48 protein-coding genes and 1 pseudogene (1 of these 49 running past the window's edge) are annotated in these 57,671 nt (G+C 36.0%); 41 read left to right on the top strand and 8 right to left on the bottom strand.

The features are described from left to right. Positions 1 to 433: 433 nt before the first annotated feature. Complete coding sequence (gene rpiB / locus HMPREF9333_RS03215) at positions 434 to 871, bottom strand: ribose 5-phosphate isomerase B (protein ID WP_005539750.1); 438 nt, start codon at positions 869 to 871, stop codon at positions 434 to 436. 440 nt (positions 872 to 1,311) lie between these two features. Between rpiB and HMPREF9333_RS03220 the strand changes: the two genes are divergently transcribed. From HMPREF9333_RS03220 to HMPREF9333_RS03245, 6 genes are all read left to right on the top strand, one after another. Beyond that, positions 1,312 to 2,490, top strand: coding sequence for an aminotransferase class V-fold PLP-dependent enzyme (locus tag HMPREF9333_RS03220; RefSeq protein WP_005539751.1), 1,179 nt, complete (start codon positions 1,312 to 1,314; stop codon positions 2,488 to 2,490). A gap of 31 nt (positions 2,491 to 2,521) precedes the next feature. Beyond that, a complete protein-coding gene (gene yedE / locus HMPREF9333_RS03225) occupies positions 2,522 to 3,616 on the top strand; it encodes a YedE family putative selenium transporter (protein ID WP_005539752.1) in 1,095 nt (364 codons plus the stop codon). Positions 3,617 to 3,663: 47 nt separating this feature from the next. After that, positions 3,664 to 3,867, top strand: coding sequence for a sulfurtransferase TusA family protein (locus HMPREF9333_RS03230; RefSeq protein WP_005539753.1), 204 nt, complete (start codon positions 3,664 to 3,666; stop codon positions 3,865 to 3,867). 87 nt (positions 3,868 to 3,954) lie between these two features. Beyond that, positions 3,955 to 4,209 (top strand): DUF3343 domain-containing protein, encoded by a 255-nt coding sequence (locus tag HMPREF9333_RS03235; RefSeq protein ID WP_005539754.1) that lies wholly within the window; start codon positions 3,955 to 3,957, stop codon positions 4,207 to 4,209. 264 nt (positions 4,210 to 4,473) lie between these two features. Beyond that, the gene (locus tag HMPREF9333_RS03240) at positions 4,474 to 5,094 is read left to right on the top strand and encodes a hypothetical protein (RefSeq protein WP_005539755.1); all 621 of its coding nucleotides are present in this window, start codon (positions 4,474 to 4,476) and stop codon (positions 5,092 to 5,094) included. Positions 5,095 to 5,269: 175 nt separating this feature from the next. Further along, a complete protein-coding gene (locus HMPREF9333_RS03245) occupies positions 5,270 to 6,160 on the top strand; it encodes a DUF4846 domain-containing protein (protein ID WP_005539756.1) in 891 nt (296 codons plus the stop codon). Between the two features lie 213 nt (positions 6,161 to 6,373). Here HMPREF9333_RS03245 and HMPREF9333_RS03250 read toward each other — a convergent pair whose 3' ends face one another. Next, entirely contained in the window at positions 6,374 to 7,393 is a 1,020-nt protein-coding gene (locus tag HMPREF9333_RS03250) for a DUF4349 domain-containing protein (protein ID WP_005539757.1), read from the bottom strand. A 513-nt stretch (positions 7,394 to 7,906) separates the two neighbouring features. Between HMPREF9333_RS03250 and HMPREF9333_RS03255 the strand changes: the two genes are divergently transcribed. The 4 genes from HMPREF9333_RS03255 to ftsH all read left to right on the top strand — a co-directional run bounded on the left by HMPREF9333_RS03255 (position 7,907) and on the right by ftsH (position 16,163). Next, entirely contained in the window at positions 7,907 to 9,691 is a 1,785-nt protein-coding gene (locus HMPREF9333_RS03255; protein ID WP_005539758.1) for an ABC transporter ATP-binding protein, read from the top strand. 111 nt (positions 9,692 to 9,802) lie between these two features. Next, positions 9,803 to 11,581 carry an ABC transporter ATP-binding protein gene (locus HMPREF9333_RS03260; protein WP_005539759.1) on the top strand — a complete coding sequence of 593 codons (1,779 nt, stop codon included), beginning with the start codon at positions 9,803 to 9,805 and terminating at the stop codon, positions 11,579 to 11,581. Between the two features lie 23 nt (positions 11,582 to 11,604). Next, positions 11,605 to 13,887 carry a hydratase gene (locus HMPREF9333_RS03265; protein ID WP_005539761.1) on the top strand — a complete coding sequence of 761 codons (2,283 nt, stop codon included), beginning with the start codon at positions 11,605 to 11,607 and terminating at the stop codon, positions 13,885 to 13,887. A 374-nt stretch (positions 13,888 to 14,261) separates the two neighbouring features. Next, a complete protein-coding gene (gene ftsH / locus HMPREF9333_RS03270; protein ID WP_005539764.1) occupies positions 14,262 to 16,163 on the top strand; it encodes an ATP-dependent zinc metalloprotease FtsH in 1,902 nt (633 codons plus the stop codon). Between the two features lie 155 nt (positions 16,164 to 16,318). On the opposite strand, the gene HMPREF9333_RS03275 is transcribed toward ftsH, so the two are convergent. Continuing rightward, entirely contained in the window at positions 16,319 to 17,791 is a 1,473-nt protein-coding gene (locus HMPREF9333_RS03275) for a DUF1846 domain-containing protein (RefSeq protein ID WP_005539766.1), read from the bottom strand. A gap of 357 nt (positions 17,792 to 18,148) precedes the next feature. Between HMPREF9333_RS03275 and HMPREF9333_RS03280 the strand changes: the two genes are divergently transcribed. From HMPREF9333_RS03280 to lysS, 14 genes are all read left to right on the top strand, one after another. Then, positions 18,149 to 19,036 carry a hypothetical protein gene (locus HMPREF9333_RS03280; RefSeq protein WP_005539768.1) on the top strand — a complete coding sequence of 296 codons (888 nt, stop codon included), beginning with the start codon at positions 18,149 to 18,151 and terminating at the stop codon, positions 19,034 to 19,036. A 69-nt stretch (positions 19,037 to 19,105) separates the two neighbouring features. Next, on the top strand, positions 19,106 to 20,941 hold the full coding sequence (gene uvrC / locus HMPREF9333_RS03285) for an excinuclease ABC subunit UvrC (protein ID WP_005539770.1): 1,836 nt from the start codon (positions 19,106 to 19,108) through the stop codon (positions 20,939 to 20,941). A gap of 363 nt (positions 20,942 to 21,304) precedes the next feature. Continuing rightward, positions 21,305 to 22,795 carry an APC family permease gene (locus HMPREF9333_RS03290; RefSeq protein WP_005539771.1) on the top strand — a complete coding sequence of 497 codons (1,491 nt, stop codon included), beginning with the start codon at positions 21,305 to 21,307 and terminating at the stop codon, positions 22,793 to 22,795. Positions 22,796 to 23,093: 298 nt separating this feature from the next. After that, entirely contained in the window at positions 23,094 to 24,041 is a 948-nt protein-coding gene (gene hprK, locus HMPREF9333_RS03295; protein WP_005539772.1) for an HPr(Ser) kinase/phosphatase, read from the top strand. A 38-nt stretch (positions 24,042 to 24,079) separates the two neighbouring features. Continuing rightward, positions 24,080 to 25,000, top strand: a complete 921-nt coding sequence (murB, locus tag HMPREF9333_RS03300) for a UDP-N-acetylmuramate dehydrogenase (protein WP_005539773.1) — start codon at positions 24,080 to 24,082, stop codon at positions 24,998 to 25,000. Between the two features lie 54 nt (positions 25,001 to 25,054). After that, positions 25,055 to 25,948 (top strand): RNase adapter RapZ, encoded by an 894-nt coding sequence (gene rapZ / locus HMPREF9333_RS03305; protein WP_005539774.1) that lies wholly within the window; start codon positions 25,055 to 25,057, stop codon positions 25,946 to 25,948. Positions 25,949 to 25,951: 3 nt separating this feature from the next. Beyond that, the gene (gene whiA, locus HMPREF9333_RS03310; protein ID WP_005539775.1) at positions 25,952 to 26,908 is read left to right on the top strand and encodes a DNA-binding protein WhiA; all 957 of its coding nucleotides are present in this window, start codon (positions 25,952 to 25,954) and stop codon (positions 26,906 to 26,908) included. A 103-nt stretch (positions 26,909 to 27,011) separates the two neighbouring features. Next, positions 27,012 to 27,272, top strand: a complete 261-nt coding sequence (locus tag HMPREF9333_RS03315) for an HPr family phosphocarrier protein (RefSeq protein ID WP_005539776.1) — start codon at positions 27,012 to 27,014, stop codon at positions 27,270 to 27,272. 127 nt (positions 27,273 to 27,399) lie between these two features. Next, entirely contained in the window at positions 27,400 to 30,903 is a 3,504-nt protein-coding gene (locus tag HMPREF9333_RS03320; protein ID WP_005539777.1) for a DNA polymerase III subunit alpha, read from the top strand. Positions 30,904 to 30,993: 90 nt separating this feature from the next. Then, positions 30,994 to 31,974, top strand: coding sequence for a 6-phosphofructokinase (pfkA, locus tag HMPREF9333_RS03325; RefSeq protein WP_005539779.1), 981 nt, complete (start codon positions 30,994 to 30,996; stop codon positions 31,972 to 31,974). A gap of 4 nt (positions 31,975 to 31,978) precedes the next feature. Beyond that, positions 31,979 to 32,308 (top strand): DUF6145 family protein, encoded by a 330-nt coding sequence (locus tag HMPREF9333_RS03330; RefSeq protein WP_005539781.1) that lies wholly within the window; start codon positions 31,979 to 31,981, stop codon positions 32,306 to 32,308. Positions 32,309 to 32,387: 79 nt separating this feature from the next. Continuing rightward, entirely contained in the window at positions 32,388 to 33,353 is a 966-nt protein-coding gene (dusB, locus tag HMPREF9333_RS03335; RefSeq protein ID WP_005539784.1) for a tRNA dihydrouridine synthase DusB, read from the top strand. A 150-nt stretch (positions 33,354 to 33,503) separates the two neighbouring features. Beyond that, positions 33,504 to 33,995 (top strand): transcription elongation factor GreA, encoded by a 492-nt coding sequence (gene greA / locus HMPREF9333_RS03340; protein ID WP_005539785.1) that lies wholly within the window; start codon positions 33,504 to 33,506, stop codon positions 33,993 to 33,995. A gap of 13 nt (positions 33,996 to 34,008) precedes the next feature. After that, the gene (lysS, locus tag HMPREF9333_RS03345) at positions 34,009 to 35,979 is read left to right on the top strand and encodes a lysine--tRNA ligase (RefSeq protein ID WP_005539786.1); all 1,971 of its coding nucleotides are present in this window, start codon (positions 34,009 to 34,011) and stop codon (positions 35,977 to 35,979) included. 164 nt (positions 35,980 to 36,143) lie between these two features. On the opposite strand, the gene HMPREF9333_RS03350 is transcribed toward lysS, so the two are convergent. Then, positions 36,144 to 37,277 carry an ROK family transcriptional regulator gene (locus tag HMPREF9333_RS03350; protein ID WP_005539788.1) on the bottom strand — a complete coding sequence of 378 codons (1,134 nt, stop codon included), beginning with the start codon at positions 37,275 to 37,277 and terminating at the stop codon, positions 36,144 to 36,146. A gap of 320 nt (positions 37,278 to 37,597) precedes the next feature. On the opposite strand from HMPREF9333_RS03350, the gene HMPREF9333_RS03355 reads away from it, so the two are divergent. From HMPREF9333_RS03355 to HMPREF9333_RS12495, 11 genes and pseudogenes are all read left to right on the top strand, one after another. Next, complete coding sequence (locus tag HMPREF9333_RS03355) at positions 37,598 to 39,085, top strand: sugar ABC transporter ATP-binding protein (protein WP_005539789.1); 1,488 nt, start codon at positions 37,598 to 37,600, stop codon at positions 39,083 to 39,085. A gap of 47 nt (positions 39,086 to 39,132) precedes the next feature. Beyond that, entirely contained in the window at positions 39,133 to 40,113 is a 981-nt protein-coding gene (locus tag HMPREF9333_RS03360) for an ABC transporter permease (protein WP_005539791.1), read from the top strand. 48 nt (positions 40,114 to 40,161) lie between these two features. Further along, a complete protein-coding gene (locus HMPREF9333_RS03365) occupies positions 40,162 to 41,253 on the top strand; it encodes a sugar ABC transporter substrate-binding protein (protein ID WP_005539793.1) in 1,092 nt (363 codons plus the stop codon). A 15-nt stretch (positions 41,254 to 41,268) separates the two neighbouring features. Continuing rightward, positions 41,269 to 42,318 carry an NAD(P)-dependent alcohol dehydrogenase gene (locus HMPREF9333_RS03370; protein ID WP_005539795.1) on the top strand — a complete coding sequence of 350 codons (1,050 nt, stop codon included), beginning with the start codon at positions 41,269 to 41,271 and terminating at the stop codon, positions 42,316 to 42,318. Positions 42,319 to 42,509: 191 nt separating this feature from the next. Continuing rightward, positions 42,510 to 43,964, top strand: coding sequence for a xylulokinase (gene xylB / locus HMPREF9333_RS03375; protein ID WP_005539797.1), 1,455 nt, complete (start codon positions 42,510 to 42,512; stop codon positions 43,962 to 43,964). A 169-nt stretch (positions 43,965 to 44,133) separates the two neighbouring features. Then, positions 44,134 to 45,321, top strand: coding sequence for a hypothetical protein (locus tag HMPREF9333_RS03380; protein ID WP_040882138.1), 1,188 nt, complete (start codon positions 44,134 to 44,136; stop codon positions 45,319 to 45,321). A 147-nt stretch (positions 45,322 to 45,468) separates the two neighbouring features. Beyond that, positions 45,469 to 45,699, top strand: coding sequence for a YbaK/EbsC family protein (locus tag HMPREF9333_RS12145; RefSeq protein ID WP_005539801.1), 231 nt, complete (start codon positions 45,469 to 45,471; stop codon positions 45,697 to 45,699). A 3-nt stretch (positions 45,700 to 45,702) separates the two neighbouring features. Then, positions 45,703 to 46,218 (top strand): hypothetical protein, encoded by a 516-nt coding sequence (locus tag HMPREF9333_RS03390; protein WP_005539803.1) that lies wholly within the window; start codon positions 45,703 to 45,705, stop codon positions 46,216 to 46,218. 153 nt (positions 46,219 to 46,371) lie between these two features. Continuing rightward, a complete protein-coding gene (locus tag HMPREF9333_RS03395) occupies positions 46,372 to 46,713 on the top strand; it encodes an arsenate reductase family protein (protein ID WP_005539805.1) in 342 nt (113 codons plus the stop codon). Beyond that, positions 46,713 to 47,234: an O-acetyl-ADP-ribose deacetylase gene (locus tag HMPREF9333_RS03400; protein WP_005539806.1), complete on the top strand. Its 522-nt coding sequence runs from the start codon at positions 46,713 to 46,715 to the stop codon at positions 47,232 to 47,234. Before HMPREF9333_RS03395 ends, HMPREF9333_RS03400 begins: the two co-directional genes overlap by 1 nt. 191 nt (positions 47,235 to 47,425) lie before the next feature. After that, positions 47,426 to 47,581: pseudogene (locus HMPREF9333_RS12495) on the top strand (ORF6N domain-containing protein); the annotation flags it as partial. 85 nt (positions 47,582 to 47,666) lie between these two features. On the opposite strand, the gene HMPREF9333_RS03405 reads toward HMPREF9333_RS12495, so the two are convergent. The 4 genes from HMPREF9333_RS03405 to HMPREF9333_RS03420 all read right to left on the bottom strand — a co-directional run bounded on the left by HMPREF9333_RS03405 (position 47,667) and on the right by HMPREF9333_RS03420 (position 50,180). Continuing rightward, a complete protein-coding gene (locus HMPREF9333_RS03405) occupies positions 47,667 to 48,281 on the bottom strand; it encodes a DUF3841 domain-containing protein (RefSeq protein ID WP_005539807.1) in 615 nt (204 codons plus the stop codon). Positions 48,282 to 48,487: 206 nt separating this feature from the next. After that, positions 48,488 to 49,237, bottom strand: a complete 750-nt coding sequence (locus tag HMPREF9333_RS03410; RefSeq protein WP_005539809.1) for an ABC transporter permease — start codon at positions 49,235 to 49,237, stop codon at positions 48,488 to 48,490. Then, complete coding sequence (locus HMPREF9333_RS03415) at positions 49,234 to 49,959, bottom strand: ABC transporter ATP-binding protein (RefSeq protein WP_005539811.1); 726 nt, start codon at positions 49,957 to 49,959, stop codon at positions 49,234 to 49,236. The genes HMPREF9333_RS03410 and HMPREF9333_RS03415 overlap by 4 nt, the downstream gene beginning before the upstream one ends. Continuing rightward, on the bottom strand, positions 49,956 to 50,180 hold the full coding sequence (locus HMPREF9333_RS03420; RefSeq protein ID WP_005539813.1) for an AbrB/MazE/SpoVT family DNA-binding domain-containing protein: 225 nt from the start codon (positions 50,178 to 50,180) through the stop codon (positions 49,956 to 49,958). Before HMPREF9333_RS03420 ends, HMPREF9333_RS03415 begins: the two co-directional genes overlap by 4 nt. Positions 50,181 to 50,505: 325 nt before the next feature. On the opposite strand from HMPREF9333_RS03420, the gene HMPREF9333_RS03425 reads away from it, so the two are divergent. From HMPREF9333_RS03425 to groL, 6 genes are all read left to right on the top strand, one after another. Beyond that, positions 50,506 to 52,128: a carboxylesterase family protein gene (locus HMPREF9333_RS03425; RefSeq protein ID WP_040882139.1), complete on the top strand. Its 1,623-nt coding sequence runs from the start codon at positions 50,506 to 50,508 to the stop codon at positions 52,126 to 52,128. A 166-nt stretch (positions 52,129 to 52,294) separates the two neighbouring features. Continuing rightward, the gene (locus HMPREF9333_RS12150; protein WP_050798095.1) at positions 52,295 to 53,725 is read left to right on the top strand and encodes a M15 family metallopeptidase; all 1,431 of its coding nucleotides are present in this window, start codon (positions 52,295 to 52,297) and stop codon (positions 53,723 to 53,725) included. A 233-nt stretch (positions 53,726 to 53,958) separates the two neighbouring features. Then, positions 53,959 to 54,225, top strand: a complete 267-nt coding sequence (rpsO, locus tag HMPREF9333_RS03435) for a 30S ribosomal protein S15 (protein WP_005539818.1) — start codon at positions 53,959 to 53,961, stop codon at positions 54,223 to 54,225. A gap of 89 nt (positions 54,226 to 54,314) precedes the next feature. Then, positions 54,315 to 56,204: a glycoside hydrolase family 2 protein gene (locus tag HMPREF9333_RS03440; RefSeq protein WP_050798096.1), complete on the top strand. Its 1,890-nt coding sequence runs from the start codon at positions 54,315 to 54,317 to the stop codon at positions 56,202 to 56,204. A gap of 194 nt (positions 56,205 to 56,398) precedes the next feature. Further along, positions 56,399 to 56,683: a co-chaperone GroES gene (locus HMPREF9333_RS03445; protein ID WP_005539820.1), complete on the top strand. Its 285-nt coding sequence runs from the start codon at positions 56,399 to 56,401 to the stop codon at positions 56,681 to 56,683. A gap of 224 nt (positions 56,684 to 56,907) precedes the next feature. Then, on the top strand, positions 56,908 to 57,671 hold the 5' end (the start) of the coding sequence (gene groL, locus HMPREF9333_RS03450; protein ID WP_005539821.1) for a chaperonin GroEL. The gene runs 859 nt beyond the window's last position; only the first 764 of its 1,623 coding nucleotides appear in the window; its start codon is at positions 56,908 to 56,910; its stop codon lies beyond the right edge, outside the window.

Raw genomic sequence — 57,671 nt, forward strand, 5'->3', positions numbered from 1 at the left:
TGTATTTCCTTTTTCTACGGAGAAGAGATAATCCACAAAATGGGAATCAGACGGATAGATCCTGATGAAGTAACACTGCAACCATTTCTCCTCAAAATAGAATAAGCCGGCGTCAAAGACCGACTTATCCTAAACCATTAACTCTATACCTATGAACACGCTACCCCTTAACCCATTAGGGCAGTGGAACTTAGTCTTTCACAAATGAAAGAAATGTATCCCAGTGTCCTGTTTTGCATGCGCAAAAATAAGAAACTGTAAGTAAAGTTTACATAAAAATCGCTATTTTTTTTAACAAAAATATTTTTACTTTCCTGCAAAAGTGGAAGTTTCTCGTTCAACTGGAAGTTACTTTTATAAACGGAAGTTAGATTTTCAATTCACCGTTATATATTACTACTATATATTATTATTGTTTCATACATTAAAGAGATTATTTTTCAAGCTCTGACATTAAATCTATTCTTGTTTTAAAAACTCCTCCTGAAAACCTGGAGTTTAAAAATGAGTCTACTATATCTACTGCAACTTCTTCTCCTATAATTTTCGCTCCGATCGCTATTACATGTGCATCAGTATGTTCCGCAGCCATCTTGGCAGAATAACTGTCAGCACATAATGCGGCTCTGATGCCCTTTATCTTATTTGCAGCCATTGAAATGCCTATTCCTGTGGCACATAAAAGTATGCCTTTATCAACCTCGCCTTTTAAAACGGCTTCTGATACAGTTTTAGCGGCAGCAGGATATTCAACTGTCTCACCGTTTGCAGCTCCGAAGTCGATAACCTCAAAGCCTTTAGATTTTAAATGCTCAAGTATTATATATTTTAATTTTGTACCTGCTGTATCATTTCCGATGCCTATCTTCATGATTACCTCCTTATTTAGATGAGTATGCTTATTTTAAAGAACTGCATAATTACAAAATAATATATACATGAAAAATTTAAGTATAAATTTATTTACAAGCATAGGATTATTAAGTATTAATAATCAGTTCTTATATTGCATATTTATTTTAACATATTTTAATAAGTTTGTTAATGCGGGAATATCGACTTTTATATGATTATAGATAGTAATTTATAAAAAATATGGAGGTTACATGATTTATAAAAATATAACAAAAAAACTGTACAAATATTATAATTATTGCTATAATATCATTAAGTATAGTTGCGGTATAAATCTGCTGTAGCGATTTGATAACCGGTATTTTATTGTTATATTATATTATTAAAATAAATATAATGATATATTATTTTATATAAACATAGAAATAATAATATATGTCAGGAGGTTAAGACAATATGGACGGTATTTATCTTGATAATGCGGCAACATCTTATCCTAAGGCTTCCGGTGTAAGCTCTGCAATGAAGTATTATATTGATGAAATAGGTGCCAGTATAAACAGATCAACTTACAGCTCGGCTTCGGAAACCGGCATGACTGCATTATCACTGAGGGAGAGGGCTTGCAGAATATTTAATTTTGATGATCCTACACATGTTATTATAACTTCAGGTGCAACAATCGGGCTAAATATGGTGATAAATGCTTATTTGAAGGATGGCGGTCATGTGATTATAAGCCCTCTTGAGCACAATGCGGTAATGAGACCTTTAAATTTGCTTGAAAAACAACATAGTAATCATACAGAATTTAAAACATATTTTAATGAATTTCCGTATACACTTGGTATAGACGGCAGCTATGATAGTCTGTCAGATCTTATAGGAGCTGATACTAAAGCAGTTATAATGCTTCATTCTTCAAATGTGAGCGGTGAAATATTTGATATAAATAAAATAGGAAGTATATGTAAAGAAAATGGAATTGATTTTATATTGGATGCAGCTCAGACTGCCGGGCATTATCCTATAGATTTTTTTAAATCCGGGATTAGTGCACTTATAGTGCCGGGGCATAAGGGGCTTATGGGTCCTCAAGGAATAGGTCTTATCATGATGGAAAAGGATTTTGCAAAAAGACTTTCACCATTTATATGTGGCGGTACCGGCAGTGCTTCTGAAAGTGAGTTTATGCCTGAGTTTATGCCTGATAAGTTTGAAGCGGGAACTCCGAATATACCGGGAATATATGGACTTGAAAAAGCTCTTGAATTTATAGAAAATACAGGTGTAAATACACTCTATAAGCATACGGATATGCTTTATAAGAGATTTATAACCGGTCTTTATAATTTAAAATTACAGGACCGTATAAAAATATTAGGAAAGGAGGAAAGAGATAACAGCGGAGTAATAAGCCTTGATTTTACAGGACTTGATAATGCACTTATATGCAGAGAACTGGCTTGCAGATACAGGATATTTACACGCTGTGGGCTTCATTGTGCTCCTAGAGCACATAAAACTTTAGGCAGTGGTTTAAGGGGAAGTATAAGGTTTTCATTTGGATATTATAATACGCCTGATGAGATAGACTATGCCGTAAAAGCAGTAGGCGATCTTATAACTGTGTAATTGTGTAAAAATTTAAGGAGAAATATGAGAGATGAAAAGTAAATTAATTGATCCTGTAATTATAGCAACGGGTTTTTGTGTAGGACTTGCTGCACTTGTTCTTACAAAGCTTGGAAATCCGGCAAATATGGGATTTTGTATTGCATGTTTTTTGAGGGATATAGCAGGTGCGATAGGTTTACATCGTGCCGATAAGGTTCAGTATATAAGACCTGAGATAATTGGACTTGTTCTGGGGGCTTTTGCACTGGCTTTAACAAATGGTGAATTTAGAGCAAAGGCAGGATCTTCACCTGCTACAAGATTTATAATAGGGATGGTTGTTGTGATAGGTGCACTTGTATTTTTAGGCTGTCCTTTAAGGATGGTAATACGTCTTGGAGGCGGAGATTTAAATGCAATAACTGCACTTGCAGGATTTATAGTTGGCATAGTTATAGGAATCTTTTTTATAAATAAAGGATTTTCTCTTAAACGTTCATATGATGTAAGTACGAGTGAGGGTTTTGTGCTTTCCGGTATGATGACACTCTTAATGATTTTATTTTTAACAGTACCGGCTCTATTTTTGCTTAGTAAGGAAGGACCAGGTTCAAAACATGCACCTGTACTTATATCTTTTGTGGTTGCTATTGTAGTAGGTGCACTTGCACAGAAGTCAAGGCTGTGTACAGTAGGTGGTATAAGAGATTTTATATTATTTAAAGATACAAGACTTTTATCAGGTTTTATTGTTATACTGCTTACTGTTTTTGTAGGTGATCTTGTACTTGGAAGCTTTAAGCCGGGTTTTGTGCTTCAGCCTGTGAGCCACAGCTCACATATATGGAATTTCCTCGGTATGGTCTTAGCAGGTTGGGGAAGTGTAATGCTTGGAGGCTGTCCGTTCAGGCAGCTTATACTTGCGGCGGAAGGAAATGGAGATTCTGTAATAACTGTGATAGGCATGGTTGCAGGATCTGCTTTTGCACATAATTTTAAGCTCGCCGGAAATCCGGATTCATTAAATGAGGCAAAACAGCTTGTGGTAGGAGGTATTTCAAATACCGGTAAGGTTGCGGTTATAGGATGCTTTGTTGTACTTCTTATAATATCATTTATTAACTTGCCTAAGGCACAGGATTAAATAGCCGGTAAGTTATAAGTTTGTATAGATGAAAGGATGGTAAGAAAATGGTAGATGCGAGGGGATTTTCATGTCCTATGCCTGTAGTAATGACTAAAAAAGAGATTGAAAAGACAAAGGCTGCACAGCTTGAGGTTATGGTTGATAATAAAGTATCCGTTGAAAATATTACAAGGTTTGCACAAAATATCGGATACAGTGTGGAGGTGGTTAAGGAAGGAGAGGATTTTAAACTTAAACTTAAGAAATGATGACTGTTTATTATATACAATCATTTTATATACAGGTCTTACGGGATTATTGAGTGTTTTATATATAAAAGCTATTTGGAGGTTTTAATGAAAGAGTATATTGCTACTTTTCATACACATTTATCAGCTATGATAACAGGAAAAAAGTTAAAGGAAAATAATATTGAATTTTTTCTTGAACCGGTACCTAGAAAATTATCGTCTTCATGCGGTACATGTATAAGATTTACATCACATAACTGTATGGAAGAACTTATGGACAGGGACTGTGAGGCTGTATATGAAGTGGTGCATAAACAAGGCAGCGAAGTTGATTATATAATGGTTTTAAATATAAGCTGATATACTGCTTTTAGTATGAAATGCTTATGATGAGCCTGTTAGAATACCGGAAGAGTTCCTTTAAAATATAAACTGTGTTATGTTTTAGCGTAACCCTTGTTTATATTATACCGGAAAACTTCCGGTATATTTATATCCTGAATTTTATTATAAATATAGTGAATGTAACGATTTATTTTTTTGATTAAAATAGATAAGGGCGGTGAAGTTTTGGTAAATAGATGTAGTGAAAAGTGTAATAAGTTTAGACAGGAGAAAATTACTATGAGAAAAATACTTATATATATACCATTTCTTTTGATAGCACTTTTTTTAACTTTTAGCAGGCAAATAATATTTGCCGGTAATAATAATGAAAAATATCTTCAAATTGAGTGTGGGGAATATAGAAATGATATTTTAGACTACATTCAAAACAACTGGATGAATTTTTTTGCGGATGAAGAGATAGAAGAGTACGCCGGTTCTGATATTGTAGTTGGGGAGCCGTATGGAGTATATAGTACTGATAAAGAAAAAATGGTGGCAACTAAGTTTCCGATTTATGTTAATGGAAAATGCGTACAGGTACTTGATGTATTTGAAGATAGTGATGGAAAATTAACATGGAGTTCAACCATTAGCGAAGATTTCCTGAAAGAAATTGATGAACTTAGACAAAAAGAAGGGAAATATAGATTTGAAACAAAAGATGACTCTAATGGCGGAGCTCCTACTCTTAATATTGTAAAAATTGATGAGACATTTCCAAGAAGTAATCAAGATACTTTATACTCTGATATTAATAAACCGATATTAAAAATAAAGGTAAATGATAGGGATGAAAAAACAGAATCAAAAAATGTTAATTATCCGACGGAAAAAAATATTACAAATGGATTATAAAGAAATACAAGGCTCGAATCATTGGTGTACTTCTTATGCAAAAGAATATATTCTATATCTCCAATCCTATTTTAAAAGGCTTAAGAACTTAAAATTGAAATTGGAATTGGAATAATAGATATGCTACAATAAAAATATAATTACTGTTCCGGTTTCAAGGCGGAAGGAGGCATAGATGAGAAAATTGATAATTCTTTTTATCATACCTGTTCTTTTGATAAGCTGTACTGATTTAGAGTCAATAAAGAATAATGACATTACAATTACAAAGACTGGGCATACTGAGCCTGCTGATAAAACTGAGCAGATTATTGATCCGGCAGGCGGTACAATAGAGAGTAGATTCCATGTTCCGGAAGGATTTGAAAGAGCTGAAGCTGAAAAAGGAAGTTTCGCCGATTTTATTCGTTATTATCCGCTAAAAAAATACGGCAGTCCGATCCTTTTGTTTGATGGGAAAGAAAGAGTAAATCAATCAAATCATGAAGCTGTGTTTGATATGAAGCTTGGTGAAAAAGATCTGCAACAATGTGCAGATTCTATAATGCGTATCTATGCGGAGTATCTTTATAAAACAGATCAAAAAGATAAGATCGCCTTTCATTTTGTCAATGGATTTCTGTGTGATTACAGACACTGGAGCGAAGGCTATCGGGTTGTTTTCAGTGATTCAGGAACAGCCTGGCAAAAACGTGGAGAATTTTTAGACAATGAAGAGACTTTTGAAAATTATTTAGAGATGGTTTTTGAATATGCCTCAACTCTTTCAATGGTGGAAGAAAGTAAGAAAATAGATATTACTGACATTCAGATCGGAGACATATTTATAAAAGGTGGGGCTCCGGGGCATGTTGTGATGGTGGCTGATGTTTGCAAAGACCGGAACGGGGACAAAGCATTTCTTCTGGCACAAGGCTTTATGCCGGCACAAGAATTTCATATACTTAAAAACCCGTCCTCGACAAACAGCTGCTGGTATAAAGTTTCTGAGATTGGTGATGAATTGATTGCACCGGAATGTCAATTTATGATAAGTGATCTTAGGCGGGTTGATTATTGTAAGTAGAATATATTGTTTTTATAGGATATGCTTTAATTTGAATTTCTTATTTTAATTTTATAAAAGCACTGATGTAATTATAATTTATTTCCGAAGAAGCAAACAAAGTCCCGGGTCGGCAGTTTAGCTAATCCGGGACTTTATTTGTATTTTATAGGGTAATATCCTGATAATTTGTTTTTTAATTACAAGATTTTCTTTTCTTAAAAAACTGAAAGATTAGTTGCTTTTTTCATCAGGAGTGTCTTTACTTTTTTTTCTGTTTTTAAATTTTTTACCGAAATGAAGCAGTATAAAGATGATTATAGCAAAAAACAGTATAAGCATTACTATTACAGGGCTTGAAACAATAATACCTATAAAAAGTTCAGTAAAAAACTTTCCTATATTTTTAAGGGTTCTTTTAAAGCCTGAAGATATCCTTGTACCTATGCCGGCATCAGATTTTGTCTGGTAATCCTTAACCTCAATGAGATTTATATCAACTGTGGAGTAGTCAACCTGGTTGTCATAATATTTAAGCTGTGAATTCATGCTTTCAAGCTCATATCTGACTTCTGACAGTCTTGCTTCTATAGCTATTACAGCGTCTACGTTTTCAGCCTTTTCCATTAATTCCCAAAGTCTTGACTGTTCAAGCTCAAGTGATTTCTTTTTGCTTTCAAGATCCATATATTGCATAGTTATATCATTTGTACCTACCGACTTATAGGTTTCGTTCGTATTTTTTTCAAGAAATGATATAAAATCATCGAGTTTATCGGCAGGGACCCTTGCAACGATTTCGGCAATTCTGGGAGATGAAGTATAGCCTTCATCAGTATATGAAGATGTATAAAGTGATCTGTTGCTTGTTTCGGAGCGTTCTATATAACCGCCGTAATTTTCTATTTCTGAATTTATGTCGGAAAGTATTTTGTCAAAATCCAGGGTTTCAAGGCGTAAGGATGCATTTTTTATAAGTTTTTTTGATGCAGGTACAGATATGTTCATATCTGCTTTGGCAGAATCTGTATTTTCATATGAATTTTTTTGCAGCTCATCTGCGGAACCTGTATAGTAGTTGCTTTTCGCTTCAGCTACTGCTGCAGTTTCCTCAACTGCCACTGCACTGTTTGCACCTGCCTGTTTTGATGAACATGCACATAATAAGGTGGATGCAGTGAGTATTGATATTAAAATAAAAGCTGTTTTTGAAATCTGATTAATGTAATCAGTTTTAGAATTGTTTTTTTTCATAAATATTCCCTCCGTAGCAGTTTTACCGGTTGTAGTGAAACTGTCAAAAAAGTGTCGGCAATTATAACAATTCTAAAATTTAAGAAACAAAAAGATAAAGTTTTAGAATTGTTAAAACCGTGCCGGTGTATTTTTTAAAACTGTAACAACCTACGTTAATTAAAGCAAATTATTATAATAATTTAATTTAATTATAGCATTTACAATATTTATAAGCAATTAAATAAGATTAAGATTTTATATATAATTATTAAAATAAAACAGAATATTTGTTTTATTTAAGCTGTAATTTATGACGGTATTTTGCCGATTATAAAGAGGACAGTAATATAACAGCTAAATAAAGAGATAGATGTAAATGCTCAAGTCATGTCAATAACGATGTTTAGTAAGAATGGTTGTAAGTTTAATCATGTATAAAATATTGGTAAAAATTTTTTTTCTATGCTATACTAAAGCGGCAAAGTCGTATATATAAAATTTATAAAACTACATACGGCAGGAATTTACAATATGTTAAAATTAATTAAATATCTAAAAAATTATAAAAAAGAAGCTGTTCTTTCACCGCTTTTTAAGTTTTTTGAAGCGGGGCTTGAGCTTTTAGCACCACTTATAATAGCAAAAATGATAGACATAGGTATTAAAAATGCCGATAAAACTTATATAATAAAGATGGGACTTTTGATAATAGTTTTCAGCTTTGTAGGTCTTGTCTGTGCCATCCTGGCACAGTATTTTGCGGCAAAGGCGGCAGTAGGCTTTTCTACGGGATTGAGGGATGATTTATTCAGGCATATAATGAGTCTTTCCATGAATGAAGCTGATAGTGTGGGAAGGGATACACTTATTGCAAGGGTAATAAATGATACTGATCAGATACAGATGGGTCTGAATCTTACATTCAGGCTTGTGCTGCGTTCGCCGCTTATAGTGTTCGGTGCATTGTTTATGGCATTTACAATAGACGGTTTTGAAGCACTTATATTTGCAGGCGTTATTTTGCTTTTATGTATAACAGTGGTGCTTATAATGTCAAAAAGTGTAATATATTATAAAAATGTACAAAAAAAGCTTGATGCCGTACTTGGGAAAATATCGGAAAATCTTGCAGGTGTAAGAGTCATAAGGGCTTTTTCGCAGCAGGAAGTACAGAAGGAGGAATTTAATTCTATATCAAATTCGCTTATGAGAGAGCAGGTATTTGCAGGGAAGCTTTCCGCACTTATGAATCCTATAACATATATGATTATAAATTTCGGGATTATAGCGATTTTATATACAGGAGCGGTGAGGGTTTATACAGGCAGACTTACACAGGGTGCAGTTGTTGCTTTAGTTAATTATATGGGGCAGATACTTGTTGAACTCTTAAAACTTGCAAATCTTATTATACTTATGTCCCGCTCATATGCATGTACTAAAAGGGTACTGGGCGTATTTGATATAAAAAATTCACTTATCGGAGGAGAGCTTGATCTGGGCGATGTATTTGACCGAGTTTATGGAAGTGATTATAAATATCATGATAAAGATGATAAAAATGGGGTATTTCCTCCTGTGATTGAATTTGATAATACAGGCTTTGTCTATCCTGAATCTGGGGCGCATGCCGTTGAGGGTATAAATTTCAGCATAAAAAGAGGACAGACAATAGGTATAATAGGAGCTACAGGTTCAGGGAAAACTACACTGATAAACCTTATACCCAGATTTTATGATGCAACTTCAGGAAGTGTAAAGATTGCAGGCAGTAATATAAAGGATTATACTATAGAATCTTTGCGTAAACATATATCTGTTGTTGGGCAAAAAAGCCTGCTTTTTAGCGGAACTATAAAATCCAATTTAAAATGGGGGGATTCGGATGCTGATGATGCACAGCTGGAACAGGCATTAGAAATTGCACAGGGTAAGGAAATAATAGATTTAAAGCATGACGGGCTTGAATCTGAGATTGAGCAGCTGGGAAGAAATCTTTCAGGCGGGCAAAAGCAGAGGATAAGTATAGCCAGGTCGCTTGTAAGAATGCCTGAAATTCTTATACTTGACGATTCATCTTCAGCACTTGACTATCTTACTGATTTTAAGTTAAGGAAAGCTATATCCGGGCTTGATAAAAATATGACTGTTATAATAGTCTCTCAGAGAGTTTCAAGTATAAAAAATGCGGATATGATAATTGTACTTGATGAAGGGCGTATAGCAGGGATTGGTACTCACGAAGAGCTTGTTAAATCCTGTCTGTTGTATCATGAGATATGCAGTTCACAGCTTTTTGAAGAAAATGCTGTGTAAGGCTGTGAGTAAGTAAGAAACACATTTTTAAAGCCTGAGATGTTTTTAATTGTAATTACAGATACGGCATTATATAAAAAACATATTTTAAAATAGTTTGGAAAATATTTAATGAAGGATAAAGTAAATACCGATAATTTTAAAAAAAGAAAAAACAGCGCTTACAATGCCACTATAAAGCGTATATTTATGCTTATGGCAAAACACCGCCTGAGATTTGCCGCAAGTATATGTCTTGCAGTTGCAGTGGTGGCAGCTACACTGCTTGTGCCGGTACTTACCGGAGAAGCGGTTGACAGTATAATTTCAGAAGGAAATGTTGACTTTGAAAAATTGATAAAAATAATTTTATATATAATTATACTTATGTTTATATGTGCAGTTTCAAGATATGCAATGGACGTAATAAATAATCTTATAGCATATGATATGCTGAAAGATATAAGAATCAAGGCATTTTCAAAGCTCCAGAAACTTCCGGTGGGATTTATAGATTCAACAAGCCATGGAAGTATAATCAACAGACTTATAAATGATGTAAATAAACTCTCTGAAGGACTTCTGCTTGGATTTACACAGTTTTTTACAGGTATACTTACAATAGTCCTTACTCTTATATTAATATTTAGAGTAAGTGCCGGAATAGGCATGGCAGTTGTGGGTCTTACACCGCTTTCAATGGTTGTGGCGTTTTTTATAGCAAAAAAGACACATACATATTTTAAAAACCAGTCGATATGTCAAGCCGATATGGCAGGAGTTGTTAATGAGATGATTGAAGGAATATCCTGTATAAAGGCATTCGGTACTGAATCTAAAATATGTAGAGTATTTGAAAGTGCTGATGAAAAATTAAGACAGTCCGCACTTAATGCTATATTCTTCCAGTCAATTACAAACCCGGCTACCAGATTTATAAATTCTTCGATTTATGCACTTGTCGGAATAGTAGGTGCATTGTCGGTTATAAAAGGCGGTATGAGTATAGGTCAGCTTGCTGCGGTGTTGAGTTATGCAGTACAGTATTCAAAGCCTTTTAATGAGATTTCGGCAGTATTTGCGGAACTTCAAAATTCAGTAGTATGTGCTTCAAGAGTATTTTCTATTATAGATGAAACCGAAGTGCCTGCTGACAGAGAATCTGCAGTTGAGCTTAAGAAGGTTTCAGGAAATGTAATATTAAAGGATGTGGAGTTTTCATATAATAAAGGCAGAGAGTTTATAAAAAATCTTAATATTGAAGCCGGGAAAGGCCAGCATATAGCGATAGTAGGTCCAACGGGTTGCGGGAAAACTACAATTATAAATCTGCTTATGAGATTTTACGAGATGGACTCGGGCGAGATGTTTATAGACGGAATTAATGCGATGAATATTAAAAGAAATTCTCTTGCAGGCTCATATGGAATGGTACTTCAGGATACATGGCTAAAATCAGGCACTATAAAAGAAAATATTGCCATGTCGAAGCCCGGTGCGGGGATTGATGAGATTAAAAGGGCTGCAAAGGAAGCCTATGCCGACGGCTTTATATCAAGACTTCCAAATGGTTATGATACAGTAATAGGTCATGACGGAGGAAATCTGTCTTCCGGAGAAAAACAGCTTTTATGTATAGCGAGGGTAATGCTCAACCTTCCGACTATGCTTATACTTGATGAGGCTACCTCATCTCTTGATACTATGACTGAGATGAGGATAAAAAAGGCATTTGATAAGATGATGGAACAAAGAACAAGTTTTGTAGTTGCACATCGCCTCTCTACAATAACGAGTGCGGATATAATACTTGTTATGAAAGACGGCAATATAATTGAGAGAGGAAAACATGAAGAACTTCTTAAGCTGAACGGTTTTTATTCACAGCTTTACAACAGCCAGTATGGTTAAAATATAGATTTGGAGGAAATTTTATGATTAAACTGTATAACAGTCCGGTGTATTTTATTGATAATGAGGTAATTATAGAAGATATTAAAACACCTGAATATAAAGGTGTACCGCTTGATAGAGATGAGGCAATAAAAGGAACTATCGCTTATTCATTGTTTAAGGCACATAATACCTCAAAAGATATGAAAAAACTTAAGCTTAAATTTGATGCTATGGCTTCACATGATATTACATTTGTAGGCATTATTCAGACTGCAAAGGCTTCGGGTATGACAAGCTTTCCGCTGCCTTATGTACTTACGAACTGTCATAATTCGCTGTGTGCTGTAGGAGGTACTATAAATGAAGATGATCATATGTTCGGACTTTCTGCCGCAAAAAAATATGGAGGTATTTATGTACCTGCACATATAGCGGTTATACATCAGTATATGAGAGAGGCGTTTGCAGGCTGTGCCAAGATGATTTTAGGTTCAGACAGTCATACACGCTATGGTGCACTCGGTACCATGGCGATGGGCGAAGGAGGTGGCGAGCTTGTAAAACAGCTTTTATGCGATACCTATGATATAAATTATCCTGAGGTTATAGCGGTTTATCTCGAAGGAAAACCCATGCCAGGTGTAGGACCGCAGGATGTGGCACTTGCCATAATAGGTGCGGTATTTAAAAACGGTTATGTAAAAAATAAGGTTATGGAATTTATAGGTCCCGGAATAGCCTCAATTGATACTGATTTTAGAAACGGAATAGATGTAATGACTACTGAGACGGCATGTCTAAGCTCAATATGGGAAACTGATGATGATACAAAAAGATTTCTTGAAATTCATAAAAGGGAAGATGAGTATAAACGGCTTCGCCCTCAAAAAGTCGCATATTATGACGGTATGGTACGTGTTGATATGTCAAAGATAAAACCTATGATAGCTTTGCCGTTCCATCCAAGCAATGTATATAGTATTGAAGAACTTAATTCAAATTTAGATGATATACTAAGAAGTGTTGAGGTTGAGGCAAAGAAGATAGGAGGCAGTGCAGGAGAGGAGTTAAAGCTTACTGACAGAATAATTGACGGAAAGCTGCATGTGCAGCAGGGAATTATAGCAGGTTGTGCCGGAGGCGGTTATACCAATATAATGGAGGCGGCATATATACTGAAAGATAAAAGCTGCGGTTTTGATGAATTTAATATGGCTGTATATCCTTCTTCACAGGCAGTATATCTTGATTTAAATAAAAAAGGGGCAATAACGGATTTAATGGAAAGCGGTGTCGTAGTAAAGACCGCATTCTGCGGACCATGTTTCGGTGCAGGAGATACACCTTCCCATAGGGGGCTTTCAATAAGGCATACTACGAGAAATTTCCCGAATCGTGAGGGTTCAAAACCCGGAGCAGGGCAGATGTCTGCAGTGGCACTGATGGATGCAAGATCAGTGGCGGCAACTGCAGCGGCAGGCGGTATACTCACGCCTGCGACAGATATTGACTATAAAGTGCCGGAGTATAATTATGATGATAGAGCTTATAAAAATAGGATTTACGTGGGATTTAAAAAAGCGGATCCTGAAAAAAAGCTGGTTTACGGTCCTAATATAAAAGACTGGCCGCTTATGGAGTCTCTTAATGAAAATATACTGCTTAAGGTATGCTCAAAAATACTTGATGAAGTTACTACAACTGATGAGCTTATACCGTCAGGAGAAACTTCCTCATACCGCTCAAATCCTTTGGGACTTGCACAGTTTACGCTTTCAAGGCGTGATCCTATGTATGTTGGCAGGAGCAGTAAGGTTTATGAGCTTGAACAGGCAAGGGTTGCCGGTACTTTATGTGATGTCGAAATTGAACATGTATTTAATGAGATTAAAAAGATTGACCCTAATGCAGATTTTAAAAATACTGAAATAGGCAGTGTAATTTATGCTAAAAAACCCGGAGACGGTTCGGCAAGGGAGCAGGCGGCAAGCTGTCAGAGAGTTATAGGGGGACTTGCCAATATAGCATCTGAATATGCAACTAAAAGATACCGCTCAAATCTTATAAACTGGGGCATGCTGCCTTTTTTGATGAGTGAAGCGCCTGAATTTGAAGTAGGTGATTATATTTATATAGGTCTTATAAAGGACATTCTAAAAACGGATATGGCAAATATTAAGGCATATGTTATAGGCGAAAAAAAGGATGTTTACAGTATAAATTTAAGCATCGCACCTATGACTGAAGAAGAAAAGCAGATAATAAATGCCGGTTGTCTTATAAATTACAATAAAAACAGGATTAAAGCTAAAAATAAATAGACAGGTTTAGTGTGAACGGTAATTTTATCATTATTTGTGATGGGGTCAAAAGCGGTGAAATATAGATTAACAGGTCTTAATAAGTTGGAATTAAATATCGTAGCCGCACCGGCTTCTGAGTATATTTAAAATCGGATGTTTACTGCTTTCACAATAATTTCATTTATGATTTATTGCTTTATTGATTGTAAACTATTATAATGTAATAAGTTCGGGTTTAATATGTTATTTCATGGGATTTTATCAAATAATTCTATTAAGAGTAAAGTACGGTATATATAAAAGCCGTTTAATTTTCCGAATTGTTTTATAAATTACAGGTTTACAAAATTATTAAATTAATAAATTGAAAGGATAATTTAAAGGAACATTTAATGAATGATAAAGACAATAATGATAGAAAAAAGCCTGGTCAGAATAATACTCTGCAGACTGTTGTTTTTATTTTAGTTGCAGTAGTTGTTACCTTTTTTTTGGTTACTGTGTTGCCGTCAAAGATATCACAGCGTGCTACTACCACTATACCTTATACCGATTTTATGAGAATGGTTGATGAAGGAAAGGTAAGCTCGGTAGTAATAAAGGACAGCAATATAAAAATCAAGCTTAAAAGTGAGTATGACAACAGAAAAGAAAATGATTTTTTTTCACCTAAGGATTATGAAACGATAAGAGTTGACCAGGATGAAAATCTTATAAACAGATTATATGATGCAGGTGTAAAGGTTGAAAGAGAGAGGCAGGACAGCACTTCTATAATACTTTCACTTATAACATTTGTATTTCCGTTTGTTGCAGTTCTTCTATTTATGAATTTTATGATGAGGCGTATGGGCGGCGGAGGCATAATGGGAGTTGGAAAAAGTAATGCCAAGGTGTACCTCCAAAAAAAGACAGGAGTTACATTTAAGGACGTGGCAGGTGAGGATGAAGCTAAGGAGTCGCTTACGGAGATAGTTGATTTTCTGCATAATCCTGCAAAATTTACAAAGATAGGTGCTAAACTGCCTAAAGGTGCACTTTTAGTAGGACCTCCTGGAACAGGAAAGACTTTGCTTGCAAAAGCGGTTGCAGGTGAAGCAAAGGTTCCGTTTTTCTCACTTTCAGGTTCCGATTTTGTTGAAATGTTTGTAGGTGTCGGTGCTTCAAGGGTCAGGGATTTGTTTAAGCAGGCACAGGAGGCTGCACCATGTATCATATTTATAGATGAGATAGATGCTATAGGAAAGAGCAGGGATTCAAAATACGGAGGCAATGACGAGAGGGAGCAGACACTTAATCAGCTGCTTTCAGAGATGGACGGCTTTGATTCTTCAAAAGGGCTTCTTGTACTTGGTGCTACAAACAGACCTGAGATTCTTGATCCGGCACTTTTAAGACCCGGAAGATTTGACAGACGGGTGATAGTTGAAAGACCTGATTTAAAAGGTAGAGTATCAATACTTAAAGTACATTCAAAGGATGTAAGGATGGATGAGACTGTAGATCTTGATGCGATAGGTCTTGCAACCAGTGGTGCAGTAGGCTCTGACCTTGCAAATATGATAAATGAGGCTGCAATACTTGCAGTTAAACATGGAAGAAAGGCGGTAAGCCAAAAAGATCTGTTTGAAGCGGTTGAAGTAGTACTTGTAGGAAAGGAAAAAAAGGACAGAGTTCTTAATCAAAAGGAAAGGCGTATAGTTTCATATCATGAGGTCGGACATGCGCTTATTGCGGCACTTCAGAAAAATTCGGAGCCTGTACAGAAAATAACCATAGTACCAAGGACTATGGGAGCACTTGGTTATGTTATGTATGTACCTGAAGAAGAAACCTATCTGAAATCAAAGGAAGAGCTTGAGGACAGGCTTGTAGGACTTTTCGGAGGACGTGCGGCTGAGGAGATAGTGTTCGGTTCGGTTACAACAGGTGCTGCGAATGATATAGAAAAAGCGACATCAATTGCAAGAGCTATGGTTACACAGTACGGTATGAGTGATAAATTTGGGCTTATGGGACTTGCTACCGTTGAAGATAAATATCTTACCGGAAGAACTGTAATGGAATGCGGAGATGATACTGCAACCGAAGTTGACACTGAAGTTATGAATATGCTTAAGAGTGCTTATAAGACTGCCAAGGAAATGTTGTATGAAAACCGTGAGATAATGGATAAGATAGCAGCCTTTTTGATTGAGAAGGAAACTATAACCGGACAGGAATTTATGAAGATATTTAGAAAAGAAAAAGGAATTCCTGAACCTGTAAAAGAGGTTAAGGCTATACTTGTATAAAGTCGAAAAATATACTGAGCTAACAGTTTTATGAAAAACTTAAAGTGTATTACATGGAAAACACACCGAAGATTTTTTGGATTTTCGGTGTGTTTTTTTGATTAAAAATGATTAAACACGCTTAGAAATACATTGGAAATAATATGTAAATTTTATCAGATCTTTTTATGTTCATATCTCGGCTCTGAGGTAAGCTGTATTCCAAGTTTATGGAAAATCTTAATATCAACATTTGACAACATAACGGAGGTGTGCACCTGACAGCCCCTAAGTTTAGGCAGTTGCTCAAGTGCAAGATGTGCATTGTTATCAGTAGCTGCACACATTGAAAGTGCTATAAGTATTTCATCCGTATGAAGTCTGGGATTGGAACTTCCAAGATATTGTGTTTTAAGCTTTTGCACAGGCTCTATAACAGTAGGTGAGATAAGGTGTATTGAGTCGTCTATATTTCCTAAAACTTTTATAGCATTTAAAATAAGAGCGGCTGAAGCACCAAGGAGCTCAGAAGTTTTAGCGGTAACTATCCTGTTATCTGCAAGTTCGATAGCTGCAGCGGGGGTTGAAGTTGTTTCAGCTCTTAAAAGTGCTGCAGATACAACCTTTCTAAGTTCCGTACTTATCTTTGCCTGTTTCATTAAAAGTTCTATTTTATAGACTTCATCAGCTTTACATTCGCCCTTTGCAAGATGGTTCAATGATGCATAATATCTGCGTATAATTTCCTGTTTACTTGCATCACGGCAGACTTCATCATCATATATACAGTTACCTGCCATGTTTACTCCCATATCGGTCGGAGATTTATACGGGCAGTTGCCAAATATACCCTCAAATATAGCAGCAAGGACAGGATAGATTTCAACATCACGGTTATAATTTACTGTGGTTTCACCATATGCTTCAAGATGGAACGGATCTATCATATTTACATCATTTAAATCTGCTGTTGCCGCCTCATAAGCCAGATTTACGGGATGTTTTAGAGGCAGATTCCATACCGGAAAGGTTTCAAATTTTGCATATCCCGCTTTTATTCCCTTTTTGTTTTCATGGTAAAGCTGTGAAAGGCAGGTTGCCATTTTGCCGCTGCCTGGTCCGGGTGCAGTAACTATTACAAGCGGTCTTTCAGTAACTATATAATCATTTTTACCATAACCGTCCTCGCTTACAATAAGGTCAACATTGCTGGGATATCCCTCTATCATATAATGCCTGTAGACTTTTATTCCAAGACTTTCAAGTTTTGATTTAAACATATCCGCACTTTTTTGCCCTGAATAATGAGTTATTACTACACTTCCTACATAAAGTCCCTTGCCTCTGAAAGACTGTATAAGTCTTAATACATCAGCATCATAAGTTATGCCCAGATCGGAACGTACTTTGTTTTTTTCAATATCTTTAGCTGATATTGTAATTACTATCTCAGCCTGGTCTGCAAGCTGTAAAAGCATTTTAAGTTTTGAATCAGGTTCAAATCCGGGCAGTACTCTTGAAGCATGGTAGTCATCAAACAGCTTTCCTCCAAATTCAAGATAAAGCTTGTCATCGAACTTACTTATACGTTCTTTTATATGTTCGGATTGCATAGTTAAGTATTTTTGATTGTCAAAGCCCTGTAACATATTAATCTCCTTACTTTGTTGTATATTTTAAATGAAACCTTAAGTATATCGAATTATACCGGAATACATATTTGTTTTGAAATAGCAGACAGTTAAGCTGCGGTAAATTATTTTATAAAAGAGATAAATTTTAAATAATAAGTTTAGATTGTACCATTATTATGGTATAATGTAAACATTGCTTTTGGTGAAATAAACCTATGCATGGTAAGGCGGCAGAAAATCCTGCTGAACTGTCGCTGTATAAAGGCATCAGCATTTTAATAATTTTGAATTCAGATCATAATTTCAAGTCTGTATGCCGTATTTGCAGGGCGGTATAAATACCGTCAATAACTTGATATCAGGAGGGATTTTATGAAGGAAATTCAAACACCGCGTTCAGGAGAGATATATATGGGGTCTGACAAGGGACTTTATCAGATAGTCTGTACTGCCATAGATGCTTCAAGTATGCAGAAACTTATCATTTTTCAGGAATTGCAGGGAGGCTTCAATACATATGCCCTTGCAGATGAGAGGTTTAATTCCTCAACTACACAAAAAAACGGTGTAAAAGCCCCTATGTTTAAAAAGGTATTTGTAAATCAAGACGGCAGCATTGAAGAAAATATCGAAGAAGATGCTGTTAAAAGCGAAAGTTTTTCACACAGTTATACCGGTATCAATTCAGATAAAACTGCTGCTGCAGACTCTAACATATCTCAGGCTGATAAGTCTCAAGATTATTTCAAAAGTACTTTTGGAGCTGTAAGCATCAAAAAGGCTGAGTCAGGTGAAGAAGGAAGCAATGAAGATAATCCTGATAATTCAGGCAAATATGAATTTTCAGATAAAACCGGCAGAAAGCTTGTTTTAGGAAGAACGGATCATAACGATTTATCGGACAAGGATGCTTCAGATACCTTTAATGATAATAAGGATAAGAGCGGTGTACAGGGCAGTAAGACGGAGGATTCATTTTATAAAATTAAGGAATTTGATGAACTTGAGGATGATAAAGCTGTAGACAAAAAAGATGATAAAGAAGAGTATTCAAGGGAACTTATGATAAAGTTTTTTGATGCAAAGACTGATATCGAAAGAAAGCAGCTGCTTCAAAATAATAAACTTAAGATTACTCAAAATGATCTTAATGTGATATATGAAGCCTTTGAAATACCTCCATTTGATGGTGGTAAAATATTTCAGATAGAATGTCTTATATCATATCTTGATACAAGGATGAAGTTTGAAGGTTCATGATTTATGCAGAAGTATATGCATTTAAGTTTATAAAAAGCCGATACATATATGTTTGGAGAAAAATAATATATGGCATTTATTATAGAAGATGAATTAAGGAAACTCCCGGCTTCGCCGGGGGTTTATATTATGCATGACAAAAAAGATGATATACTTTATGTGGGAAAAGCCGTATCACTTAAAAATAGGGTTAGACAGTATTTTCAGTCAAGTCGGGGCAAAAGTACTAAAATCATGCAGATGGTTTCAAAGATACACAGATTTGAGTATATAGTTACGGATTCGGAACTTGAAGCACTGGTTCTTGAAAATAATCTTATAAAAGAACATAGACCTCGTTATAATACTATGCTTAAGGATGATAAAACATATCCGTATATAAAATTTACTGTTAGTGAAGATTATCCGAGAATTATGCTTACAAGAAAGCTGAAAAAGGATAAAGCAAAGTATTTCGGTCCCTTTACAAGTTCAACGGCAGTAAATAATACACTTGATTTTTTAAGAAAAACATTCAGGATAAGAAATTGCAGCAGAAATCTGCCAAAAGATATAAGAAAGCAGCGGGCATGCCTTGATTATTATATACATCAATGTGATGCGCCATGTCAGGGTTTTGTTTCAAAAGATGACTATAATAAACAGGTATCTCTTGCACTTGAATTTCTAAACGGTAATTATAAAAAATTGACTGATGAAATACAAAAGCAGATGAATGAAGCCTCACAACAGTTTAAATATGAGGAGGCTGCACAGCTTAGGGATTTGCTTAACAGCCTGCTGCATGTAACACAGAAGCAGAAAATAAGCTCCGAGAGTATGGAGGATAGAGATATAATAGCTCTTGCAAAAGATGAAGAAGATGTACTTGTACAGATTTTTTTTATAAGAGACGGTAAAATGGTTGGAAGGGAACATCATTATGTACAGGTAAGTATAGATGATGAAAATCCATATATACTTGAAAGTTTTGTAAAGCAATTTTATGCAGGAACTCCCTTTTTGCCTAAAGAGCTCTGGCTCCAATATGCACTTCCCGATGAGGAACTTATATCAAACTGGCTTTCACAAAAAAGAAGGACAAAGGTCAGGCTTTTAGTTCCTAAAAAAGGTAATAAAGAAAAGATGATAGAACTTGCATATAAAAATGCGGAACTGATTTTAAGCCGTGATAAAGAGAAATTGAGGCGTGAGCAGCTTAAAACTACAGGTGCTTTAAATGAGATTGAAAAGCTTCTTGGAATTTCAAATATAAAGAGAATTGAATCATTTGATATAAGTAATATAAGCGGAGCACAATCAGTCGGTTCAATGGTTGTGTATGAAGACGGAAAGCCGAAGAGAAATGATTACAGAAAATTTAAAATTAAAAGTGTTTCAGGTCCTGACGATTATGCTTCAATGCGTGAAGTTCTTTACAGGAGGTTTACACATGAAAGCAGATATTCTAAAACTGATTCGGGTTTTGCAGTTTTACCTGATCTTATAATGATGGACGGCGGTAAAGGACAGGTAGGTGCAGCACTTGAGGTTTTAGAGGATCTTGGTATAGAATTGCCTGTATGCGGTATGGTCAAAGATGACAAACACCGTACTGACAGGCTTTATTTTAAAGGCAGCGAACTGGAACTTAAGACCAGAACCGAGGCTTTTAAGCTTATAACCAGAATACAGGATGAAGTACACAGGTTTGCAATAGAATATCACAGAAGTCTAAGATCAAAAACCCAGGTAAAGTCAATACTTGATGATATAAACGGTATAGGTGCGGTAAGACGCAAAGCTTTGATGAAACATTTTAAGAATATAGAGTCTATAAAAAATGCGGATTTGTCAGAGCTGAAGGAAGTTTCAGGCATGGATTCAAAATCGGCACAGTCTGTATATGATTTTTTTCGTAAATAAAAGAGTTAAAATAAAAGGATCTGATAAAATAAATTTAGGAGAGAGTTAAAATGTTAATATATAATATCGGGAAAATAAAAAAACTATTATGGCAGGGGAATATGTACAATACATAAAAGTGCATAAAAATACAAAAGTTGTTAATTTGTATTTTTAAAAAAGTCTGCAAAGCGTTATAAATACCTAATGTTTTATTTTTTTATGCAAGCACAAAAGTATAAAGTTGCAAGAATTATAAAAATATGCTATAATACCAAATATCAGCATGTTAAAACACTAACCATTCATACGCATTTAAACTATTCACAAATATCCGTAAAAAAGTTCTACAACTACATAATATAACATCGAAAGGATATAATTATGGAAAATATAAGGCATCATGCTAATGTAAAAGAAGAACGATTTGAAAAGGTTTTAAAGGAAAAAGATATTTTTGCAATAGCGTTTGGAGCGATGATAGGCTGGGGATGGGTAGTGCTTGTTGGAATATGGGTTAATAAGGCGGGGTCGTTAGGAGCGATGGCAGCGTTTGTGATCGCAGCTGTAATGATTATTTTTGAAGGACTTATATATGCAGAGCTTACAAGTGCCATGCCTCTTACAGGAGGTGAACAGCAATTCAGTATGAGAGCCATGGGAAAAACAGGCTCATTTATATGCACTTGGGGTCTTATATTAAGTTATATAGGTGTAGCCGCTTTTGAAGCATGTGCTTTACCATCAGTGCTTCAGTATATATTTCCGGGATTTCTTAAAGGATATATGTATACAATAGCAGGATTTAAAGTCTATGCTTCATGGGTTGCGGTGGGTTCGATTTCAGCTCTGATTTTAACATTTATAAATATAAGAGGTGTAAAAACGGCAGCAGCTCTTCAAAATGCTCTTACATACATAATTGCCATTATAGGAGTTGCTCTTATAGCACTTTCGGCAGTAAAAGGTCATCCGCATAATATGCATCCTTTTTTTGAGGACGGATATAAAGGAGTATTGTCAATAGCCGTCATGACACCGTTTATGTTTTTAGGCTTTGATGTAATTCCTCAGGCTGCAGAAGAGATAAAGGTTCCGCTTAACAGGATAGGCAGGGTAATAATTTTTTCAATTATAATGGCAGCAATATGGTATATAGCTATAATTTTTGCAGTGTCAATGGCAATGAATGCTTCAGAGATGAAGTCGGCTGAACTTGTAACTGCGGATGCCATGAAAAAACTTCTTGACAATAAACAGGCTGCTGCCAATGTTGTAATAATAGGCGGAGCTGCGGGGATACTTAGCAGTTGGAATTCATTTTTTATTGGTGGAAGCAGAGCGATTTTTGCTTTGTCTGAAATAAGACTTATACCCGAGTCGTTTTCAAAACTGCATCCCAAGTTTAATACTCCGTATATATCAGTAATTTTTGTAGGGGTATGTTCTGTTATTGCACCGTTTTTCGGAGAGGAGATGCTGACATGGCTTACAAATGTCGGAAGTTTCGGAGCAGTGCTTGCATATCTTTTTGTGGCAATATCGTTTATACTTCTCAGGAAAAATGAACCTGAACTTGAAAGACCGTATAAAGTCAAATATCCGAAACTTGTAGGAACTATGGCAGTTATCCTTACAGGCGGCATGCTTACGCTATATATACCTGGACTTCCTTCAGGTTTTACAAAAGAGGAGTTTATAATAGCCGGGGGCTGGATAATTTTAGGCGTAGTATGCTATTATACTTCACTTGCAGGTTGGAAGAAAAAGGGATATTCAGATGAAGTGCTGTTTGGCAACACTCCCTATTATATAAACAAAAGGAAAAGAGAAAACCAAAAAAGTTCTTTAGATGCGGAAAAGGCTTTTAAGTAGTCGTATTAAATAGTTTTTATACCAAACAACATGCTGTAGGATTAGTGGATTTTTTATCAAGAACGGTATATTTTTCAAGAACAGTAAAGGATGTTTATACCGGGCATGTCAGTTATGACAAACTGTAAACAGGTGGCATATAAAATATGGCACCTGTTTACAGTTTAGTTAAAAAATTATATATATGTCTTATTTTTCAAGTGTTCAAATATTGCTGAAATTCTCTCTTTATGTTATTCTAAAAAGTACGGAAATAAGTATATTTAATATAAAGCTATATATATTACGGAGGTAATTTATGCTTGGAGTTACAATAACTGAATTTATACAGGAAAAAGAATTAATAAATATGACACCTGAGATAGATACTGATGGTATATTTGTTAAACATCCTGATGTGAACAGACCTGCACTGCAGCTTACCGGATTTTTTGAACATTTTGACTCGGAGAGGATACAGATACTGGGGCATGTGGAATATGAATATCTGGGTCAGATGGAAGAACTTTCAAGAAAAAATATATTTAATAAGCTGCTTTCATATAAAGTTCCATGTATAGTATATGCACGTGGGCATAAGCCCGATGAGGATGTTTTGGAGTTATGTAATTATTATGAGGTTCCATGTCTTGTAAGCGAACAGACAACTTCCGATTTTATGGCTGAGGTTATAAGGTGGCTTAAAGTAAAGCTTGCTCCTGCAATCACTATACATGGGGTACTTGTAGATGTATTTGGTGAAGGGGTTCTTATAATGGGCGAAAGCGGTATAGGAAAGAGTGAAGCGGCACTTGAGCTTATAAAGAGAGGGCACAGGCTTGTATCTGATGATGTAGTTGAGATAAGAAAAGTTTCAGATGCCACTCTTATAGGTACTGCACCTGATATAACAAGACATTTTATAGAACTCAGGGGGATAGGAATAATAGATGTTAAGGCGCTTTTCGGGGTTGAGAGTGTAAAAGATACACAGCAGATAGATATGGTAATAAAGCTTGAAGATTGGGATAATGAAAGAATGTATGACAGACTGGGACTTGAAGAAAATTATACTGAATTTTTAGGCAATAAAATAGTCTGTTATACACTTCCAATAAGGCCGGGAAGAAATCTTGCAGTAATATGTGAGGCGGCATCTGTAAACCACAGACAGAAAAAGATGGGATATAATGCTGCACAGGAGCTTTATAACAGAGTTCAGGCAAATATTAATAAAAATGAAAATCCTATAGACAGATTAAAATAATATAAAAATGGTTTTGAGATTTAAACAGAAAAGATTGTATGGAAAATAAAAATAAAATTTATATAGATGCTATAAAAAAGATTGCAGGAAGCTCAAAACTTCTTAAGGATGAACCTATGTCAAGACATACTACATTCAAAGCAGGAGGCACGGCTGATATATATATAGAGGCTGAAAATGAGGAAACCGTAAAAAAAACAGTTGATTTTTGCAGGTTGAACAATATTGATTACTATATAACCGGAAACGGCAGCAATCTCCTTGTAAGTGATGACGGTTTCAGAGGGCTTATTCTTTCAACGGCAGCACTTAAAGATACTCTTGAAGTAAATGGAGAGTATCTTACATGCAGTGCGGGATATACGCTTGCCGTTGCTGCAAATAAAGCGGCAGAGAATGGACTGGGCGGCATGGAATTTGCTTCAGGTATCCCCGGAAGTGTAGGGGGTGCTGTGTTTATGAATGCAGGTGCTTATGGAAGTGAAATAGAAAATATACTACAGAGTGTAAGATTGCTGGAAGCAGATGGAACTATAAGAACGGCAGATGCCTGTGAACTTGAGTTGTCTTACAGAAGCAGCAATATAGGAGCTTTATCAAGAGTAATACTTAGAGCGGATTTTAAACTAAAAAAGGGTGATAAAGCTCTAATATCCGAGAAGATGGCTGAATTAAATTTAAAAAGAAGGACTAAACAGCCTCTTGATTATCCAAGCGCCGGTTCCACTTTTAAAAGGCCTGACGGATATTTTGCAGGAGCTCTTATAGAAAAGGCGGGGCTTAAAGGATTTAGTATAGGCGGGGCACAAGTTTCTGAAAAACACTGCGGTTTTGTTATAAATAAAGGAAATGCCACTTCCAGTGATATATTCAATCTTATAAAACATATACAAAAAACTGTTCTTATAAATTCAGGTGTGGAGCTTACTCCTGAGATAAGACTTGTTGGAAAATTTTAATAATATTTATAATTTGTGATAAAAGCGGTATTTATATGATTATAAGGAGGCTTAATGAAGTTTATTATAGTAACCGGGATGAGCGGTTCGGGAAAGACCGTAACTTTAAAACTGCTTGAAGATTATGGCTATTATTGTGCAGATAACCTTCCTGTTGAGCTTATAGGAAAATTTGTTGAACTGCTTAACAGTTCTTTTATAGGGAATATGGGACCGGCGGGAAGTAGAGGTGCAGCCATAGGCATAGATATAAGGAGCAGTGTAAATCTGTTATGTATAGAAAATGTATTTAATGAACTTGATGCAAAACATATAGATTATAAGGTGTTATATCTTGATGCAGATACAAAAGCACTTATAAAAAGATATAAAGAAACCAGACGTTCACATCCTCTTGCAAGAAATGACAGGCTTGAGACAGGTATTGAAAAAGAACGTATTGAGCTGAAGTTTTTAAAAGAAAGAGCTGATTATGTAATAGATACAAGCAGGTTTTTATCAAAAGATCTGAGAGCCGAGCTGATACGGATTTTTATAGATAATAAGTCATATACTAAATTGTTTGTAAATATACTTTCATTCGGTTTTATGTATGGGATACCCGATGATGCAGATCTTGTTTTTGATGTAAGATTTCTGCCGAATCCTTTTTATGAGGAAGATTTAAGGCTTAAAACCGGCGAAGATGAGGAAGTGAAGAAGTATGTATTTTCGGAAGGTTCTGCATATATTTTTCTGACAAAATTAAATGATATAATAACTTTTTTATTGCCATTATATATAAAGGAGGGTAAAAGTCAGCTTGTAATAGCTATAGGATGTACAGGTGGTCAACATAGATCGGTAGCAATTGCTACTAGTCTGTCAGAATATATATCTTCAATGAAAGATTTAGGCGTAAAACTTGAACACAGAGACATACATAGGAATATATCAAGGCTGAGTTGAAAAATGTCGTATTCATCAGATGTGAAACATGAGCTTGCAAGAGTTATTTCATCCGGCAGACATTGCAGACTTGCCGAACTTTCCGCTTTAATAAGCCTTTTAGGGACTGTTAAAAAAGAGGAAGATGACAGGATTGCCTTAAAAATATCATACGATAATGCAACTTTAATCAGAAAATGCTTTACATTATTGAGAAAAACATATAATATAATAGTAGACATCATTATAAATAAGTCTACAAATCCTAATAGAAAACATATGTATTCTATTATCATTAAAAATGACAATATAGCCCGTATGGTATTAGATTCTGTAAAACTCACATATAATGATGCTATTGAGCAAAAATATCTGTTTATAACAGATAATATGCTACTCAAAAATTCATGTTGTAAGCGTGCTTTTATACGTGGAGCATTTCTCTCATCAGGTTCGCTTTCCGACCCTGAAAAAGCATATCATTTTGAAATTGTTTTACCTGATATGAACAGGGCTGTTCTTATAAAGGATATAATGGTTTCGCTTGGAACCGATGCGAAGATTGTCAGCAGAAAAAATTCATATGTAGTATATCTGAAAGAGAGTGAGCAGATATCAAATATGCTTGGTCTTATGGAGGCAGGCAATGCACTTATGGATTTTGAAAATACCAGAATACTTAAAGGTATGAGAAATGAAATTAATCGCAAGGTAAACTGTGAAGCAGCTAATATTAATAAAACAGTATCCGCTTCTATGAGACAGGTAAAGGATATAGAACTTATAAGAGATACTATCGGTCTTGAGGGACTGCCGCCTGGGCTTAGGGAAACGGCACATTTAAGGCTTGAATATCCTGAAGCGAATCTTAAAGAGCTTGGAGAATATCTAACTCCCGCTGTGGGAAAAAGCGGTATGAATCATAGGCTTAGAAAGCTGTCGCAGATAGCACAAGATATAGAAACAGACAGCACAGGATAGAAAAACGGAATGTAAACAGCTTCGCTGAAAAGTGTATTTTTGAGTGATTACATTGGTTTTATGCTATAAATTCAGTTGTAAAGGTATTTGAGGAGAAGACAAGATGATTAAGAAAACTATCACACCGGGACATAATTTTGGTTCAGAAGCAAAGCCGGTTGCTATGCTTGTACAGCTGGCAAGCCGCTTTAAAAGCAGCATATATATTGAAAGCGAAGATGCCAAGGTGAATGCAAAAAGTATAATGGGTATGATGACACTGGCATTAAAATCAGGCAATGCCATCACAGTGATTGCAGAAGGTGATGATGAACATACTGCATTACAGGGTATTGAAGATTATTTATGTGAGGCTGCGGGCTAAGCGGAGTATATATTACTATTATTAAACTTAAGGGCGGAGGGCTTTTAAAAAGCCGTACCGTCCATTTCTTTATTGTGGTATAATGGTTATCTGAAATTTTCAAGTTTAAATAAATGGAGGTTTTAAAGTGGCATTTACACATCTTCATACACATACTGAGTATTCACTGCTTGACGGTTCAAGTAAAATCGAAGAAATTATAGCCAGAGCAAAAGAACTTGGAATGGATTCACTTGCTATAACCGACCATGGTGTGATGTACGGGGTTGTAAATTTTTATATAGAGGCAAAAAATGCCGGCATTAAGCCTATTTTGGGTTCAGAGGTTTATGTAAGCCCCGGTTCACGCTTTGACAGGGAAAAGGTGGCTGGGGAGGATAGATATTACCATCTTGTGCTTCTTGCGGAAAATAATACCGGATATGCCAATCTTATGAAGATAGTATCAAAAGGCTTTACAGACGGATTTTATTATAAACCGAGGGTTGATTATGAGATATTAAGGCGTTACAGTGAAGGAATTATAGCACTTTCAGCATGCCTTGCCGGAGAGGTTGCAAGAAATATAACAAGAAACAAATATGATGAAGCAAAGGAGGCGGCACTTAGATATAGGGAGATATTTGGTGCTGAAAATTTTTTCCTTGAACTTCAGGATCACGGATATCCCAGTCAGAAGCTTGTAAATCAGAGTCTTTTAAAAATGAGCCGTGAGACGGGAATTAAGCTTGTTGCAACAAATGATGTACACTATACTCTCGAAGAGGATGCTGCCGCACATGATATACTTTTGTGCATACAAACTGCAAAAAAAGTAAGCGATAAGGATAGGCTAAGGTATGAAGGGGGACAGTTTTTCCTAAAATCTGAGACACAGATGAAGGAGCTTTTTCCGTATGCTCCGGATGCAATTGAAAATACACATGAGATTGCAAAAAGATGTAATGTTGAGATGGAGTTCGGAGTTACAAAACTTCCTGAATATGAGGTGCCTGACGGACATACCGCTTTTTCATATATGAAAAAAATATGTTACAGAGGACTTGCAGGACGATACGGTGGAGAAAAAGATATAGAAGCAATTAAGGAAAAGCTTGACTTTGAACTTGAAGTCATAGATAAGATGGGGTATGTCGATTATTTCCTTATAGTGTGGGATTATATAAGCTTCGCAAAATCAAAGGGTATAGCTGTAGGACCGGGCAGAGGATCGGCTGCCGGGAGCATAGCATCATATTGTATGGGAATTACCGATATAGATCCTATAAAATATAATCTTATATTTGAAAGATTTTTAAATCCCGAAAGAGTAACCATGCCTGATATAGATGTTGACTTCTGCTATGAAAGAAGACAGGAAGTCATAGATTATGTTGTTGAGAAATATGGAAAAGACAGAGTATGCCAGATAATCACATTCGGAACTATGGCAGCTCGAGGAGTTATAAGAGATGTAGGAAGGGTGCTTGATTTTCCCTATGCAAGATGTGATGCTGTTGCGAAGATGATACCGTTTGATCTTAAAATGACACTTGATACGGCACTTAAGCAGAGCAGAGAGCTTAAAAACCTGTATGACAATGATCCTGATATAAAAAGGCTTGTAAATATGAGTAAAAGACTTGAGGGGCTCCCCAGACACAGTTCAATGCATGCAGCAGGTGTTGTTATATCAAAAAGCAGCGTAGATGATTATGTTCCGATAGCAAAAGCAGCCGACGGTTCCATAACCACACAGTTTACTATGGGGATACTTGAAAAACTGGGACTTTTAAAAATGGATTTTTTAGGTCTTAGGACTCTGACAGTAATACAAAATACAATTGAACAGGTTGAGAAAAAATACGGCAGGAAAATAAATATATTAGAGATAGATTATGACGACCCTAAGGTATATGGGCTTATATCGGCAGGAAAGACCGAGGGTATATTTCAGCTTGAGTCATCAGGCATGTCAAGTTTTATGACAGAGTTAAGACCTGAGAGTATGGAGGATATTATAGCCGGTATATCACTTTACAGACCGGGACCTATGGATTTTATACCTAAATATATAAAGGGAAAACATGAAAGGTCAAGTGTAACTTATGATATACCCGAGCTTGAGCCTATACTTTCACCAACTTATGGCTGCATAGTTTACCAGGAGCAGGTAATGCAGATGGTTAGAGAGCTTGCAGGCTTTTCACTGGGTGAAAGTGATATGATAAGGCGTGCCATGAGTAAGAAAAAAGCTGATGAGATGGAGCGCCAGAGAAAGTACTTTGTATACGGTAATGAAGAAACCGGAGTTCCGGGTTGTCTTAAAAACGGCATTTCAAAAGAAAAAGCCAATAAAATATTTGATGAAATGACTGATTTTGCAAATTATGCATTTAATAAATCACATGCAGCCTGCTATGCATTTGTATCCTATCAAACGGCATATCTGAAATATTACTATCCTGAGGAATTTATGGCTGCCATTATGACATCGGTTATGGATAATACCTCAAAAGTGGCTGAATATATTATAAGCTGCCGCCGGATGAATATATCTATATTGCCTCCTGATGTAAATGAGGGTGAGGGAAATTTCAGTGTTTCAGGAAACGGTATACGTTTCGGGCTTTCAGCAATAAAAGGTGTCGGCAGAGCGGTTTCGGATGAAATAGTAAAAAATCGTGAAAATCAAGGCAGATTCAACTCACTTGAGGATTTTATAAACCGGCTTTCAAATAAAGAAGTGAATAAACGTACAATAGAAAATTTTATAAAATCAGGTGCTCTTGACAGTCTGCCGGGAAACAGGAAACAGAAGCTTCAAATATCGGCTGTGCTGCTTGATGAAAAAAGCAAATCCAAAAAAGAAAATATGACGGGGCAGTTAAGTCTTTTTGATGTAGCAAATGATGAGATGAAAAAAGATTTAAAGGATAAATCGGCACTGCATTTTGATATGCCTGATGCTGAGGAGTTTTCATTAAATGATATACTTGCTTTTGAAAAAGAAACCTTGGGCGTTTATGTAAGCGGACATCCGCTTGATCAATATGTGGATATAATAGATAAAAATACAAATGCAAAAACTGTTGATTTTAATATTATAAAGTCGGAAGATGGCTCAGATGATACCAAATCTGTACTTGTAGACGGGCAAAGAGCGGTGATAGGAGGAATTATAAGTACAGTCAATATTAAAAACATAAAAAATATGCAGACTATGGCATTTGTAACACTTGAAGATATGTTTGGAAGTGTTGAGGTTGTAGTATTTCCAAAGGTTTATGAAGAATATGCATATATTTTAAAGGAAGATAACAAGGTATTTATAAGCGGAAGGATAAATCTTGCAGATGATGCACAGGGGAAGCTTATATGTAATAAAATTGTATCCTTTGATGAGGTTAAAAAGCAGCTTTGGGTACAATATGAAAATCTGGCTGTATATAAGGCGGATCTTGATATTTTAATGAATGATATAAAGGAACATCCCGGAAAGGATGAACTTATAATTTATTTAAAAGAAGAAAAGGCAAAAAAAGTTTTTGAAAATGAAAAAAACTTAAATGCAGATATAGTATTTAATATACTTGCCAAAAGGATTGGGAACGGTAATGTAAAGTGTGTTCCAAAACACTTGAAACTCTAATCCCTTATGTGTTATAGTTAACTGGTTTGCTTAGGCTTGATATGATATTTACATTATAATATAGAGCATCCGGTACAATGGAGGATATTTATGTCAAAAATAAAGGAAGTTAAAACGATAGGAATACTTACAAGCGGCGGTGATGCCCCGGGTATGAATGCAGCCATACGTGCGGTTGTGCGTACTGCTATACATAAAAATCTCAGAGTTAAGGGGATAATGAGGGGATATGCCGGGCTTTTACAAGAAGAGATAATAGATATGGAAAGCACAAGTGTGTCCGATATAATACACAGGGGGGGAACAATATTGTATACTGCAAGGAGCAGTGAATTTGTTACAAAGGAAGGTCAGGAACTTGGTGCTAAAATCTGTCAGGAACATGGTATAGACGGTATGGTTGTAATAGGTGGAGACGGTTCATTTAAGGGTGCCGAAAAACTGTCGGAGTTTGGTGTAAACACTATAGGTATTCCCGGAACTATTGATCTTGATATAGCCTGCACTGATTATACAATAGGATTTGATACCGCTGTAAATACTGCTATGGAAGCCATAGATAAGGTGAGGGACACATCTACTTCCCATGAACGCTGCAGTATAATTGAAGTAATGGGAAGAAATGCCGGATATATAGCATTATGGTGCGGATTTGCAAATGGTGCGGAGGATATATTGCTTCCTGAAAGGTATGACGGAGATGAACAGAAGCTTATAAACAGGATTATTAACAACAGAAAGCGTGGCAAAAAGCATCATATAATAATAAATGCTGAAGGTATAGGGCATTCTTCCTCTATGTCAAAGCGTATAGAAGCTGCTACCGGTATTGAAACCCGTGCCACCATACTCGGATATATGCAAAGGGGCGGTGCACCTACATGTAAGGACAGGGTTTATGCTTCAATTATGGGGGCTAAGGCTGTTGAACTTTTAACTGCAGGAAAATCAAACAGGCTTGTATCATACAGGCACGGTCAGTTTTGTGATTTTGATATTAAAGAGGCTCTTGCTATGAAAAAGGATATTTCAGAAGAACAGTACAGAATAAGTAAGATGCTTGTAAGGTAAAAATATGGATACAAAAACAACTGTTTTATGCGGAGCAAACTCATATACACGCAAGTATTATTTTAATCCAGCATTTAAGCTGCTTCCTGATTCAGTAAAAAAAGAACTTCAAATAATGTGTGTAACATTTACCGAATCGGCAGGCGGACAGATCACACTTGAATTTGACCATTTGGGAAATTTAAAATTTAAAGTTGCAGCAGATGATGCAGATTATTTGTTTGATGAGATAGAAAGCGGCATGCTTATAAGCAGCTTTCAGCGTAAAAAAAGAGAACTCCTTGAGGAAATAGAGCTTTTTTATAAGGCAGTGATTTTAAAGATGGAGTTATGATATAAAATATCTTTATAGCCGCTTTAAATTTTGTCAGCAAAAAGGCTGAAATTATGTTAAAAAGAGGTTTAACTGGATAATGAATCTGGGCTTTAATATAGGAAATGTCCATATAAAAGGAGGACTGTGTCTGGGGCCTATGGCAGGTGTCGGAGATCTGCCCTTTAGGAAATTATGCCGTGAAGAAGGGTGCGGACTTACATGTACTGAAATGGTAAGTGCAAAAGCGCTGTTATATAATAATAAAAATACTGAAAAACTTCTTGAGATAGAAAAAGATGAGCACCCTGTGGCAGTACAGCTTTTCGGTTCGGATCCCGATATATTGACCGAGATGGCATTAAGGCTTGAGGAGATGGACTTTGATATAATTGATTTTAATATGGGTTGTCCGGTCAATAAGGTGGTTAAAAATAATGAAGGCTCGGCACTTATGAAAAATCCTAAGCTTTCTGAAAAAATATTAAAAAGTATGGCTTCAAGACTTAAAAAACCGCTTACAGTTAAGATAAGAAAAGGTTTTAATGAAGATAATGTCAATGCGGTTGAAATTGCCAAGATAGCTGAATATGCCGGAGTTTCGGCAATAGCCGTACATGCAAGGACAAGGGAGCAGTTTTACAGCGGAAAGGCGGACTGGTCAGTTATAAGAAAGGTCAAGGAGGCTGTAAATATACCGGTTATAGGTAATGGAGATATATTTTCAGGCAAGGAAGCTATTGATATGTTTAATGAAACAGGATGTGATGGAATAATGATTGCAAGAGCTGCAAGAGGTACCCCGTGGATTTTTAGACAGATTTTAGCCTGTCTTGAAAAAACGGATATTTTTTTTCCAAGTACTGAGGATATAATAAAAATCTTATTGAGACATGCAAAAATGCAGATTGAAATGGAAGGAGAATATGCCGGAATAAGGAGTATGAGAAAACATGCGGCATGGTATACACATGGATTTAAAAATTCGGCAAAGCTCCGTGATGATATAAATCATGCTCAAACTTATAATGAATTTAAAGAACTTTTAATAAGGTATTATCTGTAAACTATAAGTATGTAAGTAATGTTTTTACGGCATTAATACAATTACCGTCTTGACACAAAATTATGTGTAAGCTATAATGCCCGGATATTGTATAAAATATAAATAAAAGGAATATAAAATATTAAATTATAAATTACTGTGGAGGAAACAATGTCAGAAACCAAGAATATATTGACATATGCAGGATTAAAACGCTATGAGGAGGAACTGCATGATTTAAAGGTAAATAAAAGAAAGGAAATAGCCCAGAAAATCAAAGAAGCAAGGGAGCAGGGAGATCTTTCGGAAAATGCTGAATATGATGCGGCAAAGGATGAGCAAAGGCAGAATGAAGCAAGAATAGAGCAGCTTGAAAATCTGTTAAAAAATGTAGAAGTAATAGATGAGGATGAGATTGATCTGGATATAATCAGTGTAGGCTGCAATGTTACAGTACTTGACAAGCTTGACAATGAGGAAGTTGATTTTATGATAGTTGGAGCAACTGAAACAGATTCAAGAGAGGGAAAGATAAGTAATGAATCACCTGTGGGAAGTGCTCTTTTAGGAAAGAGAGAAGGAGATATCGTTACGGTTGAAACTCCTATGGGTGAGATGGAGTATGAAGTTTTGGCAATACACAGAGGAAACAGGGGGGAATAAGGGTAGGCTTGGTATGAACAACAGCAAAGATGACAAAGTTGAAAGTACAAAAGAGAATATAAAAGAAGATCTTAACCATATACTTCAGGCAAGGTATGATAAGCTATCACAGCTTAAAGAACAGGGAAAAGATCCCTATCTTATAACAAAGTATACATATTCCTGTCATACAGCGGATATAGTTGATTCATATGAACAGTATGAGTCTAAGGAAGTGTCTGTGGCAGGCAGACTTATGTCAAAAAGAATAATGGGCAAGGCAAGTTTTTGTAATATCCTTGACCTTACAGGCAGGATACAAAGCTATGTTGCAAGAGATAGTATAGGCGAAGAAGCATATGCTGAATTTAAAAAATTTGATATAGGAGATATAGTCGGTATTACAGGCACTGTATTCAAGACAAAAACAGGTGAGATAAGTATACATGCTTCTAAGGCAGAACTTTTATCAAAAAGTTTAAGACCTTTACCTGAAAAATTCCACGGTCTTACAGATACTGATACAAGGTACAGACAGAGGTATGTTGATCTTATTGTAAATACTGATGTTAGAGAAACCTTTATAAAACGTTCAAAAATCATAACTGAGATCAGAAAATTTCTTGACACACAGGGTTTTATAGAAGTTGAAACTCCTATACTTGTATCAAATGCTGGAGGTGCGGCGGCAAGGCCTTTTGAAGCACATTATAATGCACTTAATGAGGACGTAAAGCTTAGAATTTCACTTGAATTGTATTTAAAGCGGCTTATAGTGGGAGGACTTGAAAAGGTTTATGAGATAGGCAGGGTTTTCAGAAATGAAGGGATTGACACAAGGCATAATCCCGAATTTACTCTTATGGAACTTTATCAGGCTTATACCGACTATTATGGTATGATGGAACTTACTGAAAATCTTTTTAGACATCTTGCAATTGAAGTATGTAAAAGCACAACAATTCCCTATGCCGATGTAATGATAGATCTTGGCAGTCCTTTTGAAAAAATTACTTTAACTGAAGCTGTTAAAAAATATACAGGGATTGATTTTGATGAGGTACCTGATATTACGGCAGCCAGAGAGCTTGCAAAAAAACATAATATACAGTTTGAAGAAAGACATACAAAGGGAGATATATTAAATTTATTTTTTGAAGAATTTGTAGAAAAAAATCTTATACAACCCACATTTGTAACGGATTATCCTATTGAGGTATCACCGCTTACAAAGAAAAAAAGCGGAAGCAACGGGCTGGTTGAGAGATTTGAACTGTTTATATACGGCAGAGAGATGGCAAACGCTTACTCTGAATTAAATGATCCTATAGACCAGAGAGAGCGCTTTGCCGCTCAGGAAGAGGCTTTTGCAGCAGGTGATGAAGAAGCAAATCATACTGATGAGGACTTTTTGAATGCACTTGAGATCGGTATGCCGCCTACGGGAGGTATAGGTTATGGAATAGACAGGCTTGTGATGCTCCTGACAAATTCGCAGTCAATACGAGATGTATTGCTTTTCCCGACTATGAAATCCCTTAAGGATGGAAGCGAGGAAAATAATGTATCAAATAGCAATACAAAAGAAAGTAGCGAGCGAATTGCGACCGCCCCGGAAAAAATTGATTTCTCAAATGTAAAGATTGAGCCTTTATTTGAAGAGATGGTTGATTTTGAGACATTTTCAAAATCGGATTTTAGAGCGGTTAAGGTTAAGGAATGTGTAGCAGTACCTAAGAGCAAAAAGCTTTTACAGTTTACTCTTGATGATGGTACAGGTATTGACAGAACAATTCTTTCCGGTATACATAACTTTTATGAGCCGGAAGAGCTTGTTGGAAAAACTCTTATCGCTATTACAAACCTTCCTCCCAGAGCAATGATGGGAATTGAGTCATGCGGTATGCTGCTTTCAGCGGTAAACAGACTCAAGGATTCTGATGATGAAGAACTTCATCTTATCATGTTAGATAACCGTATTCCTGCTGGAGCAAAGTTATATTAATAAAAGAGAATATATTTAAGTTAAATTAAATATAACAGGGATTAAATAATAGCGGGAATAATCCCGCTATTATTTATATAAGCCATATATAGTATATAGCTATGAAAAAAAGCACTATTTTGAGGAAGTTTAACTATCTAAAACTTATGGGTTTTTGTATTGACCTATTCCCCCAGTCCCCTTAAAAACTTATCTATATAATAAACAGCCGCTCCCACAGCGGAAGCCTCAGTTTTATAATGACAGACCTTTATATAAGAGGCATCCTTTTCAAAGGGATTTAATTCAGCGGCTTTATTTCTGAAGGTTTCTATATGCTCCGACATATATGCTCCCACATAGCCGCCAAGTATTATATTACAGTCATAACACATTCTAAGATTATGAACTGCTATTGCGAGGTAGTCCATATACTCGTTAAAAGCATTTACAAGCCCTTTATTCTTTCCGGTTTTCACCTCTTCGAAAAAGGCGTGAAGATTCCCGTCGGTAAAATCTGACAAAATAGAGGCACAACAATAAGCATCAAGACAGCCCATCCTGTTACAATAACATTTGCGTCCTTTTGGAACTATAGTCATATGACCGAATTCACAGCCTCTGCCATGTTTTCCGGTATATATGCTGTGTCCGTTCATATTTGCTCCGCCTACACTGCTGCTAAGAGACAGATATACTATGGGTTCACTGCCGTTTTTTCTCCAGCTTTCCGCAAGCCCTGCCGAATTGGCATCATTAAATAAAAGCAGGGGGAAGTTAAAATACCTGCAAAAAGTATGGTATATATCAGGTGAAGCATTGATAACCTCGGCATAGGATATGCTTTTTTGGTCTGAGCTTATTATGACGGGAAGCGATATGCCTATGCCCAAAATCTTTGAAGTATCCGAAACATAAGCTGTTAGTATCTTTTCAAGCTCATTTTGTAAAGTAGAAAAGTAAGTACTGTCCTCTTTGTATGCTATTCGTATCCTGCTGTGAGCTATTATGTTCAAATTCAAATCTATAAGCACTATGGAAATATGATTTTTTGTAATATCTATACCTACAGAGAGAAATTTATCCGCTACACAACTGAATATTGTCGCCTTTCTGCCGCCTGTAGACTTAAAATTTCCTGCTTCGTACACATAGCCTTTGTGTAGAAGTTTAGACAGGTTTTGATTAAGTGTAGGCAGACTTATAGAAAGGGATAAAGCGATGTCATGTCTTGAACATTCTCCATTTGTATATATGTATCTGTATATATCACCCATATTTTTTGAAATGCTTTTCAAAGTATCTATACTATTTTTCAAAAATTATTCTCCTATAATAAAATTATAAATTAATCAGATGTTACTGAAATTCTAAAGATATACTAACGCATTATCAAAAAGCAGTCAATATTTTAACAACATAAATAAAATATTTTACAAATGTAAGAGCCTAAAAACTTAGTTTAGTTAATAATTAAGCTTATATTATATACAAAGTTAACAAAAATCATAGTGTGTAATAGTATACTTAGCACAAACTTTTGTAAAAAGATTGATAAAAGATAAAAAATGTTTTATACTTGTTTTAATGAGAAATAAAACTATATCCACTTCAATAACTTTCAAAGGAAACAGGTATTATGGATAAAATAAAAATGAGGCTTAGTAAAATAGAAAAGTCTTTTCCGGGGGTAAAAGCACTTGACGGTATAGAGTTTTCTGTAAGAGAAGGTACCGTTCATGCTTTATGCGGTGAGAACGGTGCAGGAAAGTCAACACTCATGAAAATCATTATGGGATTATATAAGGCGGATAAGGGAAGCATCTTCCTGGATGAAAAAGAAGTTGATATTAAGAATCCTATACAGGCAAGAGACTTAGGTATATCTATGATAGCACAGGAGCTTAGTTATGTACCTGAGCTTTCGGTGGAAGAGAATCTGTTTTTAGGAAGACTTCCTCTAAAAGCTTTGGGAATGATTGACTGGAAGAAGGTAAGGCAGGAAAGCAAAAAGTTTCTGGAAGAGGAAAATTTATCCTATAAGCCATGGCAAAAACTTAAGACACTAACGGTTTCGGATATACAGATACTTGAGATTATAAAGGCAGTTACCAACAATGCCAAGATCATTATTATGGATGAACCGACCTCATCTATAACCCAGTCCGAGGTTGAAAATCTGTTTAAAAAGGTAGAGGAACTAAAGAAAAAAGGAGTATCGATAATCTATATATCTCACAAGATGGATGAGGTATTTAGAATAGCTGATGATATAAGTATATTAAGAGACGGTAAGGTGGTAGCATCAAAGAAAGCCTCCGAATTTGACCTTGAAAGTGTTATTTCTTTAATGGTGGGAAGAAAGATTGAAAATGCTTATCCTAAGGAAGATGCAGAGCTTGGCGATAAGGTTTTGGAGATAGATAAGCTAAGTAAGGATAAGCTGTTCGAAGATATTGATTTTTATGTCAAAAAGGGAGAAATAGTAGGTTTTGCAGGTCTTGTAGGGGCAGGCAGAACCGAGGTTATGAGAGCGATATACGGACTTGACCATAAAGACAGCGGCAGCGTTAAGATAAAGTCCAAAGAGGTCAATATCAAAAATCCTGCGGACAGTATAAAAGAAGGTTTGATTTTACTGTCAGAAAGCAGAAAAGATGACGGTATAGTTCCTGTAAGAAGTGTTATGGAGAATGCCAGTTTGGCAAGTTTACAAAAGTTCATATATTCGGGTTTTGCTCATAGAAAGAAAGAGAGAAATGCCGTATACGAAAGTTTTATGAAAATGAATGTAAAAACTCCTACACTGGATACACCTATATCAAGTCTGTCAGGAGGCAATCAGCAAAAAGTTCTTTTATCCAGATGGATGCTTAGCGAACCGGATATATTGATACTTGATGAGCCTACCAGAGGTATAGATATAGGAGCAAAGTTTGAAATATACAAACTTATGACGGATATGGTAAAGGAAGGAAAGGCTATAATTATGGTATCTTCCGAACTTCCGGAACTTATAGGTATGTGCGATAGGATTTATGTAATGAATAAGGGGCGTATAAGCGGTATGCTTAAAAGGGATGAGTTTTCTCAGGAAGACATCATGAGATATGCTACCGGATTATAATGCTTATATAGCAGGACATCAAAATCAAAATACGGAGAAAGATGAAAATGAAAGATAGAGTATCCCATTTTTTGCAAAAAACAGGAATATTTGCAGTGCTGGCGCTTATTTTTTTGGTGTGTAGCTTTATCAGTAAGGACTTTTTAAAATACAACAATTTGATTAATGTTACCAGACAGCTTTGTGTAGGCATACTTATAGCATATGGAGAAATGCTGCTTATCATAAGCGGATTTTTAGATCTGTCAGTCGGATCTGTGCTTGCACTTTCGGGTGTAGTATCCATTATGGTATTTAAGTCGACCGGGAACATATTTGCGGCTTTAACTACGGCACTTTTGATAGGAATAATATGTAACATAGTCAATGCCTTTTTTGTAGCCCAGCTTAAAGTACCGGCATTTATAGCAACACTTGGTATGATGCAGGTTGCAAGGGGTATAGCTCTGTATATAACCGGAGGAAAGAATATATTACAGCTGGGCAACTATGTAAAAGTGGGTCAGGGTATGTTAGGACCGGTTCCGGTACCTGTAATAATAGTAGTATTCGTAACAGTCTTTGTATGGTGGCTGCTTAATCATACAAGATACGGAAGAAGCCTATATGCCATAGGTGGCAACAGAGCGGCAGCAGAGGCAAGCGGAATTGATTCAAAAAGAAGTATATATTTGTCATATATCATTAACGGCGCTATGGTAGGACTTGCAGGAGTTATATTTATGGCAAGAAATAACGCCGGACTGCCGAATGGAGCTGTGGGCTATGAAATGACAGGACTTACGGCTGCCATAGTCGGAGGTACTTCATTTACCGGAGGCATAGGAAGTGTCAGCGGTACTGTTGCCGGTGCATTTATTATAGGTTTCCTTGAAAATGTTATGAACCTTATAGGTGTTAATGCCTATATACAGCAGATTATAGAAGGCCTTATTATTGCACTTGCGGTAGCGGTGGATATAACGGTTAAACTTAGAAAATCAGGTAGAGTTATTATAGTAAAAGAAAATAAAGTAAAAAGTAATTAGTGGATAGTGAAAACTTACCACTGCTTTAATAAAAGGAGGAATAAAGATATGAAATTAAGAAAGTTAGGTAGTATGGCTCTGGCAGCTTTTATGGCTGCATCACTTGTTGCGTGTAGTTCAGGAGGCACAGGTTCATCGGCTGCAGGAGATAGTTCTGCAAACTCAAAAAGTGCTGCCGGAGACGGTAAAGGCGGTAAAAAAGTATGTTTTGTTGCAAGAGCGAGTGCCGATACATTTGCAGCATGGCTTACGGAGGAGATGAAGAAAGAGGCTCTAAACTACCCTGAGCTGACTCTTACCTGTGTGAGCGGTGAGGGAGATGATAATAAGGAAAACAGTCTTCTGGAAGACTGCATTACCAAGGAATATGATTTGGTAATAGTTCAGTCCAATAATAATGCTGCACAGGCACCTTATGTCAAAAAGCTTTTAGATGCAGGTATTCCTGTAATTACAACCAACCCTACAACACATCAAAGTGATCTGGACGGAAGCGACAATCAGGATGTTATGGAAGGAACGGGTACAGTTGACGCAGATCCTATAGAACAGGCTAAGGTAAGTGCACAAAGAGCGGTAAAAGAAGTACCTCAAAATGCAAATGTAGTTATACTTAACGGGCCCTCAGGAAACTTCCATGCAGACAAGAGAAGAGAAGCCTGGACAGAGTATTTCCTTTCAAAAAGACCGGATGTAAAGGTTTTATATGAAGATTATGCAAACTGGAACAGTGATGAGGCACTTACACTTATGGAAGCCTGGGTACAGGCAGGAACACATATAGATGCTATAATATCTATGAATGACAATATGGCAGCAGGTGCTATAGAGGCTATAAGGGATAACAAAGAGTATATAGGTGATGACGGCAAGGCTAAATTCCTGGCATACGGTGTTGACGGAACAGCTCAAGGCTGTCTGCTTATTAAAGAAGGCTTGCTTACATCTACAGCATTGCAGTCGGCAGCAGATCTTGCAAAGAAAAATATGGAGTATGCCAGTAAAGTTGTAAAGGGTGAGCTTAAGGTAACCGAAGTAAATGATCATGTAGAAGCGCCACAGATTAATGCGGAAAATGTTAATGAGTATCTTAAGATATATGTAGAAAACGGAGAAATATCAGAGTCTGATATAAAGTAAAAAAGGAGGAGGCTTATGAAGATGCAAAAGGCTGCTTTTATGAGGGGAACTGACAAGATGATACTTAAGGAGATTGAAGTTCCTTCTATAAAAGATGATGAGGTATTGGTTTCATTGGAGTATGTAGGTATATGCGGATCTGATGTGCATTATTATCATCATGGAAATTGCGGTGCGTATAAGGTTGATTTATCACAGGATTATATGCTTGGGCATGAATGTGCCGGTACTATAACCGCTGTAGGTAAAGATGTAAATGATTTGAAGGTAGGAGACAGAGTGGCACTTGAACCGGGAATTACCTGTGGAAAGTGTGAGGCCTGTAAGTCAGGGCATTACAATCTCTGTCCTGATGTAGTATTTTTAGCTACACCTCCGGTACCCGGCTGTAATGAGGAATTTATAGCATTTCCGGCTGATATGTGTTTTAAGCTTCCTGAAAATGTATCTACAAAGGCAGGAGCATTAATAGAGCCGCTTTCCGTAGGATTTTATGCAGTAGAGCAAAGTGAAATGAACACCGGTGATACAGTAGTTATACTCGGTTCGGGCTGTATAGGTTTGGTTACCTTACTTGCAAGCAAGGCAAGGGGTGCAGGTACTATAATAGTAGCCGACCTTGTTGATGCAAGACTTAATAAGGCTTTGGAGCTTGGTGCAACACATGTAATCAACTCAAAGGAAACCGATATATTTAAAAAGGTTAAGGAGATTACAGGAGGAAGGAATGCAGATATAGTATTTGAAACTGCCGGTTCTGCGGTAACCATAGCTCAGACACCTTTTCTTACAAGAAGAGGTGGGACTGTAGTTTTAGTCGGTATAGCCGCACAGGAAGAAATATCATATAACTTTGCACAGGTTATGGATAAGGAGATTACTATAAAGTCGGTATTCCGTTATAAAAATATTTTTCCCAAGGCGATAGCAGCGGTAGGAAACGGTGCTATAGATGTTGCTTCTATTATTACACATGAATTTACGCTTGATGATATCGAAAATGCGTATAATGAAGCTGTTAATAATAAAGAAAACCTTGTGAAGGCTGTAATTAAGATAAAGTAATGTATTGTTGTGGTATTGATGACTGCCCGGGTATTTGTTATAATATCCGGGAAGCATTAAAGATAAAATAAAATACTGTTATATAGTTTAAAATAAGGTAATAAAAGCTGTTGCAAGGAGTAGGTAGTTTGTTTTTGCGGCAGCTTTTATTTTTTATAAAATTCGGTTAATAATAAATATGAGGTGTATGTATGTTTGTAGGTATAGATTTGGGAACTTCGGCAGTTAAGCTTTTGCTGATGAATGAAAATGGAAAAATAGAAAAAATTGTATCAAAAGAGTATCCTTTGTATTTGCCACAACCTGAATGGTCAGAACAAAATCCTGACGATTGGTATGCCGGGACAGTGGCAGGAATCAAGGAACTTATACAGGGTTTTGAAACAAAAATTAAGGGTGTAGCTGTCGCAGGGCAGATGCATGGTCTTGTGGTGCTGGATAAGGAAGATAAGGTGATAAGACCTGCTATACTGTGGAATGACGGTCGTTCCAAGGTCCAGACCGACTATCTTAACAATGTAATAGGTAAGGATAAGTTATCGGAGTACACTGCCAATATAGCCTTTGCCGGTTTTACAGCTCCTAAAATACTTTGGCTTAAAGAAAATGAACCGCAAAATTTTGAAAAAATAAATAAGATTATGCTTCCTAAAGACTATATAGTATATAAGCTTAGCGGAAACTTTACTACGGATTATTCCGATGCTTCAGGTATGCTTTTACTTGATGTGAAGTCTAAAAAGTGGTCAAAAGAAATGCTTTCCATATGTGAGATAAATGAGGAAATGCTGCCTAAGCTTTATGAAAGTTATGAAAGTGTAGGTGTATTAAGCACTGATGTTGCCTTGGAGCTAGGCATAAAACAAAAAGTTGAGGTTGCGGCAGGAGCTTCCGATAATGCAGCGGCGGCTATAGGTACAGGAATAACAGCAGGTGCAAGTTGTAACATATCTTTGGGAACCAGCGGCACTATGTTTATACCTGCTTATGAATTTAAAGCAGATCCCAACAATGCATTGCACTCATTTGCACACGCAGACGGTTATTATCATCTTATGGCTTGTATGTTAAGTGCCGCCTCCTGCAATAAGTGGTGGATGGAAGATATATTAAATACTAAAGATTATACTAAAGAACAGCCAAATTTTGATAAGCTTGGATTTAATGAAGTATTCTTTTTACCCTACCTTATGGGGGAGCGTTCCCCGCATAATGATACTAAGGCAAGGGCTGCTTTTATAGGTATGAGTATGAATACAAAAAGAGAGGATATGACACAGGCGGTCATGGAGGGAGTTCTTTTTGGACTTAGAGATTCATTGGAAGTGGCTAAAAAACTCGGTATTGGTTTTGAAAAGACCACACTTTGCGGCGGCGGTGCGAAAAGTAAGCTGTGGAGGCAAATGAGTGCCGATATTATGAAACTTGAGGTTGATTTGGTTGAGACTGAAGAAGGACCTGCTTACGGAGCCGCCATACTTGCAGGAGTTGCATGCAGAGAGTTTGAAAGTGTTGAGTCGGCTTGCAAGGCTCTTATAAAGATAAAAGAGCATATAAGCGTAAATCAGGAAGCTGCAAAAAGATATGATGAAAAATATGCAAGATTTGCAAAACTGTACCCGGCATTAAAGGGTCTGTTTTGTTAGAAAAGTAAAAATTTGTATAGCAGGCAATTACTCGTGTAGAAAATTAAAGAAAAAGAAGCTTTTTTCAAGTTTATAGCTGTGATACAATTTAGCCAAGTAAATCCGCACATTTATGAGATAGTGTCAAATGACCTATGAAAAAACGAGTCTAAGATATAGAGGAATAAATATGGGCAAAATTATTAAAATGGAAAATGAAAAAGATAACTGTATAATGGCTATGATGAATGATGCATCGCTATGCCCTGTCTTAGAAAAATCGAATGTTGGGGTTTCCGATTATACAAAGTTGCCGTTGACTAAACTGGCAGCTATAGGGATGTCATTTAAACCACTGACTATTGCCGTACAAACCGCAGTGTCCGGAGCAGGCGGAAGCGGGTTGTACTATGTTGATACAGCCGGAAAAACAATGTTTCAGATGAAAGAAACAGGTAATTTTATTGGCTCTCTTAAAATATCAACCGGTTCAGTAGGTGGCGGGCAGGCTCAGATGATGCCACTTGCCTTTGATCCTGCAATGCTTTTTATGGCGGTTGCACTTGCGAATATTGACAAAAAACTTGACTCTATAAAAGAAATGCAACAGGAAATGATGGATTTTCTTGTGCAGAAGGAAAAAGCAGAGTTAAAAGGAAATCTTACATTCTTATACGATGCCTTTAATAACTACAAGTACAACTGGAATAATGAAATGTATAATAACAGTAATCACACAATAGTTCTTGCAATCAAAAAAGAATCGGAAGCAAAGATTGTTTTTTACCGTGAACGGATAATTGCCGAGCTTAATAAGAAATCCTTTATTAATACCAAAATTCATATCAACAAGACTGTAGATAAGAAGTTGCAGACGGTTCAAGACCGTTTCAAAGATTATCAGCTTGCATTATATATGCTGGCATTTTCCACATTCTTAGATGTAATGTTTATTGGAAATTATAATGAAGAATATTTGTCTGGTATTTCAGCAAAATTAAATGATTATTCAATGGAGTATATAGAGCTTTATACGAAGTGCTATGAAGCGATATACGGGTATTATTTAACTTCAACAGATTCCTTTTTGCTGAAAGGATTGTCAAAAACAACAAAAACGGTTGGCAAGATTGTAGGTAAGATACCGGTTGTTGGAGATACTAAGGCTGATGAAACTCTTACTGCCGCAGGGGATAAACTCAGTGTTATGGCAGAGGAAAAAATCAGTAACCAAATGAAACGGCTGATTGAGCACAAGAGCAATTTTGTCAGACCTTTTATTCAAAACATAGATACATTAAGTAGGCTGAGCAATAATCCGCTTCAGTTGCTGGTTGATAAGGATAATCTTTATATTGGAACGATAGCAATGATATAACTGCACTTTTAACGGAGTCAGGTATAAATGTTTAAGCTCAAATAAATATTTTATTTATTAATAATGCCTGCGGATAAACGTTTTGATACCAAGGAATTTAGAGATGCCCTGGGAATATCAAGACCAAGCTTTGCGTCTCCTTAACTTATGGAAGAAAAAATAGGTGTAAAACCAGGTACGGCTTCTCTTTTTTGTCTTACCATGGATAAAGATAATGAAGTGGCACTTGTAATTGACAAGGATATACTTAAGGATGAATATTTTGGCGTAAATCCAAGTGATAACAGATATCATCTTAAAATCAGGACTGAAGATGTACTTAAGAAGATTATACCCGGTCTTGGATATAGTGCAAAACTTGTGAGTTTGAAAGGATAGTATATGGAAGTATGCAGCTCAAAATATGATGCCATAATATCAATTAGGAAGGCTGTAAATACAGACTTGCCAAGAATTATGAAAATATATGAACTTGCCAGAAGCTATATGAGAAAAAACGGGAATCCGAACCAATGGAAAAATAATTTTCCGTCTAAAGGATTGCTTCTTGATGATATTAATAAAGGGAATCTATATGTAATAACAGCAGATAGTAAGATACATGCAGTTTTTGCATTTATTATTGGAGAAGACCCGACTTATACTTATATTGAGAACGGTACATGGCTGTCAGATACACCATACGGGACACTACACAGGATTGCAGGAGATGGAAAAATCAAGGGTATTTTTACAATAGTTACGGAATTTTGCGAACAAAAAATTAATCATTTAAGGGTGGATACGCATCAGGATAATCAGGTAATGCAGCATCTTATATGTAAAAACGGATTCAAAAAGTGCGGTATAATTTATGTAGATGACGGTACTCCCAGAATTGCCTATGAGAGATTATAAATATCTGTAAAAAATTCTGCTCCGGTAATTATTATAAAATAGAGATTTACAGACTTTTTTAAAAAGCGGTAATGCTGATAAAGAGTCCGGCAGAGCTTTATACTTTTAAGAAAATTTATAAAATAAATGAAGAAATAATAAAGGGATACTGATATGAATATACAGATATTTGGAACGAAAAAATGTAATGATACCAGGAAAGCGGAGCGGTTTTTTAAGGAACGGGGTATAAAGTATCAGTTTGTTGATATGAAAGAAAAAGGTATGAGCAAAGGTGAATTTAATTCCGTAGCCAATGCAAATGGCGGGTTAGAGAATATGATTAACTGGAAGGGTAAAGATAGGGATTGTCTTGCCATTATTAAGTATATTGCGGCTGAAGATAAGCTTGAGAAAGTTCTTGAAAACCCGCAGGTGATTAAAACTCCGGTAGTAAGAAATGGAAAACAGTCTACACTCGGTTATCAGCCGGATATTTGGAAAGGATGGAACTGATGTATTTAATTAAGACAGTAAAAGGTGATATAACAAAGATCACAGATGTACAGGCGATAGTAAATGCTGCAAATAATTCACTTCTTGGTGGAGGTGGCGTTGATGGAGCAATTCATCGTGCGGCAGGACCGGAGCTTCTGGCAGAATGCAGGACACTTAATGGATGTGCAACAGGAGAAGCTAAGATTACGAAAGCTTACAACTTGCCATGCAATTATGTGATTCATACCGTTGGACCGATATGGAACGGCGGAAGAAGCAGGGAAGAGGAGCTCCTTGCAGGCTGCTATTTTAATTCTATGAAACTGGCAATGGATAACGGAATCAGATCTGTTGCCTTTCCGTCTATTTCTACAGGAGTATATAGTTTTCCGGTAGAATTGGCAGCAAAGATTGCGGTACGTACGGTTAATAGATTTTTGAAAGATAATGCTGAAAAGTTCGATTTAGTAAAGTGGGTATTATTTGATAGTAATACTGAGTCTGTATATGAAGCTGAAGTAGATAAGTTATATAAATAAAAGTGTAATATAGAGTATATATGCTGAAAAAACGGATTATAATAATATTAAAATGTCTGGCAGGTTATAAAAACTGTGAGAGGATGTGAAAAAAATGATTTAAGGTACGATACTATTGATGTTGAACAGTCTGAAGTGGCAAGGGTGAGCATATTCGCTCAGATGAACTTTCAAGGTGCCAAAATGGCACCTTGAATAAAGGAACAGGTAGAAGAAGTAATATAAAGTATAATCCATACGCTTTTACAGAACAAGCTATTTATATGCTGATGACTGTATTAAGGGGAGAACTTGCAGTGAAACAAAGCAGAGCCTTAATCAGAACATTCAAGCGTATGAAAGACTTTTCTTATATGTTTTCTTACTTGCGTATTCCTGACAAGTTGCATTAGTTCCTTCTACCTTTTTTAAACAATACTCAACTACAATTTTCTAAAACTGTTCCTCCATATCATCTGCAATATCAAAAAGATTCTCCCCCGGATAAACAATGTGTTTTATCCATTCTTTTTTTATCTGCCAGAGATTTGCCTGTACGCTGAACTTATTCCAAATATCAATATCAAAAATTCTTTCCCAGCTGTTTTTTATTTTTCTCTCTATTTCAGGGTAAAGTCCTTTATATTTTCCGCTTATAAAATTAAATTCATCTTTGACTCCTAATTTTTTAATATAAGCAAGATAATTTTCTCTGTCTTTATCATCTTTCGGAATATAGAGATCATTAAGGACGTAATCCCACTTTCCGCCGTCAAAAAAGATAACTTCATTTTTAGGTACACTAAGACAGTATACTACAGATTTATCTACAGCCTTAAGACAGTTGTATTTGCTTATAGAGCACCAGATAGGATATTCTATCCCTGTGGGACGATTAACCCTTTTCTCTGCCATCTGTACAAAATAGTCGTATCTTTCCAGGAAAAAATCCGAAATATCACCTAAATGCAGTTGTATATATATTTTTTTATTTGTTACAAGGTTTTTAGAGTTTAATTCCTGTAAAGAATTTTCATGTTGTCTTGAATACAGGTTAACGGTTTCCATATTTGCTCCTCTGTTATAAGATGATTTTTCAATAATTATGACTGTTTCTGTTATCTGCTATTATATTATTAAAATCTAAAATAAAATGCAAGTATAAAAATAGAACCCGTTAAAAACGATTTTTTATTGTTATAAAACGGATGTCTGAGCTTTTAATTACAGGATTCCTATTTTGAGATAATCTGTCTGTGAATTTAATAGTTATTTTATATTTTTTCGCCGTTCATTTTACGATTAAAAGCGATAATAGCGAGAGTGAAAATAACTATTGTATATACTGTTACGACAATCAAATGAGGAAGAATATAACTGAAATTACCGCTTAAACTTATCCTTATTGCTTCAGCACTATTATAGAACGGTAAAATATGTGTTATTGCTTTGAAAGCACCGCCTATCAAGTCAATTGGAATAAAAACTCCGGATAGCCAACCTGCAATATTGGTCAGTAATGCCCCGCAAACTCCGCCGACCGCTTTATCATTCAAAAGGCTTCCAAAAAACAAACCGGTACCAACAAAAAACAGGGAAGTTAATGCTGTCATAATAATTGCAAAAATGATATTGATATTTATATCAAGTCCAAAGGCTCCTCCTGCCAATAAGGTTATTGCAGCCTGTATGATTGTCATAACCACCATAGGTAAAGTATAACCTAAAATAAAATCCGCCGCAGTCATAGGAGATGTAAACAAACGCATTAAGAAAGAAGATGTGCGGTCTTTTGATAACAACATACCTGCAAATAATGCCATAAATACGCTACCGAACATTGCCAGACCAGGTGCGAGATTTTTTATTTGAAACATAGTGTTTTTCGCTTCGGGTGGAATAGAAGAATTTATAATAGACAACAAGACTAAAAGTACAAGAGGAAAGCCGATACTAAAAAAGAGATTTATAGGATCACGCAAAATCTCTTTTATATTACGTTTTGCAAATAGAAACATTCTCATAGTACACCTCCTGAAAGCACAATAAAGGCATCTTCCAATTTAGCAGTATTAGTTTGCATAGTTAATTCTGTTACGGTCCCCACAGTTGTTAATTGCCCATTTGCCATTATTCCCACACGGTCAGATAAATTTTCGACCTCATCCATATAATGGGTTGTAAGAATTATCGTAACTTTTCCCTTTAATGATTTTATTGAAGCCCATAGTTCACGACGAGCCAAAACATCAAGTCCTAGAGTCGGTTCGTCTAAAAATAAAATTTGAGGTTCTGAAATCAGAGCCATAGCGATAGAAAGACGGCGCTGCATTCCACCCGATAAATTTTTTGCTTTTTTATTCAGTTCATTTTTTAAACCGAATTTTTGTGCTATTTCATGGGCGTTTTTATTTGCCGTTTTACTATTTTGTCCGTATATTCCTGCAATAAGTTCTAAATTTTCTAAAACAGATAAATTTGCTGCCACTGCCGTTTCCTGTGGTGAAATATTGGTTTTTTCATTTATTGAATGAGGATTTGAGATAATACTCTCACCGAGAAGAAAAGCATCACCGCTTGTGGGTTTTATCAAGCATGATAACATTTTAATCGTTGTCGTTTTCCCCGCACCATTTACGCCAAGCAGGGCAAATAACTCACCTTGCTCAATTGTCAAATTAAGATTATTTACGGCAACTATGTTTCCGTATTTTTTTGTAAGCTCTTTAATGATGACAGCATTCATTCTTTATCCCCCTTTGGTGCATTTTGATTGAAAATAGTATCCATCAAATGTGCGAACATATTTTTAGGTGGAATGGCGATACCTTTATTTATATCTGCAAGAACTATTAAAGTATCACCGGGTTTAATGCCGAAAACATCACGGGCTTCTTTAGGTATAACAAACTGCCCCTTTTCTCCTACCTTAACAGTCCAGGCGTATTTTCCCTCTGGGTGTTTCATTTTTTTACCTCCTGATTTAAGTATGATTTGTATGATTAGTATAATAAAAACTACTTTTGCTGTCAAGAAGTTTCGTCAGTATTAAAAGAAGTATATCTATAAAAATATAGATACTTTTCTAATTTTATTGCAATTTTGGAAGATTATGAAAAAGAGAAATATTTATAGCTATTATAAAGATAAGTGGTAAGGTGTTTTTAGAGCCTTAAACTAAGCATACCTGTGCCTAAAATCAGTCTTAAAACTATTTTATAAAGACTGGCTGATGAAAAATACTGATAAATTTGGTATAATAAATATTATTATGAGTAAGGAGGCATGACCTTTGAATAAGAAAGAGCTGTCGATTGCAAGTGATAGTGAGTATAAAAATCTGTTGTCAGAGTTAAAGGATAAAGTAAGTCAATTTAAAGCTGCAATGAAGGTGAATTATAAGCTGTTGGATTTGTATTGTGCTTTGGGAGAATTTATATGCAAAAGTGAAAATATAAACGGGGTCGATATACAAAGTTTTCTTGGAATTCCTTATGGTAAATCCGAGCGTTTCGGGATGCCTGAAATGATTGAAATCTATCAGAGAATTCCTGTTAATTTCGGTACAGGTATGCGATTTCCTCAAAATGATGTACCTCCGATTTTAAATCTATTTCTTAAAAATCCCATGATGCGTAAAGAAATTCTGACAAATAAAGATAAAACTGATGAAAATGCTTTTATTTTAAATGTTTGGACAAGTGGAACGGAAAATAAAAAGCCCGTTTTAGTTTTTATTCATGGAGGAGGGTTTACATATGGCTCAGGCACAACTCCGCTTTACAACGGAAAATACCTTGCTGCAAAAGGCGTGGTTGTAGTAACAATTAATTATAGGCTGTGTGAACCAGGTTTTATTCCGGTTATGGTTGGAGGAAAGCTTTCTGTAAACCGGGGTTTTTTTGATCAGCAATGTGCATTAAAATGGATACGTAAAAATATTGGTTTTTTCGGAGGTGATGCGGAAAATATTACATTAATGGGACAATCTGCCGGGGGGCTTTCTGCCTCTATGCATATGATGAGTGAGGAAAGTTCTAAGTATTTTGATAAATTAATAGTATGCTCTGCAGGAGTGAATGAATGTATGACATTGGAATATGCAGAAAATATTGCAGATTCGTTTTTAAAGCAAAACCGCATGTCAGAACCGAAAGAACTGCTTATGCTTTCATGGAAAAAACTTATCCGTTTAAAAATGCCTCTTGAGCTGTTGTCAACTCCGGTTATAGATGGAATTTTTATTAAAGATGATGCAAGACATATAATGGAAAAAGGCGGATTTTCATCAAAACCGGTTATGCTTGGAACTACAGGAGATGAGCTTAAAATGATTGACAATAAATCATGGTATAAAGGATTGGGGATAATAACTGAAGAAGAAAATTTCAAGGGAAAATGCTTAAGAGAGTATGGATCTGAGGGAGTACGTCTTGCAAAAGAGCTGCGTAAACAGTATAAGAGTCTGACAGAAATTCAATTTAAAATGATGGAGCTTCCTTTTCACGTTACGGCTCTGAGGGAATTAAAGCTGTACTCTGCAAAAGCTCCGTGCTACGGTTATCGTATGAATTTTATTCCGAATGCATGGAATGGATTGCGAGGTTCATATCATTGTGCTGAACTTCCGTTTATTTTTGGAACTATTCAGGATATGGATTATAAAGTTACATCGGAAAATTTACAGCAGATGGAAATCATGCAAAATGATTGGATAGCATTTATGAAAAATGGCATTATTCCGGGACATGATTTTTTTGGAAATAACGGAAAAATAATGCTCTATGAAAATACCGGTGCGAATTTAATTGATTTTCCTCAACGTGAAATAATAGAAAGTCTGCAGGGGACCGGTATATTTTCCAAAATACAAAAGTCTTTTATGCGTGGGAGAGATAATAATTTTGTTGCTTAATTTTGCATTGTATGTATTGCTTATTTAGGTGATTATTACTTGTTATTTTTATTCCGGCAATTGTCTGTTGATTTAAGATGGTAAATTTTCTTGTAAATAATGTTTTATCGGTATATAATATGTGCTGTAGAGCAGATGTCATTATTAAAAAACGAGGTAGTTTATATTGAAGGTTTATTTTGACAATGGTTCCAAAACTCCGGGAAGGAGCAGAGCCAAAGCAGATGAAAGAAGAACAATAATTATACTGAGTGTGGCATGTGCCATACTATTTATCACTTGTCTTGTATTGTTTGCAAGGGTTGGGAGTCTTTCGAGAGAAAATAGTGATTTAAAGAAAAGGCTGTCAGATGTAGCCACCGACGATGTAGCCACCGACAGTGTAGCTTCAAAGAGCGATGCAAAAAAAATGAGGGAGGAAAATTCAAACGCTGAAGAAGGCACAAAACAGTCGGATGAAAGCGATAATTCTGAACAAAGTACAGAAGACTCTAAGCCGGAAGACCAGACAACAAAAAGCCGGCAGGTTTTAAATCCTTCGGAAGCGGGATCACAGGCAGCTTCAAAAAAAAGCTCGGGTTCCGACTTGAAAGGGCTGGCAGGCATAGGAGCCGGGATCTCAAAGAGTACAAATGGAAGCACAAAGTCCGCCGCCGGTCAGGACTTGGGCAAACTTCCAAATATAGCGAGTAAATCAGGTGATATAAGACAGGGAGGACAAAAACAGGATTCTGCCGGACTTTCGGGTACAGCCTTAGGCGGTTTATCAAAAAGCGGCACGTCTTCTGCAAAAACAGAAACAAAAAAAACGGATACATCTAATAAAACATCAGAGGCAGCTGTTAAAACTGAAGCCGCTCCGTCCCAAAATACGGGGCAAAATAATGATGATTATGACCCTCCGTTTTATGTGGATCCGAATAAACAGCTTGAAAATCTTACAAGTATAGCTGCCGGTACAGTTCTTACAGATACCAATGTAGATTATAACAATCCGGGAAAATATTTTATGTCAATGGATATAGAACATGGCGGATATGTATATAAGAGAATTGCAGGCAAGTCTTTTCAGGAAAATACTGAGATACCTCTTTCATCACTTAAATACATAAAGGTAATACATTACAATTTTGAAGGTAAAGTTCAGGTGGGTGAAATGATTGTAAATAAAGATATAGTCGAAGATGTGCTTAATATTTTTAAGGAACTTTTTGATGCAAAATATCAGATAAATTCCATGCACCTTGTTGATGATTACTGGACAGGAAATCCTATGTCTTCTGACTGGCAGTCAATTGATGTAAATAATACTTCGGCTTTCTGCTACCGTAGGAAAGTTGGCAGTAAAAATCTTTCACTACATGCATATGGACGTGCAATTGACTTAAATCCGCAGCAAAATCCTTATGTTTCATATTCAAGCGGAAGTCCCAGATGGTCTCATTCAAATGCAGATGCCTATGTTGAAAGAAGTTCAGGGCAGCCACATATGATAAACCATGATGATAAGGCATATCAGATATTTACAAAGTATGGTTTCAAGTGGGGAGGAGATTTTAATGAACCTAAGGATTATCAGCATTTTGAAAAAGAGTAATAATCCTATATGTAAGACTTATATATATTGACATAGCATTGTCTATATGTTATATTTCTATGCGTAATAGACGCCTGTGCTAAGTATGAGGATTCTCCGTCCGTTACTTTGTTCATGGTGAGTATTTAATATAATGATACACTTGTCAAAAGTATAAAAATTCGATGCAAGCTTGTTTGCAAAAGAATTTATTATCTTTTGACACCCACATCATATAATAATAAGGAGTAAAAATGATTACAAAAGAAAAGAAAACAGAAATTATAAGCAAGTATGCGAGAAAAGAGGGAGATACAGGTTCTCCTGAGGTTCAGATTGCAATACTTACTGCAAGGATTCAAGAACTTACCGAGCATCTTAAGGAAAATAAAAAGGACCATCACTCAAGGAGAGGTCTTCTTAAAATGGTAGGTAAGAGAAGAGGACTTCTCCAGTATCTTAAGAACAAAGACATTGAAGGATATCGTACATTAATTGAAAAACTTGAAATCAGAAAATAGATTGTAAATTAAGGCGGCTCGTAATTTTATGAGCCGTTTTTGCTGTAATTTAAGACCGTATTAATATAAATGAATTTTAAATCCAGGAAGTGATAAAGTTGATAAGCAAATGGGGAAAAGAAACGGATATTAATAATGTTTTAAGCGAATATCCACGCCCTTCGATGGTGAGAGGCGAATATATAAGCTTAAACGGTGTGTGGGAATATGCTATAAGCAGGAGAGAAAAAGTGGATATATACGATGGTGAGATATTGGTTCCTTTTTCTCCCGAAACATATCTTTCAGGTGTAAAAAGGATTTTACAGCCTTATGAATACCTGCATTATAAGAAAGTATTTACTATACCTGAGGGTTTTAAAAAAAGAGGTATACTGCTTCATTTTGGTGCGGTGGACCAGGAATGCAGAGTTTATGTAAACGGAGTCTATGAGGGGGTGCATAAAGGAGGATATCTGCCATTTTCATTTGATATAACAAATGAGCTTAAGGACGGTGAAAATATAATAACTCTTACAGTTGCAGACAGGACTGAAAAACTCCCGTATGCCAGAGGAAAACAAAGGCTTAAGACAACAGGCAGGCTTGCTTCTATTTTTTATACACCACAAAGCGGTATATGGCAAAGTGTGTGGCTTGAAAGTGTAGAAAGTGTTTATGTAAGGGAACTCAAAATAACACCGGATTACGATAATAAAAAGGTTGTAATTAGGGTAGAAAGAGGCTTTGCCGGGAAAAAGGCGGTATTTCATGTTGAAAACGGCTTTAATATATACGGAAATATTCAGGCAAAAAATGAACCTCGAAAAAATTCAAAAAAAGATGATACATACAATACTGAAGTTATAGATGAGCTGTCGATTGAGATCTATGATAAGGGGATAAAAAAGGCCTCAAAAGGCGGAAAGCCCGGTGAAGATATAGAAATTGATTTGGGAGATTTTAAACCGTGGTCTCCTGAAAATCCATATCTTTATGATGTTTCAGTAAGGCTTGGAGACGATATTGTAAGATCGTATTTCGGTATGAGAAAATTTGATATACAAAATGACGGTAAAGGCATACTGCGTTTTTTCCTTAACAATAAACCTTATTTCTTTAATGGCGTGCTGGATCAGGGATATTGGCCTGAAAGTCTTATGACACCGCCTTCGGATAATGCTTTTATAAGTGATATACAGAGTATTAAATCACTTGGCTATAACACTATAAGAAAACATGTTAAGATTGAGTCTGAAAGATTTTATTACCACTGCGACAGGCTTGGAATGATTGTATGGCAGGATATGCCGAATGGAGGCGGAGACTACAATATGTATTTTGTTTCATATATGCCTAATATATTCGGGAATCTTGTAAGAAATATAAAGGATAACTTTTATACATTGTTTAAAAGAAGAAGCCGTGCCGGCAGAAAATTATATTATAAGGAACTGAGAGGAATGATCAGGCACCTTTATAATTTTACATGTATAGCTGCTTGGGTTCCGTTTAATGAAGGCTGGGGGCAGTTTGATGCAGGAAAAGCCTGCGAGTTTATAAAAAAGCTTGATAAAACGAGATTTATAAATGAAGCCTGCGGATGGTTTGATCAGGGCGGAGGGGATATGTACAGCATACATAATTATTTCAGGAAACTGTTAATAAAAAAGCCTCAGAAAGACCGTGTAACTGTATTAAGCGAATGTGGAGGCTATGCCTGTCCGGTCAAAGACCATATATTTAATGAGGAAATATATGGATATCGGTATTATGAGTCAGGTGCTGAACTTACAGATAACTATATAAGGTTATTTAAGGAGGAAATAATATCGAATATAAAGAACGGTTTAAGTGCGGCGGTATATACTCAGTTAAGTGATATACAAAAGGAAGTAAACGGTATTTTAACCTACGACAGAGAGAAATTAAAACTTGATAAAGAAAGGGCACTGGAAATTCATAATGCACTGTATGAAGAATTCAGCAGGGTTACATAAATACAGGGATACTTTAGGCAGTTTATAATTAAAAATCATTATTCAGTATCTGTTTTATATGTCCACAAAGAATTCACAAAATAATTAGCACTCAAAGCTTGACAGTGCTAACAATTAATGATATAACATACTCGGGTTTTAGATAATAGTTTTAGATAATAAAACGTTTAACATATTTAAGGAGGTTATTTATAATGAAACTAGTACCATTATTTGACAGGGTGGTTTTAAAACAGCTTCTTGCTGAAGAAACAACAAAGTCAGGAATTGTCCTTCCGGGACAGGCAAAGGAAAAGCCCTCACAAGGTGAAGTGGTTGCAGTAGGTCCAGGAGGAGTAATCGACGGCAAGGAAGTTAAGATGCAGGTAAAAGAGAAGGATAAAGTTATTTACTCAAAGTATTCGGGAACTGAGGTAGAAATAGACGGAGAGACCTATTTAGTTGTAAAGCAAAACGACATACTTGCAGTTATTAAATAGTAATTTGGGTATATTTATTATAAATGTTTAAATGAATTGTGTAATAAATGCTTTTTACAGGCAGGCGTATGCAGTCCGGATTGCCGGATCGCTCTTATTTTTATAAATGATACATAAATATTATTTTATAAATAGTATTTTAATATTTAGTCGCTGCGGTATGGATGCATTATATGATATATAGATAATATAAATACTGACAATAGTTATGGAGGAAAATATAAATGGCAAAAGAGATTAAACATGGAGTTGAGGCAAGAAAAGCCCTTGAAGCGGGTGTAAATCAGCTTGCCGATACTGTAAGAGTTACGCTTGGACCAAAGGGAAGAAATGTGGTACTGGATAAAAGTTATGGTGCACCTCTTATTACAAATGACGGTGTTACAATTGCAAAAGAGATCGAACTTGAAGATGCTTTTGAAAATATGGGTGCACAGCTTGTAAAAGAGGTTGCTACTAAAACTAATGATGTTGCAGGCGACGGTACAACTACTGCTACTGTACTTGCACAGTCAATGATAAATGAAGGAATGAAAAATATTGCAGCAGGTGCAAATGCTATAATTATAAGAAAAGGAATGAAAAAGGCATGCAACAAGGCTGTTGAAGCAATTGCAGCTATGAGCGAGCCTATTAAGGGAAATGAACAGATAGCAAGAGTTGCGGCAATATCTGCTGGAGATGATGAGGTTGGACAGCTTGTTGCCGATGCTATGGATAAGGTTACAAGCAATGGTGTAATCACTATTGAAGAGTCAAAAACAATGAAAACCGATCTCGATTTGGTAGAAGGTATGCAGTTTGACAGAGGATATGTGTCGGCATATATGTGTACTGATATGGAAAAGATGGAAGCGGTCCTTGACAATCCCTATGTGCTTATAACAGATAAGAAGATTGCGAATATACAGGAAATTCTGCCTATACTTGAAGAAATTGTAAAAACAGGTGCAAAGCTCCTTATAATTGCAGAAGATGTAGAAGGTGA

Source organism: Johnsonella ignava ATCC 51276 (assembly GCF_000235445.1).
Taxonomy (GTDB): domain Bacteria; phylum Bacillota; class Clostridia; order Lachnospirales; family Lachnospiraceae; genus Johnsonella; species Johnsonella ignava.

Bases quoted from the DNA above. Each gene is read 5' to 3' on its own strand.
- HMPREF9333_RS03235 (WP_005539754.1), top strand. From the start codon at position 3,955: ATGAAAGAGTATATTGCTACTTTTCATACACATTTATCAGCTATGATA.
- pfkA (WP_005539779.1), top strand. From the start codon at position 30,994: ATGTCAAAAATAAAGGAAGTTAAAACGATAGGAATACTTACAAGCGGC.
- HMPREF9333_RS12145 (WP_005539801.1), top strand. From the start codon at position 45,469: ATGGAAGAAAAAATAGGTGTAAAACCAGGTACGGCTTCTCTTTTTTGT.
- murB (WP_005539773.1), top strand. From the start codon at position 24,080: ATGGAAAATAAAAATAAAATTTATATAGATGCTATAAAAAAGATTGCA.
- HMPREF9333_RS03415 (WP_005539811.1), bottom strand. From the start codon at position 49,959: ATGAATGCTGTCATCATTAAAGAGCTTACAAAAAAATACGGAAACATA.
- HMPREF9333_RS03330 (WP_005539781.1), top strand. From the start codon at position 31,979: ATGGATACAAAAACAACTGTTTTATGCGGAGCAAACTCATATACACGC.
- HMPREF9333_RS03380 (WP_040882138.1), top strand. From the start codon at position 44,134: ATGGGCAAAATTATTAAAATGGAAAATGAAAAAGATAACTGTATAATG.
- rpiB (WP_005539750.1), bottom strand. From the start codon at position 871: ATGAAGATAGGCATCGGAAATGATACAGCAGGTACAAAATTAAAATAT.
- ftsH (WP_005539764.1), top strand. From the start codon at position 14,262: ATGAATGATAAAGACAATAATGATAGAAAAAAGCCTGGTCAGAATAAT.
- HMPREF9333_RS03400 (WP_005539806.1), top strand. From the start codon at position 46,713: ATGTATTTAATTAAGACAGTAAAAGGTGATATAACAAAGATCACAGAT.
- HMPREF9333_RS03370 (WP_005539795.1), top strand. From the start codon at position 41,269: ATGAAGATGCAAAAGGCTGCTTTTATGAGGGGAACTGACAAGATGATA.
- HMPREF9333_RS03230 (WP_005539753.1), top strand. From the start codon at position 3,664: ATGGTAGATGCGAGGGGATTTTCATGTCCTATGCCTGTAGTAATGACT.
- HMPREF9333_RS03315 (WP_005539776.1), top strand. From the start codon at position 27,012: ATGATTAAGAAAACTATCACACCGGGACATAATTTTGGTTCAGAAGCA.
- HMPREF9333_RS03355 (WP_005539789.1), top strand. From the start codon at position 37,598: ATGGATAAAATAAAAATGAGGCTTAGTAAAATAGAAAAGTCTTTTCCG.
- HMPREF9333_RS03260 (WP_005539759.1), top strand. From the start codon at position 9,803: ATGAAGGATAAAGTAAATACCGATAATTTTAAAAAAAGAAAAAACAGC.
- HMPREF9333_RS03280 (WP_005539768.1), top strand. From the start codon at position 18,149: ATGAAGGAAATTCAAACACCGCGTTCAGGAGAGATATATATGGGGTCT.
- HMPREF9333_RS03390 (WP_005539803.1), top strand. From the start codon at position 45,703: ATGGAAGTATGCAGCTCAAAATATGATGCCATAATATCAATTAGGAAG.
- HMPREF9333_RS03240 (WP_005539755.1), top strand. From the start codon at position 4,474: ATGAGAAAAATACTTATATATATACCATTTCTTTTGATAGCACTTTTT.
- HMPREF9333_RS03360 (WP_005539791.1), top strand. From the start codon at position 39,133: ATGAAAGATAGAGTATCCCATTTTTTGCAAAAAACAGGAATATTTGCA.
- rpsO (WP_005539818.1), top strand. From the start codon at position 53,959: ATGATTACAAAAGAAAAGAAAACAGAAATTATAAGCAAGTATGCGAGA.
- HMPREF9333_RS03420 (WP_005539813.1), bottom strand. From the start codon at position 50,180: ATGAAACACCCAGAGGGAAAATACGCCTGGACTGTTAAGGTAGGAGAA.
- HMPREF9333_RS03395 (WP_005539805.1), top strand. From the start codon at position 46,372: ATGAATATACAGATATTTGGAACGAAAAAATGTAATGATACCAGGAAA.
- lysS (WP_005539786.1), top strand. From the start codon at position 34,009: ATGAACAACAGCAAAGATGACAAAGTTGAAAGTACAAAAGAGAATATA.
- HMPREF9333_RS03265 (WP_005539761.1), top strand. From the start codon at position 11,605: ATGATTAAACTGTATAACAGTCCGGTGTATTTTATTGATAATGAGGTA.
- xylB (WP_005539797.1), top strand. From the start codon at position 42,510: ATGTTTGTAGGTATAGATTTGGGAACTTCGGCAGTTAAGCTTTTGCTG.
- whiA (WP_005539775.1), top strand. From the start codon at position 25,952: ATGTCGTATTCATCAGATGTGAAACATGAGCTTGCAAGAGTTATTTCA.
- hprK (WP_005539772.1), top strand. From the start codon at position 23,094: ATGCTTGGAGTTACAATAACTGAATTTATACAGGAAAAAGAATTAATA.
- uvrC (WP_005539770.1), top strand. From the start codon at position 19,106: ATGGCATTTATTATAGAAGATGAATTAAGGAAACTCCCGGCTTCGCCG.
- yedE (WP_005539752.1), top strand. From the start codon at position 2,522: ATGAAAAGTAAATTAATTGATCCTGTAATTATAGCAACGGGTTTTTGT.
- HMPREF9333_RS03410 (WP_005539809.1), bottom strand. From the start codon at position 49,237: ATGAGAATGTTTCTATTTGCAAAACGTAATATAAAAGAGATTTTGCGT.
- HMPREF9333_RS03255 (WP_005539758.1), top strand. From the start codon at position 7,907: ATGTTAAAATTAATTAAATATCTAAAAAATTATAAAAAAGAAGCTGTT.
- HMPREF9333_RS03220 (WP_005539751.1), top strand. From the start codon at position 1,312: ATGGACGGTATTTATCTTGATAATGCGGCAACATCTTATCCTAAGGCT.
- dusB (WP_005539784.1), top strand. From the start codon at position 32,388: ATGAATCTGGGCTTTAATATAGGAAATGTCCATATAAAAGGAGGACTG.
- HMPREF9333_RS03365 (WP_005539793.1), top strand. From the start codon at position 40,162: ATGAAATTAAGAAAGTTAGGTAGTATGGCTCTGGCAGCTTTTATGGCT.
- HMPREF9333_RS03290 (WP_005539771.1), top strand. From the start codon at position 21,305: ATGGAAAATATAAGGCATCATGCTAATGTAAAAGAAGAACGATTTGAA.
- HMPREF9333_RS03250 (WP_005539757.1), bottom strand. From the start codon at position 7,393: ATGAAAAAAAACAATTCTAAAACTGATTACATTAATCAGATTTCAAAA.
- greA (WP_005539785.1), top strand. From the start codon at position 33,504: ATGTCAGAAACCAAGAATATATTGACATATGCAGGATTAAAACGCTAT.
- rapZ (WP_005539774.1), top strand. From the start codon at position 25,055: ATGAAGTTTATTATAGTAACCGGGATGAGCGGTTCGGGAAAGACCGTA.
- HMPREF9333_RS03245 (WP_005539756.1), top strand. From the start codon at position 5,270: ATGAGAAAATTGATAATTCTTTTTATCATACCTGTTCTTTTGATAAGC.
- HMPREF9333_RS03405 (WP_005539807.1), bottom strand. From the start codon at position 48,281: ATGGAAACCGTTAACCTGTATTCAAGACAACATGAAAATTCTTTACAG.
- HMPREF9333_RS03275 (WP_005539766.1), bottom strand. From the start codon at position 17,791: ATGTTACAGGGCTTTGACAATCAAAAATACTTAACTATGCAATCCGAA.
- HMPREF9333_RS03445 (WP_005539820.1), top strand. From the start codon at position 56,399: ATGAAACTAGTACCATTATTTGACAGGGTGGTTTTAAAACAGCTTCTT.